This is a genomic window from Rickettsia montanensis str. OSU 85-930 (assembly GCF_000284175.1).
GTDB classification, from domain to species: domain Bacteria; phylum Pseudomonadota; class Alphaproteobacteria; order Rickettsiales; family Rickettsiaceae; genus Rickettsia; species Rickettsia rickettsii.
The window spans coordinates 690398-748068 of the sequence record NC_017043.1 but is presented as its reverse complement, the minus strand read 5'-3'; the positions used below and the strand labels follow the sequence as shown (position 1 = coordinate 748068).

The following is a 57671-nucleotide window of genomic DNA, read 5'->3' as shown; positions in this document are numbered from 1 at the left end:
CCTAAGCAAATCGCTTCAAAACATAACATTTTAGCTATTTCTATATTTTTAAGGTCAGATAAAACTCCTAGTTGTTTTGTTAAATATCTATCGCCTAAATAGCCTTTCACCCCCCAATTTCCTAAAATTGAGAACTTATTGTTCCACTTATCTTTAGCAGCATTAATATATATTTTATTTAAAACATTCTTTTGTATTTTTTGTTTAATTTCTAATGTAACTTCCTCAAAATCGCCTCTTTGTAATATAAACTCCCTAGTTTCATTATTTTTTATGGTGCAATTTTTTTGAGATAAGTTTTTAGCCCTGTAGTGACCTAAACCTAAAGTTTGTATGTACATTAAATAAGATTGTTTATAGAACTCTATAACTTCGTATGTATTATCTAATTTTCATAAATCACTCCGATATTATTAAGAGAGCTAGCAATAAAAGAAGGATGAACTAATTCTTGATCGATTTTTAAAGCTTTCTTATAATATTTTAACGATTCTTCAAATTTACATAATATATATTCATTATAATAATCCATTTTTTGATATAAATTTGCCTTTCTACATTTATCAATTTCAATATCATCATTTAATATTTTTACTACATGGGGATAAAATATTTTAGAATTTTCCCAGTCTTCACTTGGAACATCTGTTAATATTGGAAATAAATCATCTAAGATTTCTGCTAGTCTTGTATAAATCTCTTTTTCATCTATCGCATATTCTTTATATTTATTTATATATTGCTTTGTTATAAATTGCGTTAATCTATGTAATTGTAAGCCGGCTTGTCCATTTTGGTATGTTAGATTCATTATCGATAATGCTTCTAACCTTTTTATAGGTTCTTGTAGCTTTTCTTCATCTATTAAAAATAATCCTTTGAAAATCTCTATACTGATAAAATCAGGGTCTAAATCTGCAGAATATTGTAATATCTACCAAGCTAAAGGTGATTTTTCTTAATAATTGTAGTAATAAAACGGTTTCTATATGATCATCTTTGCTATTTTTAAAGTAATTTTAATGTAATCATTTACTTTAAGTAATTTATTTGCTTTTAAATATGCTACTGCTTTAGATAGCCTATAAGGTGATGCAGCGGATAATGAAAATCTCTATGAGCAAAATATAAACTAAGCTCTGCGAGCCATACACATAAAGAATGACCTGTGAAAGATAAATTATAATTATTCTCTTCAGCATATTTGGTAATCTCCTTTGTAGCTTCATATGCGGGGCCGCTTGCTGTGCCACTATCTGCTCACCTAAAATACTTTTAAAATGAGCTTTAAACGGTGAATTAGTTTTGAGCAAATCTAATTTTTCAAATGTAGTACCTCGATAGGTTTTTTCATTTACATATGCTACTGCGTAATATCTACCTATTTCAGGCTTGTTAAATATTTTAAATACTTTCCAGTCTTTTAATTGTTCATTTCAGGTTTTGACATTTTCATTATTTTCTTTTTCTACAACAAACTCTACAATATCACGTAGAATCCATATAAGCATGTAAACTAAATAAACCATGTACAAAATCGGTAGGGTGGTGCTTATAGTTTTGATTATTTAAGATAATTTTACTTTCAATCTTTTGTACAAGCTCACTAGAAGCATTAGGCATCTTGCCCCAACTTACATTACCGATAAAATTATTATTTTGGATTTTAGCGGCTATTTCCTCTAGCTACGGAAGCGTTAAATGTAGATTGCTAAAATCTAAATGAACAAATGAAGGGGCATGCTTTTCTAGACACACTATAATTGTTTGATAGTCACTTATAGTTTGAGAATAGTTAACTAGATTTTTTGAAGAAAACATATCTGCTTTCATAAATATACTTCATAAAATTTTATTAGTTGTATTGTATAATACTAATTGAATTGCACTTTGTGTTTTCAACCGAATTTTTTGAAGCATTATAAATTAAAAGTTATTATTTCAATTATTATTTTTATTCTGAATTTAAAATTAGATTATTTAAGATCTTATATTATAGGAAAATATAGAATGGTGACCCCTACGGGACTCGAACCCGTGTTCCCACCGTGAAAGGGTGGTGTCCTAACCACTAGACGAAGGGGCCTTAATTTTAAAGTAGGCAACATAGATATATTAGTCATACCGTGGCTATGACCACGGCATGACAGTAAGTTAGAAGTTTTATACAACACCTTTGCAAATGTTGCAAGTATAAAAATTATAGGTTTACCTTAAGCTTAACACTACCTTGATGACTTCTATAATGTTTATTTAGATAATAATTATAATCCAACGAAATAGTAGTATTTTTGATACTGCCTATAATACCCGTTCCTAAATTATAGGATGTTTTCGGTTGCTTCGGTATTAGATAATTATGTTTGAATGTATTATCAAATATTTTAACAACTCTATTTATTCTTTGGGTTTTCTCTTTAAAATTATGTTCTACCGCTCCTTGGAATGTTAGACCTAAATTATTAAATTTTAGAGCATCTTTTAAAGGTACTGTGACTTTAGTACCGACAATTCCGGACAATATATTATTCTCTTTCATTGTAAGAGCTATTTCTTGTACGTTAATACCGGTTTCATTATATACCCCGTCTCGTGACTTCCCGTATCTTAAGCCGATATTCGGGGTAATAAGGAGCTTGCTCTGCAAAAGATAATTATAATTCAGTAATGCTTCCACATTATAACTATGATTACGATGTTTTACATTACTTCTAATTTTAGTATCACCATATGAATAAGTTGTTTTATCTTTAATAAAGTTTTTAGAAGCAGATACTAAAGCTTGTAGTGCAAAATTCTTCGGTAATTCTTTTTGTCCGTAAATAGAAACCACATGACTATTAATAAGTTCTTTATCATTATTTTTACTATTTTTAAATTTAAATACTGAATGAACATTACTATAAGCTATACCTACGATATTATTGTCGATTTCAGCATCGAACCCGATGGTAGCACCTTTGTTAGTACCTCTATAACCGGTCATATTGTCAACGCGTCCATGATTATTAGTGCCGTACATACCACGCATCCACAAACCTCTTTTTATATGAGACTCTTCTTCATCACCGGCTCCTACTGCTACCATATTATTAGACATATTCATAGATGCATCTAATCTGTTACGAATCATATTATTTACAATAGTATTAACAACTTTCGCTTGATTTAAAGTAGGAGCGTTTTCTGAAATTTGCGTTTGCATTTCTTTTTTTGCTTCCTGTTCAAGAGGAATAGCCGTATCAACTTCTGTTATTTTAAGATTACCCCCATCGGAATCGGATAATTGCCCTATTGTTTCTTCCTCCTCTTCAAACCCTGAATCATAACTTTCTTCATCTTCGCTACCATCGCCTAATGCTAAACATTCCTTTTCTCTATCGTCACTTAATGCTAATGCACACTCATTACTTGATGCAAGTGCAGGTAATGAAGATAATTGTCTACTTACTTCTTTTACTTCTGTATCTTCTGTATCTTCTGTATCTTCTTGTTCTTTATCTCCTGCAGGTAAGGTAGATTCTGATTTACCATCCGACGCTAACATGTCTTGTAACAATAACTGAGCAAGAATATCTGCAGCTTCTTCGCCTTTATACTTCTCTAGAAGTAACGAAGAAATTTTTTCATCATGTTCTTGTAATCGTGCATTTATTGCTAAAAGCATTTTTTCATCTAATTCCTCTACATCCTGTATACGATTACTTATATAAGCCATTGCTTCTTTAATATGATTAAGTTCCTCACTTCTAGAACTCGAACCAGGCAATTCTTCTATTTTTTGTATTTTATTGCTTAATACTCTTATATAGGTATCTACATAATCTTTATCAATTTCTATAGTTACATCACGACTACTCAAATCATCACCATTAGATAAGCTGTTTATGCTACCAACTGAAGATGAACATGAAAATACCGGCTTACTCTCAGTTACCTTAGGTTTAGATTCAGTATCTAGATGCTTTATCTCCCCTTCTAACCAAATCTTTTCTTTCAATATCTCAAATACTTCGAGCTTTAACTTCTTAAATTTTGGATCATCATGATTTAAAGTATCTAACTCCAATTCCTTAGCTTTATAATCATTGGCTATTTTTTCATGTTTAGATTTTAATTCCCCTAATTTCATAACATTAGAATTGTTTAAATCCTCTAAGCCACTAACCGAAGGTGAACGGGATAGATTTGATTCTGCATCACTAGGTACACTGCTTATGTCACCAATTGAATAGGAACGTGACATTGATACATCTGTGCTTGAATACTCTTTATTTAAAGAAAATGCTGCTTCCATGGCTTTCCTTTTTTCTTTTAATTGTGATTCTTTTGAAGATAAGTCTCGTGCTTCTATAGCTAACCGCTTAAATTCTAGGTTTTCTGGATCTTGATATTGATTCAATTTGGCAATAGCTTGCTTTTCCTTAACTATTCTAGCTTCCTCTACTTTTAATAGTTTATCTTCTAAATCCAAATAATCTAATTTCTTGTCAAGCTCGGCACTTCTTAATAATGGTATAGGTAATTTTCGTTTACTAGTATTCTTGTAACTTATAGATGGCTTAGGTTGCTCTGTCTTATATGTTGTTTCTGATGCTAAATTCTCATAACTAACCGACTCATATATAGTAGATAAATTAGATAATGGCTGTGTACCTTTTTTAATAGTACTATCAACCAAATTTAGCCTACCTTGTGATCTATCAAGTAAAGCTTCAGCTTCTTTTAACACCTCAGGGGGAGCAATATTATATATTGAAGCATCTACATCTGTAAGTTCTCTTACTTCTGATGCTCCTAGTTGTTTAAGTTTGTTTAATAAATAACCGCGTGTATTTATATCACGAACTTTCTCAACCCTCAATACTACTTCTTGATATTGATCATTATCTAAATAAGGTAAAGATTTGGTTATTGTTGAATCTATTGATTCCTTAGGTACTCCTGAAGAGCTTATGGAACTTATAGCATTTATTATAATATTTTTATGATCTTCTCGAAATTGTTGAGCTTGCGGGGAGTTATATAGTGACCCTACATTTATAGCTAAATTTTTTGGTAAGTTATTCATATTAGCAGTCGGCATAGAATGGCTATTTCCCCAATTTGGATTAAATCCAACATCTGCATCTGTTTCTATATTATTAAAGTGTTTATCTGCTCTGCTTTTAATAGCATCCAATTTTTTTTCTGCTTTTGCATTATATGCTTTTATATCTTCCGGTTTGCGTATTAATACCTGCTGTAATTCTTGAGAGATTTTAATTGCTTCTTGGTAATCATTTTCTATTTCCTGTAAAGCTAAATTAAGTGATTTTTTTTGTGAAGGACTGGTTGTTTGCAGTATTGCGGTTCTCTTTGCATCTAAAAGGCTTATAAGCTGAGTTGCCTTTTTTGTGAATCCACTAACTACACTTAAACTAGACTCCTTATGATTCTCATTTCCCCAAGCGTGGCCAAATCCTCCCTCTTGATCTACTGTTCTTTGTTTTGAGGTTTCTCCATCTCTTTTCCTTTTTCTGTTCTCTGCACCATTTGTTTGCAAAATTGACCCTGCTTTTGATACAGCTCTCTTTATTATATTACCTTGTTTTTTCTTACTAGAAACTGAATAGGTACTTTCTTCAGTTAAAGTTTCTTGAGGTGCATTTGTATTCATTCTTTGGTTATACGCTGCATCCAAACTCGCTGATAGTTGATCGAAATCATAGGCTGACGACAAATTTTGACTTTCCAAACTCCTAAAGCCTGAATCAAAACGTTCTTCTTGTGAATGTAAATCTAGCCCTAGATCATTCTGCATACCTAAAGTTTCGGTACGCATTTTTTCTGATTGCAGTTGTTGTATCTCCGGAATACTTCCACTTGCATTATTTTTCCTCGATGAGTCACTTTTAGCAACCGTTGTATTTTGTGTTGGCGTTACTATTTTGTCAAGCTTTGGACTTGAAGAATATGGTGCAGGATTTTTCCAATTTTTGTCAGATCTCAAGCTTTCATCTGTAGTTGTTGTTTGTAACAATGCTGATTTTTCTTCAAAATTTGATGATATTACACTTTTAGCTGAAGGCGAGCGTGATAATACTGGAGTACCGCTTTTTCTTGAATTCTCTTCATACTCTGCATAAGACTGAAATATTTCCGCTTGCTCATATGCTTTTTGAGTTTCCAGAATTCTAGCTTGCTGAATTTCATATAATTTCGAGTATAAACCTTCATATGCCTTTATACTGGCAAGATGTGCAACATCACCTAATTTTTGATTAAATTGATCCGCACTTAACTTTCTCATTGCTGCCACTAAACTATCTATTACACCATCTATTTGAGCTTGATTTGACTGATTTGGCTGTATACTATTCAAATAATTAATGTGTAGTGAAGCCTTAGCCTCGTAAATATCTTTGGAATGACTTGGAAGCTGTCCAGATACTTCTGAACGATTTTCTTGTATTTGCTGCTGCGGCATACCTAACACCAGATTACCTTCTAATGAACTATTCACATTAGCAGCTTGCGTATACGGCATATTGCCCCAACCTGAATAAAATCCGACATCTTCATCTGTTTCTTTACCTAAAGTGCCGCTTGATAAGCTCCCCAAGCCTGAACCCATACTTTTAGGGTCCTCTATTTCTTGACTCGGCAACATTACTGTATAAGGTTGCTGCTGAACTTTCATTGGCACTAAGTACCCCTCTTCATCCTCTGGTTGTTCACCTAAAATTCTCTGAACCCTATGACTTAATGGCATGGTTGGCTTTGCTCTTGGCGGCTGCTTATAAGTAGAACCGGTAGAACTATTATAAACAACAGGAGTTAATAACTTTTTATCTTGCATGGCTCGTAATGCCGTTCTACTTGTTTCTTTTTTCGCACTAGCGGCTACTTCTTTAGCTTTATCTGCTGCCGTTTTTATAGCTTTTTCTTGTTTCTTTATTTCTGATAACTGCTTTTGTGCTTCTTGTTTTTTCTTTTCTCTTTCTGCTCTTTGCTTATCCTCTGCTTGTCGCTGCTTTTTTGTTTTTTTTGCAGCAATATATTGTTGATTTTGTACTACTTGCTGAGCCTCATTAATTCTTGCTTGCTGTGCTTGAAACGCACTAACTTTGGTTGACGCCGTTGTAACCGGAACTGTTTCCTGCGATTTTATCGAAACTTTATTTGTTGGAATATCTATTTTTTCTATTTTCTGAAATAATCTATCTGCTTCATTGTTTTTACTTGTTAACTCTTTTTCAAGTTTCTTTATTTTATTTTTATTTTCACCTATTTTGATTCTTGTTTCTATCTCTTCAACTCTTGACTTGAGTGCTTCTGTTGTTTTTTGTGCTGAAGTTAGCTGCGTATACAACTTCTGCAATGGTTTTTTATTTTTTTTACCTGTGGTATCTTTAATAGCCTGTGTTACTTCAGCTAACTTGATTCCTATCATCTCATTAACTCGTGATATATTACTTACCACTCCTGCTGCAATTTCAGTACTGCTTTTTTTTGTAGGCAACGGTACAAATGTCGACTCCGGAAGAACTTCTGGTTTAACCTGTGAGCTAGATTGCACTGTCTGTTGTTGCGGGTCGCTACTGCTAAACGATAATCTTCGTGCTGCCTTTGAGTTTGTGTTTATGTTTGGTGGTGTATTAGCTCCTAAACTATAATTTGGTTTAGAATCTGGAGTAGGCTGATACGGAGTCACCGGTGTTGATGATGGAGTACCAGGTGCCGTAGCATAATGTTCAGGTGATGTCAGGGTAGTATTTGGTGTATTAGGTGCAGTGACAAAACTATTTGAAGCTGGGCTAACAGTAGGCGAAGACGCTGTTATTATAATCTCTGGTTTTTGAGGCATTTGTTCTGTTTTTTCAGTGCCTACAAATGTTTTGCGTCTAGTAATTGGCCGTACTTTTCTTGCTTTCCCGACCTCAGACTTACTACGTGCTACCACTTTATAATGATCCTCTACAGGAACATCTTTTAATGGATTAGATGCCTTAGGTTTGTTAGATATTTTCATTTCTCTTATTTCAGATGGAATATATGCGTTTATTTCCGGTTCCGGTACAATTACTGTTCCTATCTGCTGCGGGGTATTTGTCGTATCTGGGGTATTTGTCGTATCTTTGTTTCCGTTTAATTGTGACAAGCTATTCAACAATTTACTACTGAGGTCGATACAAAATGCTTCTTTACTCATCGCCATACCCTCAAAAGGTATTGCAATTATTGCTCCTACTGAAATAGAGGCAAGCAGAGAATATTTTAAGAATCTTGATTTTTTTAGTAAATGTTGTTCTGTTAACTTATTCATGATAAATATCTCAATTTAAATTAAAATTTTATATACATAAACGTTGGGTATTATAATAAATAAGTTAATAAAAAGCAATATATAAGTTAACTTATCTTAACTTATAATTACAAGAGAATTTTATGCTAATTATTGAAAATATAACAGATATGACGTATAATGTATTTTTAACTTTTGATAGAAAATACTGCAATATTTTAAAATAACTTTGGAAACAGAGTATAATAATTTAAATATTTAGTATTTTGTTAGTTTTATTTACAGTATTATTGTTTATTTTTCGCTTGATTTTGAGCTTTCATTTACAACAATTTTTTTCATTTTTTGTGTTTGTTTAATATTAACCTTTACTAGAAATTCTAATATATTTTTACGGCTTACTTACTGAATGATTATTGCTTTTATTTTTGGCATATTCATCTCTCGTGTAACAAATTTACATAGCGAAATGCTTTATAAACCTATCATCACTAAAATTAGCGGTAAAATAGAATCGATAAAACCAACTATTATTAGGAGGATAAGTAGTATTAAGTCGCATAAAGATAGAAAAAATAGAAAAAATTAATCGTAACTTACAAAAAGTTAAAATTAGTATACTGAAAAATATATACAAGAAATTAGGGTAAATAACCAAATTACTTTGCTTGCTAAACTCTATAAGCCGCAAAATAGTATACTACCCGGGGGTTATGATTTTGGTTTTTACGCTTATCTATCGGATATTGGAGCAAACGGCTATGCGATGTCTGGGCCGCAAATTATAGAACATAATGAAACAAATTTTTATTTATAGAGTGTGTTCCTATATTTATAATAATTTAATAGAAAAGATAAAGGGAATTTTGCAGCTGCAATATTACTTGGCGAGACGAAAGGTTTAAACAGGCAAATAATGCAGGATATGAGGCAAAGCGGTATATCACACGTGCTTTGTGTTTCAGGATTGCATCTATCTTTAGTCTTGATGATTATTTTCCTTACTACAAGGTTTTTATTAAATCTCCCAAATTCATTTGGCATATAATTTCAATATAAAATTAATCTCTGCTCATTGTTCGCTAATAGGAAGCTTTGGTTATTTAGAACTAAGCGGTATGCAAATAGCAGCGACTAGAGCTTTTATTACTGCTGCAATTTTTATTTACGGTATTATTATCGGACGCTCTTACTTTCCCCTTCGTTCACTTGCAATTGCGGCTTTTATAATATTATCGTTAAATCCCGAATATATTTTTCATCCAAGTTTCCAATTATCTTTTATCGCCGTATTATCGCTTGTTGCCGATTATGAATTTTACTTAAAGAATTCATGGTTACTTGGAGAAAAGAAAGGCATTTTTGGAGCAGTAAAATTTTATACAGCCTCAAATATTTATTCAAGCTTCTTAGCAAGCATCATAACGGCGCCTGTAGTAATTAATCAATTCTTTATATTTGCTACTTACTCAGTACCAGCTAACCTCATTGTCGTTCCGATAACGTCATTTTTTCTTATGCCGCTTACTTTGTTATCTCTGCCTTTTACCATGATCGGGTTTTATAACTATATCCTAAAGCTTATGGGATTCTTTATTAATATAATAATAAAATCAGCTGCCTATTTTAATAGTTTACCGGCTGCTGTATGGTATTTCGGTTATATTACCAATTTCAGCATATTACTCTTTTTATTCGGCTTTTTTGGATTTGTATATGGAAAACTGCTTGGCGTTTGCTTGGTCTTGCAATCATGGCAATATCTTTTATATTTATGTTCTACTCCCCAAAGCCGGAATTAATATTTGATGCAAATCATATGGCGGTAGGCGTTAAAGATAGAGAAAATAAACTAGTAATACATGCTGATAAAACACCTGCTCTCAATAGAACTTACTGGGCTAATTGGTTTGGACAAGTGAGAAAGCCGAAATTTATATTAATCTCAATTATAAATCTAAATGCCGTGGGAGCTTAATAACGATTAATAAAGATTTTTTTAAAAAAAACCCTGTTATACTTATCTTTTGCAATAAAAAGGAATGTACGGTAAAATCTTAGTACCGGACTGTTTTTGTTTTATGTCATTCCCGCTTGGCATTGTTGTGTGGATACTGAGTCGTCATTGCAAGCAACTGTAAGGAGCGTGGCAATCCAGAAAAATAATAAAAAAATGTTAAAAACTAGCATTTTTTACTGGATTGCTTCGTCAAAACTTACAGTTTTTCCTCGCAATGACGGATAAATCTATCCACGCAACAACGCCAAGCGGGAATGACATAAACAAGCCATATAACAAGGTCCAGCTTTTAGTTAGGATGACATCAAAGTCTTTTTAAAAACTATCCGATACTTTAGGTAAAATCGAATAATGCAAGTTACACACAAAATACTAAAAATCCCCTCAAAAGGATATAGAAAAATCTTGAGTCTCTTAAATGAAAAAGGACAAGCAAGACTTATAGGCGGCTGCGTACGTGATGCGTTATTAGATCTCTTGCATAACAAAGCTAATAAAGAAGAATTTGAAGGAGACACAGAACGCAGAATCGCAGTGTACATAAACGTACTTGAGGATTCGAGTACCGGATCGACGTACAAATTACCTTTAGAAGCAAGTTATCCAAGAGATCGACTTGAGAAAGGTAGCTACGATATAGATATAGCTACTAATTTGACACCTAGTGAAGTAACAAATATTTTATCTGGAGCTAAAATAAAAACTATTCCGACCGGTTTAAAATTCGGCACGATTACGGCTACTTTAAATAATGAAAAATTTGAGATCACGACTCTTAGAAAAGATATTGAATGTAACGGCAGACATGCCAAAGTAATATTCACCAACGATTTTGCCGAAGATGCCGCAAGACGAGATTTTACTATTAATGCTTTAAGCTATTGTCCCTTTAAGAACGAGATATATGATTATTTTGAAGGGTTTAAGGATTTGCAGCAGGAAAAGGTTGTATTTATAGGGGAAGCTCTAGATAGAATTAAAGAAGATTATTTACGAATTTTACGCTTTTTTCGGTTTTCCAGCTATTATGCGAATCAGCTTGATGATGGCAGCTTTAAAGCATGTAAAGCTTTAAAAGACGGCTTAAAAACTTTATCACGAGAGCGAATTAAAAGCGAAATGGATAAAATTATTGTTTCAAAAAGAGCAGCACAAATTTTAAAAGCTATGTTTGAAATAGGAATATTAGAACTAATATTCTCTATCCAAAATTATGAAATAAAATTTTTTGAGCAGGCAAATGATTTTAAATTAGAATTAGTTACTCGATATGCACTCTTATTATATTGTCAAAAAGATTTAAATTTAAAGGTCTTTCTAGATTGGAAATTCTCAAAACATGAAGCAATGCAAATACTATCAATAACGAACTTTCTGAATGACGCTAAATTTAACATGAAAAAAATTTGGTTTGAAAAAAAGAATTATAAGGAATATTTATTAGCAGCTAGCATAATCGGTAAATTAAATCATTTACAAACAAAAGAATTTATCCTTAAATATGATGCGTTATTACGTCCTAAATTCCAAGTAAACGGTAATGATTTGTTAAATATGAATATAGAAAAAAAAGAGATAGGAGCAAAACTAGAATATCTAAAAAATTTTTGGATAGAGCAGGATTTTAAACCTAGTAAATTAGAGTTGTTGGAGAAATTATGAGAGCTAGTACGTCAAACCGTCATTGCGAGGAAAAATTGAAAATTTTGACGAAGCAATCTCGTGCCAAAATCCTGAGATTGCCACGCTCCTTTCAGTCGCTAGCAATGACGATTTGGTATCAACGCAAGCAAGCCTTCGCAGGGATGACATACCTAGCATTACTATTCCTTACATTCCTCAGCCTTACTAGCTATGCTAAGCCTAAGATAGTTGTAAGTATTACGCCAATCGGTAGTATTGTTTCGATGCTTGTTAAGGATAAAGCGGATATCGAGAGCTTAGCTATTAGTAGTGACTGTCCACATCATTATAATTTAAAACCTAGTGATTTAGTAAAAGTCAAAAATTCCGATATAGCAATTTATATTAATGAACAATTTGACGGTTTTGCCGAGAAATTAATTGATAATCATAGCAAAAACATTATAAAAATCAGTGATATTAAATCTTTAACCACTATAAAAGATAATTGGCATATTTGGCTTGATTTTAATAATGCTGTGATTTTACTACAGGAATTTGCACGAATATTTAGTGAAAATTTTCCTGAGCTACAAGAAGATATTAATAATAACCTTTCAACAGCACTTAAAGAATTAAATAAGCTACAAGAGATTAAAAATAATGAGCTTGCAACGATAAAAGACGTAATTTTATTAAGTGACAGTAGCGAGTATTTTTTTCTTAATACTAATATTAAAACTGCAAAATTATATAGCGAAAGTCAAAAAAGCCTCCGATATATAAGCAAGCTAGAAGATTTAATTAAAGAGTCTAATAACAAATGTCTTGTTTTAAGTAATGAACAAAATTCACGGTTATACGACAAATTAAACGCTAAAATAATAATATTAAATAGCGAAAACTGGAATGTGCAGAATATAGGTTCCAACACTTTTCAGAATCAATATTTACAAATGATCTATCAAGTTAAAAAATGCATACACTAAATAGCGAAGAAGAGACAAAGAAGCTTGCAAAGCTTTTAGCACAAAGCTTAAAACCAAATGATGTAGTTTTACTTAACGGTGACCTTGGAGCAGGTAAAACATTTTTTTGTCGTGAAATTATTAAATATTTTTGCGGTGAAAATACAAGCATTATAAGCCCGACTTTTAACTTACTGCAAACGTATAAAGCATCTAACTTCACTATATATCACTATGACCTGTATCGTCTTAAATCACCTGAAGAAATTTATGAACTTGGATTTGAAGAGGCATTAAACGGCAATTTAATTTTAATAGAATGGTCTGAAATTATTAAGCATTTACTTACTCCGCCTTTAATCGAAGTAAATCTAGAAGTATTAGATAATAATAAACGTTTATGTAGTATAATAACAAATCATAAAGAAAATTCACAAGAATCTTCCCTTATTGATTTTTTACAAGATTCTCCGCTATTCGATACAAAACTTGATATTCAAAAAGATAAAAGCCCTACTAGAAAAGTTAAGTTATAATTATGAACTATTTAATTTTTCTTTTAAATAATTTATAAACTTCTCCATCATTTCTTTTTCCTATAAGAAAGATATTTAATATCTTATTTAAAAAATCCTTACTCTCTTCCTATGATAAAAAACCGCTTTTACTCGCATTTTTTGCTTGCATTGCCAAATACATATCTTCAAGCTGATCAAATTTCTCATATTCTTCATGTGATATAAGAACAACTATGGGCTTACCGTATTTATTTATAATTACCGGTGATTTTACTGCTTGATTCATCAATTCCCCAAAATGATTTTGAGCTTCTTTACTACTAATACTTTTCATATTGTTACTTTATTTAGTTTGTATAATTATTATATTAGCTATGATAAGCTATTATCAATATGATAACTACTAATTATTAATATCTAACTAATCAATTGTCATGTAATAAAAACGCCTTTTCAATAGGAAGTAATTTTAATTCCGGTAACATCGGCATAATTAAATCTATTCCGGCTTTTTCGTTACTATTACCGTGTACCAATATAAAAGAACCATTTTGAACTTTGTCGCCTTTAGCAAGCCATGCATTACTCCCAAGCGGAATAAATCCCAAATCTTTTAGTTTTTCTATTAATGTTTGATCGGAAACTAATCCAGGAAAACGAAAGAAAGGTGACGGAGCAATATTATAACTTACTAATATTTTCCCTGCTTCTAATACTTCATTTTCAAAATCATTTTTATTGGAAAGAAGGAAATTATCTTCAAGAGGTTTATCTTTAAAATAAGGATGACTAAATGAATGATTAACCCATGTTATTTGTAAATAACCGTTTTCTTGTTGTTTTAATAACCATAAGAATTCTTCTGTATGCTTATTAATCCATAATCCTGAAACACATATAGCAATCGGAATAGGTTTATTTAGTTTGATCGATAATTCTACGAGCTTTTTAAAAAAATCTTCTTCAAAGCTTTTGGAAGAAGGACACATGTCAATTGTCAAGAACTGTCCTTTTACTTTATACATGCTACTCGTAACACCGTAATTTTGTTGTATATAAGGTGCAGAGCTATATTTATTTAAAACTTTAATATACCGAGTTTTACTTAATTTTTTTAGAAGATTTTCCTTTTCTATTTTATTCGTAGGTAAAATTACCAGCTCTTGTAGGGCTATTTCAGTTTTAAAAGAATTCGGATCTACTAAAACGAAATATGATTTTTCATTATTTAAATAAGAACGAATAGCAATTCTTATTTTTTTATTTTCAGCAATTACAGGCAAAAATACCGGTTTATAATCAGTTATAATTACTGCTTTTTCACTTGCATAGCTTAAACTAAAAAACAATATTACAAAAATAAAACTTAAAATTCTTTTAATTTATTCGTCTCCATAACGCTCGTATAAAATTCCGCAATTTTCTCTTTTACAGCTAGAGGATCGTTCATTAAATTAACAGCACCTCTAAACTCTGCTGAATTCGGTAAACCACTACTATACCAGCCAATATGCTTACGTGCAATAGGTACGCCCACAGATTCACCATAATAATCAAGTATTGCCTCATAATGCTCGGTTACGATATCTAGCTGCTCTGCTATAGAGGGAGCAGATTTTTCTTCACCTGTTTTAAGATAATGATCAATTTGTGAAATAAGCCAAGGTTTGCCATATGCTCCTCTACCGACCATAATACCGTCTGCACCGGATTTTTGTAGGGCTTCTTTTGCCTTAGCAAAATTAGTAATATCACCGTTAGCAATAACCGGAATCTTTACCGATTCTTTAACTGATCGTATAAAATCCCAATCGGCACTACCGGAATAAAACTGGCATCTAGTTCTACCGTGAACGGTAACCATCTGAACACCTGAGCTTTCAGCAATTTTGGCTAAAGTCGGAGCGTTTTTCGTATTATCATCCCAACCCATACGCATTTTAACGGTTACCGGCAGCTTAACCGCTTCAACGGTAGCTTCAAAAATTTTAGCTGCCAGCTGCTCATCCCTCATTAGAGCCGAGCCTGAATAACCGCCTACTACTTTTTTCGCCGGACAGCCAAAATTAAGATCGATAATTTTTGCCCCCATACCCTCATTCATTTTAGCAGCTTCTGCTATCACATTCGGCTCACAGCCTGCTAGCTGTACACAAGCACTTGTTGCATCATCACGCATAATGGCACTTTTTTTTAGTGACTGCCTAGATTCCACAATCATTGCTCTACTTGCTACCATTTCAGAAACTACAAGCCCTGCACCAAATCTTTTCACCAATCTTCTAAATTCCAAATCCGTAACACCCGACATTGGAGCTAGTATAATATTTGAAGAAAGCTCAATATTGCCGATTTTGATCATAAAAACCGTTATAAAAATAAACACTCATAATATCATAATTAAGTATTTTTGTCTAATATTGCTAATTAAGAATAGACAAAAGCCGATTAATCTATTATAAGCTTAAGTTATGTTTCTTTTTCTTACACCCTAATAAATGTAAAGAATAGTATAGACAAAAATCAACTTGGAAAAGAGCAAGGAGTCTGTAAGCCGAGGGAGCGGAGCGTATACTAATACGCGAGCATCCGAGGACCTTACAAAGACGACGAAGCCAATTTTTCAAATTCATCGAGTATATACGGCCATGTAGCTCAGTCGGTAGAGCAAAGGACTGAAAATCCTTGTGTCGTTGGTTCAATTCCAACCGTGGCCACCACCATTCCTTACTTTAAATCCCGTTATTTTATATCTTCAATTAAATTTCATCTGTGAACTTATTTTTGTAATTTTAATTAACTTTAGGTTAATAAGGATAAATTATGTTTATACGTATAAAAAAATTTTTGGAATACATGAAGAATCAACACCTGAAGAATCAGATGAAATATTATATAATCAACTAATATCTTTACTAGAAAAATTAACGCGTGTAATACATGCAAAAGATGAAGATAAAAAAGAAGTTGAAAAATTAATTGATAAAATAAAAAATACTAATTTATTTAATCAATCCGATGAGGATGGTAATACAGCCTTAACTTTAGCTGCTGATGCAGGTTTAGAAGAAGCTTGTTTAAAACTTATTCCCAAGATGTCTGACGAGCTATTAATACGATCGAGAATATACGTGGTCAGCCTGCATTAACAAAGGCTATGTGGCGTGATTTAGATAATGTTTGTATAGAGCTTATTCCAAGAATGTTTGAGGAAAACATTAACACTATTGATAAACTCGGAAGGACATTGTTAATGCTTGCAGCCAAAAAAGGCATGATAGCAGTTTCTCTAGAGTTTATTAAGTTGCTGCCACCTGAGATGATCATTCGTGCTGATAATAATGGGAATATGGCTGCAAGCTACGCAGATACGGACAAAGCATTTGCCGAGGTAAGGGAATTATTGCAAGAAAAACAACAAAACTTATTAAAAAATTTTGTTTCATTTCTAAATAAAACTTTTTTAAATAACAATGGTTTAGATAATTTTTTTTAAATTGCATATGCTACAAAATTCCATAAAAAAGTGAAAGTAAATAAGTAATTATTAGCATCTTATTTACAAGAACAAAATAATAATCCTGAATCTATTATAATAACGATGAATAATTTTATGAAATTATTCCCATTTACCATTGCAAGGGTATGTAAAAAATTCAACTGAAAATTCAATCGGATTCTAAAACCCCTTTTTTACATTTATCATGCTTACCAAATGAAGCAATATGTTGTATTATCTCCCACTTAGAAAACGAAAAATGGGGGATAGATGTGAGTTGTCTGGAAAAAGTAGCGCTACATAGAATTAATAAAAAGGGACAATTTTGCCTTCATCTTTAATTTTTATGATGCTTATAAATTTTGTTATACAAATAAAGTATTACTTTTTTTAAAGTAATTAATTTTTATATAACAAAAAGTAATTTTCATTACTTTTTAAAGCTCGTATGTTCAATACAAAATCATTCTTATCATAGATAAAAATTTTAACTAAGTTTAGATAATTAATACAGTGCCAAGAATAATTGAACGAAATAAACCAGGCGATGCTTTTAAAAGTTGTTTATTGATTATAAGTATAATTTTCTGTATGGTAAATTGAATAAATTTCTAATTAGTTTGTAGTAAGAATATGGTGTGTAAGGTTTTTTAGCTAAAATAAATTCTATTCTTAATTCCCTACTTATACCATTTGGATAAATTTCACGTAATAAGTCTTTGTCTTTAATAAAAAAATCTAGATATGGCTCAATAATAGCTATTCTTTCTTCTACTGTTTTAGTGTTCATAACGGCTTAGTTCTCCTTAGTTAAACTTAAATGATTCAAGTTTGATCACCAAGAAGCTAAGTTAAAGCCCGATTGGTGATCAGGGAGTTAGAAACACCGTCAACAAGAACAGCTGAGTAGTTTTTAGGCTTAAAGTTAATACTCTAAGCCCTGAACATGACTACTACCTCCCCGACCGTAAAATATCGAGGAATAAAACCAATTTAACGGTAATTTTACCGCCTGTTGATGGAGGTTTCTATACTCCAGAACAACCTTAGCTGTCCCAAGATGATTCTAAGCAAAACTTTAAACAAGTCAATATGATTATTGATTTCAAAAATTGGTATTGCTCGCATGACTCGTTTTATGTCATTCTCGCTTTCACGGAAATGACATCGAGCGGGTTTTTCGAGCCATGCAACAAAGCTTACAGTCGTTTGCAATGACGATATCAATCTTTATTTTGCAATACCTTTTATGCCACCTGTAAATTTCGTTGCATAATAAAACTATCACTTATATACTGTCGCTAATGATTAATTTGCTTAAAGTTATATGGTAAGTAGTAATTTTTATAAAAATCTAGGGCCACGAAAACTAACGGCAATTATAGATTTTTTACACGATATTATAGAACCTCCTAAGATTCATGAAGATATAGCTATTCATGATATTAAAATTCTGCAGGAAGCATCACCAAATGATATTAGCTTTTTAAGCAATCCTAAATACTCCGAATTTTTAAAAACTACCAAAGCTGCTGCTTGTATAGTGCCGAAAAATTTTACGGAAGAAGCAAATCCAAATACTGTTTTATTACACGCCCAGAACTCATATTTTGCTTACGGCAAATTAATAGATTTTTTTTATGCTCCTATTAAATCATACCCTGCTAAAATAATGAAATCCGCTATTGTTGCAGATTCGGCAACTATCGGGAAAAATTGTTATATAGGTCACAATGTAGTTATTGAAGACGATGTTATTATAGGTGATAATAGTATTATAGAAGCCGGAAGTTTTATAGGTAGAGGCGTAAATATCGGCAGAAACGCTAGAATAGAACAACATGTTTCAATAAATTATGCAATTATAGGCGACGACGTCGTAATACTTGCAGGTGCAAAAATTGGACAGGACGGGTTTGGATTTTCTACCGAAAAAGGCGTACATCACAAAATATTTCATACAGGAATAGTTAAAATCGGCAATAATGTTGAAATCGGTGCAAACACTACTATTGATAGAGGATCACTTCAAGATACAATTATAAAAGATTTATGCCGCATAGATAATTTAGTACAAATAGGGCATGGCGTCAAAATAGGTAAAGGCTCTATTATCGTAGCACAGACAGGTATAGCAGGAAGTAGCACGATCGGTAAATATTGTGCTCTTGGAGGGCAAGTAGGAATCGCCGGACATCTAAATATAGGCGACGAGGCACAGGTAGCGGCACAAGGCGGTGTAGCACAAAATATAGAAGCAGGTAAAATTGTCGGCGGCAGCCCTGCAGTTCCTATCATGGATTGGCATAGACAATCTATTATTATGAAACAATTACTAAAGACCTCTAATAGCAAATTAAAAAAGTAACTTGCTATTGAAAAGAGCTTTGTTGTTGCATGAATACCTGAGTGTCGTCATTGTGAGCAGCCATAGGCTACGTGGCAATCCAAAAAAATTAGCAAAAAGTGCTGATTTTAGTACTTTTTACTAGATTGCTTCGTCAATTATTACATAATTTCCTTGCAATGACGGAAAATTTACATTAAAGAAGAGACCTAAATAAATGATCATAGATATTACCGAAATCATGGATTGGATACCTCATCGCTATCCATTTTTATTAGTAGATAGAGTACTTAAAATCGATCCTAACAAATCAATAACAGGTATTAAAAACGTTACTGTTAACGAACCGCAATTTACAGGACATTTTCCGGCAAGGCCTGTTATGCCCGGTGTTCTAATGGTTGAGGCTATGGCACAATTAGCTGCTATATTAGTTGCTAAATCTTTAGGTTCTATTAAGAATAAAGAAGTGTTTTTAATGGCTATCGAAAATGCAAAATTTCGTAGAATTGTTCAACCGGGGGATACTATGCATATCCACGCTGTTATTGATCAGCAAAGAGCTAACGTATGGAAATTTTCAGGTACGGTTACGGTCGAAGGTGAAATAGCTGCAGAAAGTAAGTTTACCGCAATGATTAAAGATAAAGCATAGGGACAATAGTGTCAAATTCTAATATCCATACTACAGCTGTAATTGCAGAAGGTGCAAAGCTCGGTAAAAACGTAAAAATCGGACCGTATTGTATTATAGGTCCTGAAGTTGTGCTTTATGACAATGTCGAGCTAAAATCCCATGTAGTAATTGAAGGGATTACCGAAATCGGCGAAAATACCGTAATCTATCCTTTTGCATCAATAGGTCAACCTCCACAAATCTTAAAATATGCTAATGAGCGATCAAGCACGATAATCGGCTCTAATAATACTATTAGAGAATATGTTACGGTACAAGCAGGAAGCCAAGGCGGCGGAATGGTGACAAGAGTAGGAAATAATAATTTATTTATGGTCGGCGTCCATATAGGTCATGATTGTAAAATCGGCAATAATGTAGTATTTGCTAATTATGTAAGCCTAGCAGGTCATATTGGGGTAGGTGATTATGCAATAATCGGCGGGCTGTCTGCCGTACATCAATATGCTAGAATCGGTGAATATTCGATGATCGGCGGGCTATCGCCGGTCGGAGCAGATGTAATACCGTTTGGGCTTGTAAGTAGCAAACGTGCGGTGCTTGAGGGCTTAAATCTAATCGGTATGAATAGAAAAGGGTTTGATAAAGTAAAGTCTTTAAGTGCTTTAAAAGCTATCGAAGAAATCTTCTCAGGTGAAGGTAATTTTGCTGAGCGTATAAAACAAGTTGCCGAGAAATATAACAATAATTCTATAGTAATACAAATTATCGATTTTCTTAATCAAGATAGTAGTAGAGCATTTTGTCGTTTTGAGAAGTAAATTTATTTAGTGTTACAATTAAATTAGTATACGCTTAGAAATAAATTTAAGTAAAAAACTTGAAAAAGCAACTCGCAACTCATGATTTACACCGTGGAAAAAGCTGGATAATTAGTGAAGCAATACGTATATATCTTAAACAACTAGAAGAGTTAATTGAAGCTATTAAATCATGGATGAATTAGTCACTAATTTTCTCATTTTTGCTTGCAAAGAGTTTTGGCGTAAACGAGTTTTCAAGCTCTTAAAATCAACTATTTCTGCATTTTGATTTTGCTGGCTACAAGCAAAAATATATTTTTGCTCTCCTTTAACTTTTTGAATACATTGTCCGCAAATTCCTTTCATCATACATTGCATTGATGAATTAACGCTAACTATTATTTTTGTATTTTCACTGAATATTTCATTTTTTAGACTTTGCAATTCTTCTATTATTTCAGGAGAAGCATTAATTATTGCTATATCCATTGAAACTAATTTACGGATTTTTATATCAGGATAGGTAACAAATATAACTTCATTATTATTTTCTTTTAGAACTTTTAATAAGCCTATATTACCGGCTTCGAAATCAACAATAACTATTTTTTTATTTTGAGGTATTTCTAGCGGCGAACCTGTCGGCCCCATTAAAACTACTTTCTCATTTTCGGATAATGTTTTACATAAGCTAGTAGATTTACCGACTTCAAAAACTATAAAGCTAATTAAGCCTTTTTCTACATCAATATCGATAGGGCTTAAGGCTACAGGCTCTATCAACTTAGCAGCATCTTCAGAATAATTTTGTAAGCGAAAAAACTGTCCGAACTTAAAATTTTTAGCAGCAAGCGGCGAATGAATTATCAACTCAAAAGTTTTATCATCTAAAATATTTATTTTATTAACCCTAGAAGTCAGCAAATAATCAAGCTGCGTACAAAAATCTTTATAACTACCTTTAAAACTAGGATTATTATTTATAAGCCTTTTGTTAATAGCGTCGTACCCTTCTTTGGTACTAGCAAGAGCCTTCACTACACTACCCGAATATTTAGGATTACAATCACCGAAATAACTATATTTATCCTCATCGAATTGAGTGTTATTTTCTATACCGATTGCCATAATCACGGTTTTGGTTTTGATGTCATTGCAAGGAAATGCGTAGCATTGACGCGGCAATCTTGTTAAGCCAAACTCCTGAAATTGCCACGCAGTCTTTGACTGCTCGCAATAACGGTTTTGATTCTCAAACTCCACAGATTCCACATGACCGTATTTATCAACATTAATCCTTAAAGGTTGCATATTTTCCTTAAAATCAACACCGAGTGCTAATGCATATATTAGCTCCTCGTGATTTAATTTATATGCCGGCGAATCTTGCAATCTTCCACGATAGTAGACAGTAGCACCCCCAAGCTTATTAAAAACCTTTCTTAATTCTTCATTATTCTTAGCTTCTTTAAACAATTTTGCATGAGCAATAAATTCTTCAGCTATTTCTTTATCTTCCTCCGTTAAATCTTTTTCTATATAATCTTCGGCAAATTCCTCTACTTGTTTTTTATAGTAATATAAACTTTCCGTTGCTGCGTCTAAGGAAGTAAGACCGCCGCCTATTACCGCAATCGGCATCCTAATTACCATATTAGTATTAGAATTTTTCAAAAATGCCCCTCCGCTTTGCAAAGTCATTAAGAAATCAGAAGCCGTTTTTACGCCCTTAGCTTCAAAATTTTTTATATCTAAAATTTTCGGCTGACCTGCTCCAATGCAAAAAGCTATATGGTCGAAACCCAAATCGAAAGCTTGTTCTTTCGTTATATTAAAATCTAAAGCTACTCCGTCATAATATTTGAAATTATTATTTCTCTCTAATATTAGCCGCAATATATCGAGATTGTTTTTATCCCACCGAACGGTAATCCCATATTCCGCTACCCCTCCAAATCCTCTTGGCATTCTTTCCGATAACAAATTTTTATATTCATGCCAAAATTTTATAGGCTTATGAACGTCAAAAGGCAGTAGAGTAATTTTTAAACCGTCAATGGCCACAACATTATGACCTGACCGTAATAAATAATAGCTAAGACTAAAACCTGCAGGACCAAGACCGGTAACTAAAATATTATAATTAGTAGGTTCTTTCGGAAGCGGTGCATAAATATTAAGCGGATTCCAACGAGTAAGCAGTAAATATATCTCTAAGCCGTAAGGTAATTTAAGCGTTTCTTCTAAAATATTTGATTCTATTAATGAGATATTTACCGGATCTTGATTTTGGTAAATACAAGCTTTTGAGCAATCATTACAAATCCTATGACCTGTTGCTGCAACCATCGGATTATCAATAACGATAATAGCAAGAGCACCTAGGTTAAAACCTTGTGCCTTAACATAGTTCATTTCAGAAATTTTTTGTTTTAACGGGCAGCCTTGTTTTAAATCCGTCATTGCGAGCGACTGCAAGGAGCGTGGCAATCTCGTCAAATCTCCTGAGATTGCCACGTCGCTTCGCTCATCGCAATGACGATTCTGAGGTTGCAGTAATCCCTTAGAACAACTATCTTTATCCTGCTTATGGCAATAAATACAATAATGAGAATGGTTTAAAGCTTCATCTAGATTTAAAAAAGAATCTGTATAGTCAAAATCTACTCTCTTATTTTTTTGATATTTTAATATTTTTTTATCGTCTATTAGATTTTCTTTATCTAGTTTTTGTGGGAGGTTGAATAGGATGTCATCCTGTGGCTTGATACCCTCACACGAATAAACCCTATACGCAGCATACCTAGCTGCTATGTCTAATTCTTCTGCAAAACTTTCTTCTGCCTGTTGCCATATAATTATTTGTTTGGCAAATTCTCTAGAAGTAAAATTCGCACCTATTAAATCAGTTAGCTTTAAATACACATCTTCAAAATCAATATCTTTTATTTTTTCCGGTGGATATTTTTTTACGGCAACACGTTGAACAAATTTTCTTTTACATTCATAAATAATATCAAAATCTTTATGTTTTAACCTTGATATCGTTATTTCTTTTGAAATACAAAATAACTCTGCTAAAAAATCGTCTAAATGAGGGGAAATTTTTAGCAAAAATTCGGAATAATCTTTTGGAATAATGGAGAGAGAAGTCGATCTAAATAACATTAAATCTTTATGCAAAGATCTATCGGCTTTAAAGAGATAATCTAAAAATATTTGATCTAATTTTTTAAGCCCGGTTAAATCTAACTCATTAAAATCTAGATTAAAACCAAGTTTCATAAATAATAAATAACTCTTTTAGAAAATTGTCTATAAATTAAATAACTTATACAAACAGTAATAAATGCAACTATAATAGACTTAACTATCAGCATCATATCCGGTAATGTTCCGTCAATCACCAACGCTTGTACGGGTCTTATAACTAAAAAGAACGGATTGAATTCAAAATATATCTTTTTAGACTCCGGAATTAGCGAATATGGATAAACTATTGGTATACTCCAATAAATAACTCCAAGAATAACACTCAACATTTGCGGAATATCTCGAATATACGGCGTTAAAAATGCTACTGCGATAGAACCGCTAATCACACATATTATTAAGGGCAAAATTAATATCGGCATAAATATTATTTGCCAAGAAAATTTTTCTGGAAATAATAAAATAAAAGCAAAATACATTGCCGAAAATGAGCAAATTAAAGTATATAATTGCCCTAAACTATCCGCAACAGGAAAAAAAGTCTTAGAAATTCTAACTTTTTTTATTATTTGATCACGTGTAACTAAAGAACTTGAACAAATCGTTAAGCTGCTTACTATAAAACTCCACAAAGGAATACCGCCGACTAAGTTCATTACCATAAATTCTCTTGGCTGTCTTAATAAAAAACCGAAAAAATATGAAATTACCATTATGTGAATAAAAGGCTGAATTAAACTCCATAAAGAACCTAAAAAAGAATCTTTATTTTGCCTAATTATAGAAGCTTTAACTAGTAATGCTATTGCCCGCCAGTATTTTTTAGAAAAAAAATACTTTATCATTTTTATTAATTTCCTTGTTGTTGGTTATAGATTTTAAACATTTCCGATGGTGTACCATCACCTATAATATTGCCGTCTTTTAATAAAATACACCTATCGCAATTATCTTTTATAATTTCTTCTTGATGGCTTACTATTATTGAAATAGGAGTATTTTTAAATTTATTCTTCATTAAACTAAGAGATTTTTCTATAAAATAGCTATCGCCTGCCGCAAAAACTTCATCAAGTAATAGAATCTGCGGATTTTGAAATATCGATACAGAAAAAGCAAGGCGTGATAACATACCGGAGCTATAAATTTTTATCGGTAAATCAATTTTACTACCAAGTTCTGAAAAATCTATAATTTCCTTTTCAATTTTTTTGCTATATTTATCCAGCATATTATTATATAGCATTAACATTTTTATATTTTCACGACCAGTTTGCTCAGGCTCAAAACCAACTCCCATATCTATAATTGCCGCAATACCTCCATGAACTTTGACTGTACCGGATTTTAACGGATATATTCCGGCTATTAGCTTTAGAAGCGAACTTTTTCCCGAACCGTTACTCCCTATAAAAGCTATTTTTTCTTCCTCATAACAAGAAAAATTAATATTGTTTAATATAGGTATATTTGGAGAAAGAGAGACTCCTTTTTTTAAGAAGAAATGCTTTAAACCTTGAGCTCTTTTATGAGTATCAATACCTTCAACATAACCATTAGTTATCTCTATAAATACTTTTGGATGGCTAAGTGACATAAAATAAATATTAAATAGATTTATTAATCCAATCTAAAAGAGAATTTTTTTGTTGCAAACCTATTTTAGTATCTTTTTGTTCACCGTTTTTAAATAACATTATCGTTGGAATACTACGAATACCGTATTCTGAAGGAGTGTTAGGATTTTCATCAATATTCATTTTAAGTACTTTTACTTTGCCTTGTAATTCTTTACTGATTTCATCTATTATCGGTGTTAACATTTTACACGGTTCGCACCATTCTGCCCAAAAATCAACCAGTACAGATAAATCCGATTCTAATACTTCCTTTTTAAAAGAGCTATCCGTTACGTTATTTGCCATAAATTCCTCTATGTTTTTGTAGCATTGTCCATATGGCTTTATGTCATTCCCGCGTAGGCGGGGATCCAGTAAAACCTATAAAAAATTTGAAGTTATTTTTCTGGATCCCCGCCTACGCGGGAATGACATCGAGTAGGTTTTTCAATCCATACAACAAAGTCGCTTTTAGCTAGGAATGACATAGTGTTGTTTTCGGATTCATATGGACAACATCTATATTTATAAATAAAATTATACAGTACAGGCTTCTACTTGTAAATAATGAAAATCTTTTTATTTATTATATTTATTTTTTCTGTTATAATATATTCGCATTATTAAAGCTGCTGTTTCCTCTATTGATCTAGTCGACACATCAATTACCGGCCAATTTCTTTGATCACAAATTTTTCTGACTTCTAGGCACTCTTTTTGTACTATATTAAAATCCGTATAGCTTTTATTTTCGTTAATTTGTAATAGATTTAATCTAGCTTCTCTTATCTCAATTAACCTATTTGGATTAATAACGAGTCCTACTACCAATTGATCTATATCTTTTTCTATAAAATCAGGAAAGGGACAATTATAAACATAAGGAATATTGGCAGCTTTTAAACCGTTATACGCTAGAAATACGGAAGTCGGTGTCTTAGAAGTTCTAGAAGGACCTATTAATATTATATCAGCCTCTGATAATTCATTAAGCATTTGTCCGTCATCATGTCTTATAGCATAATCTATAGCATTAAGTGTATCAAAATAAGTTTTATCAAATTTATAATTGTAATTCTGTTCTTTTTCTATTTCAATACCTGAAAAAACAGACATTTCTTTAATAATTTTACCTATTACAGAAACACATGGAATTTTTAATTCATAGCAAAATTTCGTTAAAGATTTTCGGAGTCCTTGATCGGCAATTGTGTATAATACTATCCCATGTTTATATTCTATTTTACTTAATACTTCATTTAGTAATTCCAAATTTCTAATCATTGGCCAATGATATAATTTTGGTTTTACGGAAGTAAATTGTGCAAGGGCAGAATTTGCTGCATATTTTGCAGTTTGCACGGAAGAGTCTGAAACTAAGTGAATAATTAGCCTTGTCATACTTTACACATGTAATTGTGGATAAATTTTTTAATAACTTATTATTTTTCCTATTAAAATCTATTAAAAATTTCCTCAAATCCTTATTAAATCAAGTAAATCTAGTGTATTTTCTTTTAAACAAATAGTTTGTGGATAAAATTGTGAATAAATATCATTTTTCTTTGAAAAAATAGTCTTTTCTAAGCTATAAATGAATTTTACACTTAATTATCCACTTGTATAAATTCATTACAAACTTATGTGAATAATAATTAAAAATACCAATATTTTTAAGAAAATTTTAATGAAAATTCTGTTGATAACTCTGTTTAAAACATTTAATCTACATAATTCTATTTATATAAACAACAAATAATAAATATATTTATTATTCTAATATTTTTAGTAATAGCATGAAGCAAATTATAAATCCGTTAAAAGGAAATAGTAATAAAATACCTATTTGGTTTATGCGTCAAGCAGGTAGATATTTGCCGGAATATAAAAAAGTAAGAGAAACAACAAAAAATTTTTTAGATTTTTGTTATGATGTTAACAAAGCAACGGAAGTAACCTTACAACCGATAAAACGTTATGGATTTGATGCAGCTATTATTTTTTCCGATATATTAGTTTTACCTCATGCTCTTGGATGGGAAGTGGATTTTAAAGAAAATATAGGACCTATATTAAAGCAATTCAAATCACAAGAAGATTTTAAATATCTGCAAACCAATCCGAATGATAAATTAGAAAAGGTTTATGAAATAATAAAAAAAGTAAAAAAAGAATTACCATCCCCCACTTCTTTAATAGGATTTGCAGGTAGTCCTTGGACAGTGATGAGTTACATGTTAGAAGGAAAAGGAAAACAGGATTTTAAAACGAGCAAAAAATTCATATATGAAAATAAAATACTTGCTGAAGAATTATTAAATTTTATTACGGAAAAAATAGTTGATCATCTTATAAATCAAGCAAAATCTGGAGCAGATGTTTTAAAACTTTTTGATTCATGGTCAGGAGTACTTACAGAAGAGGAATTTACTGAATTTGTAATAGAGCCGACAAAAAAGATTATACTAAAAGTAAAAGAAGTTTTCCCAAAAACTCCTATAATTGCTTTTCCTAAAGGAGCGGGGTTATTGTACGAAAAATTTATAAAAGAAGTACCGATAGATATTTTAGCCGTAGATCAAATGGTCCCTCTTGAAAAAATGAAAGAGTGGAGTGATAAAGTAATAGTACAAGGTAATTTAGATCCGGTTGTATTATTAACTAATAAAGAAATTATTAAAGAAAAAACTTATAAAATTCTTCAGGCAATGAAAGGAAAGAATTTTATCTTTAATTTAGGACATGGTATTTTGCCTGAAACACCTACGGAAAATGTAGAATTTTTGACAGAATATGTTAGGTTATATGAAGAAAAGAATAGCAATAGTACTTTTTAATTTGGGCGGTCCAAAAGACCTTAAATCAGTGAAGCCTTTTCTATTTAATCTATTCTATGACAAAGCTATAATTAATCTACCAAATCCTTTGCGTTATATTATCGCTAAAATAATTTCTATTGCTAGAGAGAAAAAATCTCAAAAAATTTATTCTTTAATCGGTGGTAAATCTTCTTTACTTCAGGAAACAGAGGAGCAGAAATTAGCACTAACCGAAAAGCTAAAGCAACTTATAAAAGAAGATTTCGCTATTTTTATAAATATGAGATATTCAGCACCGTTTGCTAAAGAAGTAATAGGTCAAATAAAAAAATATAATCCAAGCGAAATAATATTATTGCCTCTATATTCTCAATTTTCAAGTACTACGACAGGATCATCGGTTAAAAATTTTTTACAAAACCTTGATATTGATATTCCAATTAAAACAATTTGCTGTTATCCTCTAGAAAAAGATTTTATAAAAGCCCATGTTTCATTAATTAAAAAAAAACTATATGATAAAAATTTTCGTATATTATTTTCTGCTCACGGGTTACCCGAAAAAATAATAAAAGCAGGTGATCCTTATAGTTTTCAGATAAAAGAAACAGTACAAGCAATAGTTAAAGAATTAAATATAAAAGATCTAGATTATAAGATAACTTATCAGAGTAGAGTAGGACCTATAGAGTGGTTAAAACCGAATACGGAAGACGAAATAGAGCTAGCAGGAAAGTTAAAAAAAGACATAATTATCGTACCTATATCCTTTGTATCCGAGCATGTTGAAACACTAGTAGAGCTTGATATTGAATATAAATTAATCGCAGATAAATATGAAATTCAATATACCCGAATTCCGACACTTGGAACAAATAAAATTTTTATTAATAGTTTGACAAATATATTGCTACGATTTATTAATGAGGTTGATGCTAATTTAGTTATGAGTAGCTCCAGTACAAGAATATGTCCAAACGAATTTACTAGATGTTTGTGTAAATTAACAAATTAATAAGGAAAAGAATGGCAAGTTACTATCTATGGTTTAAGTCAGTCCATCTGATATCTGCCATATGTTGGATGGCAGGACTTCTTTATTTACCTAGAATATATGTTTATCATACCAAAGCTAAAATAGGTAGTGAGCTAGATAGTACTTTACAAGTAATGGAGCTAAAATTACTCAGATTCATTATGAATCCGGCAATGATTAGCACATTTATTTTTGGTTTAATAAATGCTCATATTTACGGGTTTGTTGCTCTTGATACTTGGTTTCACGTTAAAATGTTTGCAGTATTAATTTTAGTGATGTTTCACGGTTTACTTGCAAAATGGCGAAAAGATTTTACAAATGGTAAGAATGTCCATTCGGAAAAATTTTATCGCATAGTTAATGAAATTCCGGCTATTTGCATGATTGTTGCAGTGATTATGGTTATAGTGAAACCATTTGACTAGTATACCCTTTTTATTTGAAAATGGCAAACTCCTAAGACTGCTTCGTCAATTACTTACGTAATTTCCTCGCAATGACGTTAAAACCGATCCATGTGGGCAATGTTTTTCCGTGAAAGGAAAGCAGGAATGACATAAATAAAGCAATGTCTGCTCATCTATACTTTAGCAATACCAAATATTGCTTCTAATTCTGTTAAGTGTTTTCTCTATTGCGTTGATATCTCTCTTTTTCAAAGGTCTTTCTAGCAACTCTGCTATCTCAACTTTTAGGATTTCTAAATTTTCTTTTGAAGTAAACTCTGCTACGAGTTCAGATAGTGTTTTACTATTTCAGTTAAATTTTATACCTAACTTCCTTTAAAAGTCAATCTATAACTTATTTTAAACTAATAGTTTATTTATCTATGAATTTAATAAGTTAGTAATCTTTAAAGATAAAACCATTAGTCGACGTAGTAGGAGCATTGACTGATGGTAGTGACCCTAAAACAAAGGTTAAACGAAGAAAAAAGTGAGGTCGTGACAAATTGTCACAGACTGAAATTAACTGCCATAGATGGAAAAAAATATGTAACAGGCTGTGCAAATACAGAATCATTATTTCGTATTATACAATCTATTCCGTCTCCAAAGGCAGAATCGTTTAAACAATGGCTTGCTAAAATCGGTTATGAGAGGATTCAAGAAATTTCTGATCCGGAAAAGTCAATTGATAGAGCAAGGGATAATTGAAAACGACACGGTCGTAGCGAGAAATGGGTTCAACAACGTATGATGGGGCAGGAAACACGAAATAAATTAACTGATTACTGGAAAAATCATGAAGTAACAATTTACGATGAAAAATACTCTCACTTTTGACAGAAGTTTCAACACACCGAAATAGCATTTTGCCATTCCGGTTATGATTTTAAAAAAGTCAATTAAACTTTACTTCAGGTGGTAATGACATTAATATTGCTTCGACATTTCCATCGGTCATTAAGCCAAATTTAGTACCGCGGTCATATAGCAAATTAAATTCTACATATCTACCTCGCCTTATAAGCTGGTATTCTTTCTGCTCAGCTGTCCAAGGTAAAAATAACTTACTTCTAACGATTTCAGGATATACCGACAACAAAGTCTTACCTACGTCCTGTGTAAAGGCAAAATCCTGTTCAAAATTACCGTTATTTAAGTAATCATAGAATATTCCACCTACTCCTCTCGGCTCTTTTCGATGCTTTAGATAAAAATATTCATCACATTGCTTTTTGAATTTAGGATAATAGCTAGAATTATACTTATCGCACGCTTCTTTAAAAGCTGCATGAAACTTTACAGTTTCGTTTTCTTCCGGATAAAAAGGTGTTAAATCGCCACCGCCGCCAAACCAACTTTTAGAAGTTTCTATATAACGAGTATTAAAATGCATAGCGGGAATTAGCGGCGATTTAAGATGTGCGACTAATGAAATGCCTGTTGCAAAGAATTTCCCGTCTAGCTCTGCCCCTGGAATTTCACTGCGGAATTCGGGAGAAATTTCACCGAATACAGTAGATATATTAACCCCGACTTTTTCAAATACTTCTCCTTTCATGAGAGACATGACACCGCCACCGCCGCCGTTACGTTGCCAGCTTGAGCGTACAAACTTAGCCGGTTTTAAACCTTTGGTTTGTGCATATTCTTCTTCGATTTTTTCAAATTCTTTGCACAATAAATCACGTAAATTAGTAAACCAATTACTTGTTATTTCTTTATTTTCTATGTTCATAATTATTTAAGCAACGATTTAATTACTTTCCTCATCATATACATAATTACTAAAAATACGGCAGCAATGATCATAATATAAAAAGCTGGAGCATAAAATAAGCCTGTGCGCTCTACAAGCCAACGAGAAATAATAGGTGAAGTTCCGCCGAATATCGCTATTGCAAAATTGTAGCTGAAAGCAACACCGGTAAATCTTTGTTCTGCCGTAAACAAGGATATAACGAATATGTAAGCTGTACCTGCTATGCTTCCTGCGAGCATACCAAGCATTGTAAGAGCTATAATTTGTTGCCACATCTCTTCTGTCGACATAAGTAACATGGTCGGTAAAATCAATATCAAGATAGCAACACCAACAAGCATTGCCATTTTAAATTTTCCTATAATATCGGCAGTGCCGCCGGCAAGCGGCATCGCTATCATCGTAATAAACGAACTATACGCTAAATATGATAAAGCGATAGTATTACTAAGATGCATTACATTATAATAGAAAACATTTATATATGTTTTTACTAAATACATAACGCTGCTAGCGATAGCACCTATACACATAGTTAAAAACATCGATCTCCAAGCAGTTCTAATTACATTGGAAAAAGGTGCTTTAAGAACTTGTTTCTTTTTCTCAAGCATTTTAAAAATCGGTGTTTCCGATACACGCAATCGCAAGTAAAATCCTGCAAGACCCATAAATCCGCCAAGCAGAAAAGCAAAACGCCAAGCAAAATCTATATGAGAGAAATAACGTTCTATTATAATACCGATAAATGTTGCAATTAAGGTACCGGCGATATTTGAACCATGTACTAAACCTGCCGTAAAACCTGGTCTTAAATTTTGACGATGTTCAAGGATAAAAATAGCCGCTCCCGTTCCTTCACCGCTAATACATAAACCTTGAATAAGCCGCATTATAACTAGAGTTATAGGGGCATAAATCCCAATACTTGCATATGAGGGTATGAGACCCATAATAAAGGTCGGAATAGTCATACCTAGCATCGAGATTATTAAAGCAATACGTCTACCGTATCTATCACCGATATAACCGAATAATATGCCTCCTATCGGTCTTGTCAGAAAGCCAACCGCAAATACTCCAAGGCTTAGAAGAATTCTAATGAATTCTGATTCGCCTGGAAAAAAAACTTGTCCAATAATCAGCGAAAAAACTGAATATACCGTAAAATCATAATATTCGAGTACATTACCTGAAATAGCAGATAAAAAAATGAACTTAGACCTATTCATCGAGCTTTAAATAACTTAATTACTAATTAGTCATTATAGACAAGTTACATCATTTATAAAGTGTAATTTATAATATTATAAATTAACCTTTATAATATTTAATTTTTTTATATATTATTAATTACAAAGCACATATATATGCAGTATAAATATTTAATTGTCGGCACTTTAATTCTTGTGGTGATATGAATCAGTTGCAAATGATTTTGAAAAAGAATTAGCAGAATGTGATAAAACTATAAAACAAAATCCGAATGATGCATATATTGGATATGGATTTAGACTAAGAATACTGGGACTTAGGTTTCCTGAAAAATATGAGTTGGCCCTTGAAGCATACAATAAAGCAATTGAAATTGATCTTAATTATTCCGATGCTTATTTTAATAAGAGTAAATTATTCGATGAACTTGGAAATTACGAAGCAGCTCTTGAGGCATATGATAGAGCACTCACATATAGGCATGATGACGATTTAGATTATTCTGACATATATTATAATATAGGAACAATTTTGAGTAGGCTTCAAAAATATGATTTAGCTATTAAAATGTATAATAAAACAATACAGCTTAATCCTGATGATTTTAGAGCTTACGTGAATAAAGGAATAGTTTTAGGAATTCTTAAAAAATATAATTTAGCATTAAAAGCTTTTGATGCAGCACTTAAATTAAATATCAATGACTATAAAGCACATCTTAATAAAGGTCTTACTTTGGAAAAATTAGGCAAATACGATTTGTCTCTTGAATCATACAACAAAGCATTAGAATTAGAGCCAAATGACTTTGAGACACAAGCTCAAATACAAACTATATTAGACATGCAAAAGGCTAAATAATAGTCATAATAAACTATGACTATTATAACGTATATATTAATTTGGTCATAACTATTATAATATACACGTTATAATGGTCAAGCACTTATAACCTAGTTATCCTCTAGTGGGAGCTACCGGAATTCCTACTTTTGTAAGTTTAGCTCCTTTTGGCTTTTTAATTCCTGCAAATTTCTGTTTTTCTTGTTGTTTTCGTAGTTTTTCTCCTATTTTTGCAGCTTCTCTGCTACCTTTAAGAGCACTTTTACGGGCTTTGTGTTAAGATTCGTAACACCTTTTTTTGATTTTGTAAAGCTTTACCTTCTAAATCTAAGAATTTACCATTTTTTTCAATAGCAAATACTTTTCCATTTTTTTTGAAGAATAGTTTCATCAAGCTTAATATTCTCATCTAATACTACTTTTCCAAAATCACCTACTTCTCCAACTTTTATACCACTAAGATCATATGCGTAAAGTTTTTTTTCATGGAAATCTAAGTTGTTTAAAAAGTTCTCTATGGAATTCTTATCATTAGTAAAATTGTCTAATTCATAGGTGCCTATAATTTTCTCTTCTGTGCTTACTACTTTTTTCATATTTTTAATAATTCCAAGATAGGCTAGAGCTTTTTTAAACTTACCCAAATTACGCTTTACCTCAACTTCTACGGGTCTAGAAAGTTCTTTTCCTTTTACTTCTTCAACTTCTCCTATAACTAATGCCCATCTATGGGACTGCCCAGTTCATCTTTAAAATGAATTAATTTGGATTTTTACTCTATTTAATTCAGTTTCTTCAGTTTGAAAATGTAGATGTTTTTTTCTGGCATAAATTCCTCCTTGAATAAATTGTGGTTTATTTCAAGTGTAAAGGAGTAAATTAAATTTTTGTAAGAAGTTTTTATTGTTAGTTATTTCTCAATAACTAACAAATATTAAGAATTAAAAACTACTGTGCCGTCCAGCCGCCATCTATCAAGAGTCCACTACCTGTTATTGATGATGCTTTTTCGTCACATAAGAATATTACTAAGTTTGCTATTTTATCAGCTTCTACAAATTTTTTCGTAGCTTGAGATTTAAGGATTACATCCCTTAACGCTGATTCTTCACTGATATGTCTAGCTTTAGCAGTATCTGTTATTTGATTCCTTACTAATGGTGTGTTGACGTAACCGGGACAGATAGCATTAACTGTAATATTATTCTCAGCCACTTCTAAAGCAACGGTTTTGGTAAGCCCAAGGATACCGTGTTTTGCTGCTACATATGCCGACTTGAAAGGTGATGCGACATATGCATGAGCGGAAGCGATATTAACAATTCGCCTGAAGCCGTTTTTTTTCATAATCTGTATTGCGTATTTTGTGGCGATGCTATTAAATCTATACGCAAAATTTGCTCCCATTTATCTTCAGGAAATTCATCGATAGGAGCAACATGCTGAATACCTGCATTATTTACTAATATGTCTATTTTACCGAATTTTTTATTATCCTCTAAAACATAAAATGAATTTCATCAAGTTTTTCCAAATTTATTCCTTGATAAAATACAGCCCTTGCCCCAAGTTCTTTCAATTCTGCTGAAATTTTGGCTACTTCATCTTCTTTTGCAAAATCGTTAATAACTATTTTAGACTCAAGTTTAAATGTTTTGTTATCTCAAGCCCGATACCGCTAGTAGAACCGGTAATAACTGCTACTTTGTCTTTCATTTTTATCTCCTTATAAAATATGCACTGTCATACCGTGGCTTGTACCAGCCAGCTAAATCGTCATTGCGAGCAGCCATAGGCTGCGTGGCAATTTCAGAACTTTGCTACTAGATTGCTTCGCCAAAACTTACAGTTTTTCCTCGCAATGACGAGAAAATTAGAAGCATGCAACAAAGCTGATCAAGTCACGGGATGACATAGTTAATCAAGTAATATTTGTCTTTTATTTAAAAGTAACTTATACTAGATTTCACTTAAAGAAATAATGTATAAATCTATGGAAATTGTTAATAGCGTTGATGCATCTGTATCTTGCCAGGGCAAAGAACCTCCATATGACCATCCGAAAGTTTATTTAGAGATAGATAAAGAAAAAAAGGAAGTTATCTGCCCATATTGTAGTAAGAAATTTAAATTAGTAACAAAATGACTATAAAATTTCTGTCAGAAAGTACTATCAACCGAATTGCTGCCGGTGAGGTTATAGAAAGGCCCGCATCGGTAGTAAAGGAATTAGTTGAAAATGCTGTTGATGCAAGTAGTACTAAAATAGATATTATTTTAGAACGTGCCGGTAAAAATCTAATCATTATTTCCGATGACGGTATCGGTATGACTGATAAGGAATTAGAAATTGCCGTTGAACGTCATACAACTTCTAAGTTTGATGAAAGCGATTTTCTAAATATTCATACTTTCGGTTTTAGGGGTGAAGCACTGTCGTCTATTGCTGCTATTAGCAAAATGCTAATTACTTCTAAAAAACGAGGTGCCGACAAAGCATTTCAGATTAAGTTAATCGGCGGCAATGAAAAACAAGTTACTATTTCTGTTCATAATGAAGGTACTAAAATAGAGATACGTGATTTATTTTTCGCAACACCTGCACGTTTAAAATTTCTTAGAGCCGATAAAACAGAGCTTGCAGCAACTGTAGATGTGGTTAAGAAAATCGCTCTAGCACATCCTGAAATTTCTTTCAGTTTAACACATGACGGCAAGAATTTATTAAAACTAAAGGGACAAAATAAAGATGCTGAAACTAACCTAAAACAGCGTATAATTGATGTAATAGGTGATGATTTTATAAAAAACGCCGCTTATATAGACTTCAAAACACCTGATTTCTCTATTTGCGGCTATACTAGTAGCCCGACATACAATAAAGCTTCAAGTGAAGATCAGTTTTTATTTATTAATAATAGACCGGTAAAAGATAAATTATTACAGGTAGCTTTAAGGGTAGCATATCAAGATTATTTAGCTCGTGATCGTTATCCGCTATGTGCTATATTCTTACAAATCGATCCGCAACTTGTTGACGTTAACGTACATCCGGCAAAAGCAGAGGTTAGGTTTCATGACCCGAATTATGTGCGAAACTTATTAATAGAAGCAATTAAAAATGCTTTAACAAATAAAAGCCATGTTACTTCTACTACTATTGCCTCTGATGCTCTTGAGTTATTTAAAAATCCTTTAGTTAACAAACAATCGCCAGTAGGTAAAGTTATAAATGTTAATAGTAAATCGGCAGATTATAGACCTACTACTCATTCTACACTTAATACAGTTCCTCAAAATCATGTTTGTCAAAAATTAATCGATACATTATCACATGCTAAAATAGAACAAGAAGTAGAAAACCGTATAGAACATAAACAGCAAACCCGTAAACAATATAAACTTGGGGAAGCTAAAGCACAACTTCATACGACTTATATTATTTCACAAACCGAAGATAGTATAGTGATTACCGACCAGCATGCAGCACACGAACGTTTAGGGTATGAAAAAATAAAAGATTACCTTAAAACGGAAGAGTTAATCAAACAGCGTTTGCTTATCCCTGAGATAGTAGAACTGCCAAATGAAAAAAAAGCAGATTGTTTATATGACCATAGAGAAAAACTATATAAACTCGGTTTAACTCTAGAAAAATTCGGCGAAAAATCTATTATAGTAACTGAAATTCCAAATGTCCTTGGAGATGTAAACGTACAAAAGTTAATTCAGGATCTCGCCGATCATTTATCGGATTTTGGCAAGAATATAGCTTTGACAGAGTTAATCGAGCATGTAACGGAAACTTATGCCTGTCATTACTCTATTAGAGTAGGACGAAAATTATCGGCAGATGAAATGAATGCCTTACTGCGTCAAATGGAAAATACGCCGCTTTCAGGTCAATGTAATCACGGCAGACCTACTTATATTGAGTTGAAGCTTAAGGATATCGAACGCTTATTTGGGCGGTAACTCGTTTAATTTGAAAAATTGGCGTCATTGCGAACGACTGCAAGGAGTGCGGCAATCTCGGGAAATTAAAACTAGATTGCCACGCTCCTTTTAGTCGTTCGCAATGACGTATCTCTCTTTATTTTGCAATGCCTAGTTTTTACTTGACTATTTTTCAATTTCGTTTTATCCTGCCTTTCTTAGAATAATAAAATAATATCTTGATTTAAGGTGTCAGCTAATGGCAAAGAAAAATAAAAATGTTTTGGTAAGGCTAGTAAGTACTGCCGGCACAGGTGTTTTTTGGGTAAAGAAACGTAATCCGAAGACCCAAACCGAGAAGCTTTCTTTTCGTAAGTATGATAAAGTAGTTAGAAAACATGTTCTTTTTAAAGAAGAAAAAATAAAATAATTGTAAGTAATATATGGCAGTAAAAATTCGTTTAGCTAGAGGCGGTGCTAAAAAGCGTCCTTTTTACCGTGTAGTAGTAGCTAACGCAACAGCACCTCGTGACGGTGACTTTTTAGAAAAAGTAGGAACTTATGATCCAATGCTTGCTTCAGATAATAGTGAGCGTGTTGTTTTAAAAAAAGATCGTATAGAATATTGGCTTGGCACCGGTGCTAAACCAACTGAGCGAGTCGCAAAATTTATTGAGCAAGCGGGTGTTACTCTTCCTGAGAAAGTTAAAAAGGAAATGGAAGTGAAAGCAAAAAACTGCAAAGCTAGACCAAGTAAAAAGGAAGCTAAAGAAGCTTAGTTTATAGTGCATTTTCGTCATTGCGAGCAGGTATTGACTGTGTGAATCAATTCAGCCCCTGTCATCCCGCTATTTGATTGTGGGATTTAGTAAATTTGACTATTACAAGTTATTTTTCTAGATATCGTGGTCAAGCCACGGTATGACAGCACATATCTCTTCTCTATAATCATATTAATATGCCGGATTAGCTCAGTGGTAGAGCAACCGCCTTGTAAGCGGTAGGTCATCAGTTCAAATCCGATATCCGGCACCATCAAAATTTTTCTTGTCATACTGGGGCTATCTTTATATAGATACCAAATCGTCATTGCGAGCAGCCGTAGGCTGCATGGCAATCTCATGAAATAATAACAAACTCCTGAGATTGCTTCGTCGAATTACTGCGTAATTCTTCTCGCAATGACGATTTACCGATCCATGCAAGCAAGCTTTCACAAGAATTATATAGAAAAAAACATACAATAGTGACATCCTTTAAAATTTTTATATATGATAGTAATCGATAAAACATCTTATAGAGCTGTGGGATTTGATAAACGTATTAAATTCCTAGTGCTACATTATACACAGTGTGATTTTAAGCAGTCTTTAGATTTTCTAACCGGTGAAAAGTTAAGTAGCCATTATTTAATAAACAATGAAAACCCTGAACATATATTTCAATTAGTAGAAGAGCGTGATAGAGCATGGCATGCTGGAGTAAGTTACTGGCAAGGTCATGAGTGTATTAATGATACATCAATCGGTATTGAAATCGTAAATCCTGCTTTTGAAGTAAATGCAAAAAACAATGATATAGTTTGGCTACCCTATTCGGAAAGGCAAATTAATAGTGTTATAAGTTTGTGTAAACAGATTATTGCTAGATATGATATTAAACCTACTAGAGTGGTTGGGCATTCTGATATTGCTCCAGGTAGAAAACAGGACCCTGGCCCGTTATTTCCTTGGAAACTATTATATAATAACGATATTGGAGCTTGGTATGATGAACAGGTGTTTAACGATCTATTGCCGCAAGTCGACATAACCGATATTGCAGCAATTCAGCAAAAATTTATTACATACGGTTATAAACTTGAAGTTACCGGAATTTTAGATTCTAAAATGAAAGATATTATAATTTCGTTTCAAATGCATTTTCGTCCTAGTAATTTTTCCGGCGATTTGGATGCTGAAACCATAGCAATTTTAGATGCATTAATATTGAAATATAAATCTGAATTAATATGATAAGATTTATAACTATACCGGATTTTGCGGATTATCAAGTTACTTTGAAATTAATGGAAGATTACGTTAACAAAGTAATTAGTGATCATGAGCCGGAAATTATTTATTTAGTTGAACATTCGGAAGTATATACAGCCGGTACTAATTATAAACAAGAAGAATTATTAAATTACGGTGATATTCCGGTAATTTACACAGGACGTGGCGGTAAATTTACTTTTCATGGACCGGGTCAGCGTGTTATTTATCCAATTCTTAATTTAGCTTCACCAAATCGACACAAAGATTTAAAGCTATATATAAAAATGCTTGAAGAATGGATTATAAATAGCTTAAATTATTTTGGAATTAAAGCATATATTATTAAAGATAAAGTAGGAATTTGGGTAAAAGTAAGGAAAGATGAATTTGCTAAAATTGCTGCAATAGGTGTTAGAGTAAGAAAATGGGTTACATATCACGGTGTAGCTATAAATATTTCAACAGATTTAAGTAAGTTTAGTGGGATTATTCCTTGTGGACTTGAAAATTCTTTAGTAACATCTTTAAATCAGTTAGGGATTCATGTTGAAATGTCTGAATTTGATAAAATTATTCAAACTGAATTTAATAAAATATTTAAATGATCAGAAAATTTTTACTCACAATTTTTGCTCTTTGGGTCGGTGGTTTTGGTTATTATTTATATTTAATAAATTCTTATAAGCTTAATAGTAATACCACTAATGCAATAATAGTATTTGCAGGAGGAGGACATAAAATTGAAACCAGTATTGCTTTGCTTAAGGCAGGCTATGCACCTATATTATTTATTACTGGTATAGAATCTACAGAGCAATTAAAAAATTTGTTAAAGGAACGTAATGTTATAGAACAGCAGGTAATACTTGCTCCGAATAAAATAATGTCTGAAGAAGATAATATTAAGAAAGTGGTTGATTTTATTGTAACTTACAATCTTACTTCAATAATTTTAGTAGAGCATAATTATAATATGCCTTTTATGCTAAATAAGCTTGAAAAAGCGATTCCTTCTTCTAATAATATCTATATAGTACCATATCCTGTTTTTTCCAAACAACAATATGATGTGTTATTAAAATCCTATCATCGTTATTTAATGAGTATACTCGTTTAATTTGCTCCTTTACTCTTTTCCAGTACAATATTTTAGAACTGCTACGCCAAATAATGCAGAAATTAAAGAGCCTATTATTACTGCAGCTCTCATAGAGTTTGAAGGGCAGCTGCTCTCAAACGTAATACTACCTATAAATAAACTTAAGGTAAATCCAATCCCTCCAAGTATAGCTATAGAATAAAATTTTAACCATGAAGTATCATTTGGTAAATTACAGAGTTTAAATTTTACAAATGGATATGAAAATAGCATAATACCTGATTGCTTACCTACAAATAAACCAAATATTATCCCATAAATTAAAGCAAGTATTGAGTTGGAACAAGTGCCTTTAAATGCAAAATATTCTAAAAGGATACCGGAATTCATAAATACAAAAAGCGGTAAAATAAAGTAATTTACAAAAGGACGAGTTAAGTTTTCAAGTTTTTTAAAAGAAGTGTTAAATTCTTCTTTTATATTAATAGGTATAAAAAGTGCTATAATGGCTCCGCATAAAGTACCGTGAATACCTGACTCCACCATACTAATCCATAATAATAAACCTACAATTATATAATAAAATAATTGTTTAACTTGTCGATAATTCAATATGAACAAGATGAATATAATTACAGAGGAAATTAATAATGCCGGAGTATTGATTGTTTTAGTATAAAACAAGGCTAGTATAATTAACGCAAAAGCATCGTCAATTAATGAGAAACCTATAATAAAAGCTCGTAATTCTGAAGATATATGTCGGCTGAAAAAAGATAAAATACCAAGGACAAAAGCAGTATCAGTTGCGATAGGAATAGCTCATCCTTTTATTAATCCCGGTTTATCGTAATTAAAAAACATGTATATTAAGACAGGAACTACCACACCTCCAAGGGCTGCCGCTGCAGGTAATATTAGTTTTTTTTTATTTTTATGTTCACCTTCTACTAGGTGAAATTTCATCTCTAAACCTATTAATAAAAAGAAGAAAGTCATGAGACCGTTATATTAACTAACTCTATAAAAGTTGTTTGTAAACTTACATTTCATATTGTTAAAGAAAATTTACTGTAAATAAAAGAAGAATAATACTTTGTTAGGAAAATGTTATTGCTGACAATTATTGCTAAGGTAAAAGCAATAATTAATAATATACAGGCAAAAGTACCTGATTTAATTAATTCTCTTAACTGGTTATTTATACTCATGATTTTAATATTAGTTATAACAAGCTCATAATAGTAAGTTATTTAAATTCATTAAGAAAGCCAAAAATCTATATAAATCCATAGCAATAATTTATTTTTTAGTGAGATAAAAAGTTGTTTTTTATACTTTTATAAGCTTGTATAATAAGTGTAAGAAGATATAATTATTAATTACAAAAAAATATCTAAACAATTCTTATGTTGGCAGAACAGCAAACCGAATGGATTGTCAGCAATAACCTTGTAAATAAAGGGATGGCATATAGATAATGATACTAAAAAGAATGTTTATTTCCAAAAACCAAAATCGAAAACAGAACAGACAAGATTAAACAGAAAAAGACCGGATTATATCTTATATGAAAGTAATAATGATAAACCTATTGCAATAATAGAAGCAAAAAAACAGGAGTGGATTTAAGGCGAGCTTTAGATCAAGCAACGGAATATGCAAAATTGCTTGATGTACCTATAGTGTTCGCAATGAATGGAGCTTACTGCGAAGCTCGTTTTGTTGCTAATAATAAAGAGCTTATATTAAACGGTGATGAAGTAAGGGAATTACTACATGAAAAAGAATTATTAGCTTTTTTAGAAGTAAGCAGTAATGAAGCTTGGACTATACCGAAAGAAATTAAAGTATCACGTGAAGAATTAATATCGATATTTAAAAACTTGAATAATCTTTTAAGAAGTGAAGGGCTCCGAGCAGAAATAGAAAGATTTAGCGAATTTGCAAATATATTATTCTTAAAATTATTAAGCGAAAACAACGAAAATCTTGGTGGAATAATATCAAAGCACAATCAAACGATGACATTCGGTTACATTAATAGCTATTTATAGAACAAATTAAGAATAAATTAATAATGTTAAACCCTTAACTGATTAGCAGTTAAAGTTTGATGTAATTGTTACTAATTGCCATTTTCTCAAACTATCACTAAAAAAAACTAGCAAAAACGGCAAAACTATAACAGAAAATCATATAACTCCTCTTTCATTATAACGGCATTGCAAAAAATAACGGTGATGCTGCTTGTGTTTTGCATTGCCTGCAAAATTTAAAAGGGGGTGGTAGAATGGCATTGGTAGTACCTGAATGGTTCTTATTCAGAAAAGACACCGCTGCTGTTCGTCAATTTTTACTATCAAAAGCAAAGCTGCAATTCGTTATCTCTCTACCGCAAGGTACTTTTTTACCTTATACAGGAGTAAAAACGTCAATACTTTATTTTACAATGCACATAAACCGAATAATCAAAAAGAATATTGGTTTTATGAGGTTAAGAATATCGGCGTTACTCAAAAAAAGAAAAATTGTCGGTATAAATGATTTAAACAGGCGAGGATGGAAAATTAAATTTATCTAAAATTCCTTTTAGAGATCTCGATTTTTATCAAATAGCTAAAAAAGGATTGGTGAAAAACAATGATATTTTAATGTGTAAAGACGGAGCATTAACAGGTAAAGTGTGTTTTGTAGATGATAAAATTTTACCGCAAATAGAAGTAATGGTTAATGAACATGTTTATATTTTTAGAGGGAAACCGAATATTATACATCAATCTTATTTATTTTATTGTTTAAATAGCGATATAATTCAAAATCAAATTAAGAACTTAGCTTATAATAAAAGTGCTCAGTCTGGTTTAAATAGAGAACATATAAACTCAATTTATATTCCTCTTCCGCCTCTAGAAAAACAACAGGAAATTATTGAAGAATTGAATAGCTATCAAAAGATAATAGAGGGGGCAAAACAGATAATAGATAATTGGCATCCTTATTTTGAAATAAATAAACAATGGGAAATTGTTAAATTTTCGTTATCAATAAATTAAAAAGTAATATTTTATCTCTTGAGCATAAGGAGTATACAACATTAATAGTAGGTAAAAAAGGTAAAATGATTAACATTAATACTGCAATTAAGGGGGATATTCCAGTAATAGCAGCTGGTCGGGTTAGTCCTTATTCACATAATCAATATAATTTTAACGGTAACATAATCACTATTTCTTCATCGGGAGCATATGCTGGATATATTTGGTATCATAATTCGCCAATGTGGGCTTCAAATTGTAACGTAATCTATTCAATTAATGAAAAACTATTGTTAACTAAATATCTATATTATATTTTAAAATCTCAGCAAAATATAATATACCAAAAGCAAGCTGGATCAGGTCAACCTCACGTTTATTTGAAAGATTTAGAGGATTTACAAATTCTTATCCCGCCTCTTGGAGAACAACAAAAAATAGTAACAGAGCTTGATAATAATCAAAGTGAGATTGACAACCTTAAAAACTATATAAAACAATTTGAAAACAAACTAAAAACCACATTAAATTCTCTTTGGCAATAATTGATGTACATTAACTACTTAAAAGATTTGATTGGTTTTAAGTCTGTAACTCCTAAGAGCGATGGGGCTATTGAGTATATTGATGATTTGCTTAAACAGCACGGCTTTAAGACCGAAATAAAAATATTCGGTGATTCTAAAAGCGAGCAAGTCACTAATCTTTATGCTGTTTTCGGTAGCAATGAGCCTAATATTTGCTTTGTTGGTCATATAGATGTAGTGCTGGCAGGCAATCATGAGCTTTGGCATAATGCGAGTCCATTTAAAGCTAGCCAGCAAGACGGTAAGATATATGGCAGAGGTGCGGTGGATATGAAAGGGGCTATAGCGTGCTTTCTAGCTGCCAGTTTAGATTTTATAAAAAATAATACCGATTTTAAAGGTTCCATTAGTTTCTTACTTACTAGTGATGAAGAGGGAAAAGCAAAGCATGGTACTAAAGAAATGCTGCAATATATTTATGATCAAGGATATAAGATAAATTTTGCTATTGTCGGTGAACCTACTTGTGAAAAAGAAATAGGCGATGCAATTAAGATTGGCAGAAGAGGAAGTGTTAACTTTAAATTAAATATAGAAGGCTTAAGCGGGCATGTAGCTTATCCTCATAAAGCAAATAACCCATTGCCTTGCTTAATAATAATATTGAATGAGTTAACAAATATAAAACTTGATGAAGGTACTGAATTTTTTCAACGTTCAAATCTTGAAGTAACGAATATCGAGGTCAGTACTAATACTTCAAACGTAATTCCGGCAAGTACGGAAGCATCTTTCAATATACGTTTTAATAATTTACATAGTGCAGAAACTTTAGCAAAACAGGTAGAAGAAATTATTAAACAGCATTGTAAAGAATATAAAGTAGATTATAAGTTAGAATATAGTAGTTTTGCTGAAAGTTTTATTCAGAACCCTAGCGATAAAATAAAAGAATTTGCTAAAGTAGTAGAGCATACGCTTAAAATAAAGCCTGAATTCTCTACAAGTGGCGGTACGTCGGATGCAAGATTTGTCAAAAATTATTGCCCGTTAGTAGAGTTTGGTTTATTATCCGAAACGGCACATAAAATAAACGAATGCACAAAAATTAGCGATTTACAAAAATTATATGATGTGTATTATAACTTTTTGATGGAAATACTTTGATGTCATTCCCGCAGAGGCAGGAATGACATGGAATCCATGCAACAAGGCCACCCTTTTACAGGAATGGCATTACCATGCGCGGATGTGATGGAACTGGTAGACATGCAAGATTTAGGTTCTTGTGCTGTGAGGCGTGGGGGTTCAAGTCCCTTCATCCGTACCACTTAAATTTTCTCATAAAAAATAACATAAAATTTTTATGCAGCAATTTAGTATTTATCAAACAAGCGATGAATTGCTTCTAAAATCGATATTGCTTCTGATAGAAAAATGCTATCACTCTGATCTTAAAAGCGTTATATTAACTGCAGATGCAGATCAACAAGAAATGCTCAATAAAAATCTTTGGACTTATTCACGTAAGCAATTTATACCTCACGGTAGTAAACTTGATCTGCAGCCTGAAAAACAGCCGATTTATATTACCGATGAGTTACAAAATCCTAATAATGCTAGTGTGCTTATTATTATTTCGCCTACAGATATAGGAAAAATTTTACAAGTAAAAGAGTATATAAGAGTTTTCAAAAGGATAATTATAATAACCGATTTACCGGAAGATTTAAAAGAATTAACAGTTAAAATAAATAAATTTACCGGACAGGAAAACAAAATAGATTGTTTTACTCAAAACCCTCGTGGAGCTTGGAATAAAGTAGTCTAATAAATTTATATTCTTTTACGTACAAATAAATATAATCCGATCGTTAAAGCAATAACCAAATTGAAATAACAAGCAAAAATAAAATCTAGATTTTTTGAAGCAAAATTTTGTAATATAAAATGAATTGAAGTAACTAGCAATACTGTTAAGGCAGAAAATAATACCGGCATAAAAGTTGTTTTTTTGCTATAAGGATATCTCAAAAAAACTGCAAGTGTTACAAAAGGTAATACAAAATTGTATAAAGGCCAAATGATTCTTTGATGTGCTTCAGCAATTAACTTAATTTTTTTAGTAATAGCTAAATCATGAGGAGGTGCAAGTAATTCGCTTATATAATATTCGTTTGTTTCTTCATTATGTTTAGTTCTTTGCGATACTAAAGGATTATCATTTTGCAGTTTTATCATTAAAGAACCGAAAGTTAATTGAGTTAAATTGCCGTTTACGTCATATTCTTGTCTTATGCCTTTATTAAGTTCAAAAATCGGGCTATTATCATATATATTAAGAATACCTGAATCCGCAAATACTACTGATGGGTTATCAGCGTTGCGATTATCAAATATTATTACGCCGTTCATAATATTTCCTGCTGATTTTTTATCTATAAAAACAGTGATGTCTTTCGTTACTTTATTAAAAGTTTTCTCTTCAATCATACTTGAGATATAATTATTTTTTATAAAGTTTAAACGTGATTTTAAGTTTATATGAGATAACGGCAGGATGGTAGAAGATATATAATAAGCAAGTAGCATAACTATTAATGCGACATATAAAGCAGGCAGTGCTAGCTGTACATTATGAACTCCTGAAGCTTGTAATATAATTAATTGTCGCTCGACTTTTAAATTATTGTAGATATAGATCACGGTAATAACTGTTATTACCGGTAACAGAATAAATAATAAAGTAGGAAGTACTAAAACTATTAAACTGAAGAAGTCCATAACTTTTATACCTTTATCAAATAAATATAAAAGTTTTAATATTTGTGTTATCCATACTATACTAGTCACTGAAAAAGTAACGACTATAAGCAGCGGTAAGATATTTTTTATAAAGTATTTTCGGTATAGTAGCATAATGTTTGTTTGGTTTTTTGATGTCATTCTCATTTTTAGCTAGGAGCGACATCAAACGCTTTTCAAAAACTGTCCAGTACTATGGATGGCTAGATGGGTTTTGTGGGAACTCGTTCCCGGTTCATTTCAAAACAATTAAAAACCAAGTGCACTGTGTGAACCTAATCTTATTAACTCCAAAGTGTCAGCATCGGGTTTTCTATAAATTAATACTAAATCCGGTTTAACATGACAATCTCTACAATCTTTCCAATTACCTATAAGGGCATGATTTCTCATATGTATAGGTCATGTTATATCAGCAACCAAGTACCTAACTGCTTTCAGTAAAATATCATCCAAATTTATTCCATGTTTTCTACGTTTTTCACGTTTAAACTGTGCAGTACGTTTAATCGTTCTCATTTAAATCAGATAACAAATTATTGATATTACCAACATGAACTAATTTGCCGCTTCTTGCAGCTTTCATAGCTTTAGTTGTTTCATCATTTGGGATAAGTGGCTCAAACGGCAATGCTTTTTCACGAGCAACACGAAATAACAGCATACGAACAGCATCAGATAAAGTAAGCCCCATAGCAGCAAGCACTAAAGCTGCTTCTTCTTTCACGTCTTCATTAATACGGGCTCGCACAATAGAATCAGCAGACATAAAAATCTTCTTTCAATAATGTAGCTACATTGTAGCGCGCATATTAAAAACTTTCAAGATTAAAAAACAAGTTTTTTATATGTTTTTTCTTAATTACTGCCTCATTAATAGAAAATCCCCGATCTTTCTTATTATATGATTTGCAAAGGTGCGATAAATTAACTTACCTATCAGTATTGTTATAAATGCAATAATAATGCCGTAGATTATATCACTTGGGTAATGCATAGCAAGGCTTATGCGAGATAAAGACACGAGCATAATAACACAAATCATTAAGATTTTTAATGGTAATTTTATATAATTCCAAGCAAAATACGTTACTAACACGCTAAGAGCTGCGTGGCTGCTTGGAAAGCTTGAAAAGCATCTTTCGTTTGCAGTATTTATTATGGTCATGAAACTATCTATAGGAAGACTGCAATAAGGGCGAGGGAAATTAACTGAAAATTTAAGAGCGGTAAAAATTAAACCGAATACCCCGTATATTATACCGATTTCAACTAACTTATTATAATCGTGCCAGAATTTATTTTGCCGCTTCTTATCATTTTTGGTTTTCTTTAATTGAATATAAAAATATATACAGTATAAAATATATATTAAGGCGAAATTAGCGATATTAAAACAAAACGAAATTATTTTAAAAAAATAAGGTATAAAGCCGATATTAGTAATTTTATTCAAAAATAAGAATATTTCTTGATTTAAGCCGCAAAAATTATAAAAAACTTTAAACATTATTTTAAATTATTTATGTTACAAGTAACAATACTTGGGTGTGGAGCATCTATAGGCGTACCGATGATCGGGTGCGATTGTAGTACTTGCACATCTCCTTCAAAGTACAATAAAAGGACTAGATCAGCAATATATATTAACGATGAAAATAGTCAAATATTAGTTGATTTCGGTTTTGATATTAGAAATCAACTATTACGAGAAAAGATAAATAAGCTCGATTGTGCTATATTAACACATTATCATTCCGATCACGTTAACGGCATCGATGATTTACGAGTATTTACTTTTATGCAAGGCAAGCCATTTGAAATCTATACAGATCACGATAGTACGGCAAAGCTCCATACAAAATTTGATTATCTATTTAACAATAAGTTATTTAAGCTTGGGCGACTGTTCACAACTCAATCTGTTAGTTTTTTTGATAAAATTAAGATTAATACTATCGAAATACAATTTTTTAGACAGCATCACGGTCCTATAGATAGCTTGGGCTTACGTATAGGTGATTTCGTTTATTCGCCCGATGTAATCGGTTTTCCTCCTGAATCAGATAAATTTTTAAAAGATATAAAAATATGGATATTAGATTGTATTTATTATAAATCAAATTCGAATCATGCAGGGCTTGATAAAGTTCTAGAATGGCGTGAAAAATATAAACCTGAGCAGATATTATTAACCAATATGAGACACACGATAGATTATCATGAGATTACGAAAATACTTCCAAATAACGTTAAGCCACTTTATGACGGTTATAAATTTACGATCTAGTTTATGATTATTTTAGAAAAAGTTTGTAAGCGTTATGGCAAGAATTACGCAATTAAGAATATTGATTTAAGTTTTACTACCAAGGAAACTACTGTAATAATCGGTCCTTCGGGAAGCGGTAAAACTACTCTGCTTAGAATTTTAAATAATTTAGAAGAACCAAGTAGCGGTACTTTTTTGGTAGACGGGAAGAAGCTACTGCCTAAAGATAGAAGAAAGCTTCGTTTAAAAGTTGGTATGGTTTTTCAAAATTTTAATCTATTCCCGCATTTAACGGTAGGAGAAAATCTAATCTATACGCCGGTAAATGTTTTAAATTTGCCAAAAGAACAAGCAATTTCTATGGCAAAGGGATTGCTTGCAAAATTTAAGCTAACGCAAAAATTTGACTCATATCCGGCAAGCCTATCAGGAGGGCAAAAGCAACGCACCGCAATAGCAAGGGCTTTAATGATGAAGCCGGAAATTTTGTTATTCGACGAACCGACTTCGGCACTCGATCCTGAAAATATTAAAGATGTTATAGAGAATATAAATTTATTAAAAGATCAAATGAGTATGGTAGTGGTCACGCACCATTTGAAGTTTGCAAAATTAATAGCGGATCGTGTTATTTTTATGGATCAAGGACAGATTTTAGCAAATCAGCCTGCCGAGGGTTTTTTTAATAAACCGGCATCGCATCGAGCTAGGTTGTTTTTAGAGAATATCGGCGATTTAATGTGATTTCCTTGATAAAGATAAAATTATAGCCTATAATTAATACTAAATTAAAAGGTATACTCTTGAAAAATTGGCTACGTCGTCTAAATAAGTTCGCAGGTAACCACGTATTAAGGATACGCTCCGCTCCTAGTCTTGCAGACTCCTTGCTCTTTTCCAAGTTGATCTTCGTATAACTTTCTTCGTTTACTTGAAGTCAATAATGGAACATATTTATGCAAATCTAGCAGTTAGTATATAAAGCCATACTACATTATTGGATAAGGCAAGTGGTGAGCCTGTTGCCTTATTAAATCATAATAAACCGACTGCTTATCTAATTCCGGCTGAATTATATGAGCAAATTATTGAAGCTTTAGATGAAAATATTTATTAGAGCTTGCTACTATTAGATTAAAAGATAAAGAAAAGGCAATAGCTATTAAAAGTAGCTTTTGTCATTCCAGTGAAAGCGGGAATCCAGTAAAAAATGGTAAAAATAAAAAAAATCATATAAAAATTTAGTATATAATTTGTTTAGAAAGCTGGATTCCTGCTTTCGCAGGAATGACATAGAATCAATAAATAATATCGCCATATGAATAAAAAGCTTATCCTATTTGTTAGTATAATGTTACTATTATCATATCGTACAGTTTTGGCACAGACACGAGTAGAATTACCGCAAAAACTAAAAAGCTTGAATTACAAAAAGACGAATTATAAGGAGGAGTAATTGCAATTTTATACAAAGGTGAAGTTATTTATAAAACAACGTTTGAAAATCAGAAAGGTAATAGTGGAGTTATTACGGATAAAACTTTATCTCCTTTAGCATCGGTTTCAAAAGCTGTTTCAGCAACGGCAATTGCATTAATGGTAGATCAAGAAAGTTTAGATTTTGACGAAAAATTCAAATTACCATACCTAAAAAATGCTATTAGTCTTAATAATATTTTAAGCCATACAACAGGTTATCAATTCTTAGGAAATATTGAAATTGAGCAAGGAATGAATCGCTCAAAGCTTTTAACGTTGCTAAAAAAACAACAAGCTAGTTGTAAACCCGGGCAATGCTATAAGTATAGTAACATCGTTTTTAGTTTACTTGAAGAAGTTTTAAATTGTAAAAAATCAAGTTTAAATGCTGCATAGATAATTTGCGTACAACGCTTAAAACGCAAGATATACAAATATTACCGCTAGGGTCAAATGTACAACTTGCTTATCCGCATTCTAAAGCAATAATAGACGGACAGGAGGTAATAAACATTGCTGCCGTTTCCGCCTTATTACCCAAAGACGGCTGCCGGTATTTTTGCATCGATAGATGGAATGATTGAAATATTCACACTTAGTTTTGGTTATAAACCGAATCTTATTGCTAAAAGTACTTTAGATCGTATGTATAAAATAGTAAAATCAAACAAAGATGTTTTTGGATTTAAATGGTAACCGATTTGGCCTATTGATCAAAAAATGATTGAGTCATATTATCCTCTTGGATGGCGTATTCTTAAAGTAAAAGGACGCTCAAATAACGATTTAATTTTTCACTCAGGCTATGTTAACGGTATTAATTCTTTTATTGGCTTTATACTGTCAGAAGAACTTGGAATTATTATTCTAGTGAACCAAGAAGGTAGTTTTCCACTTAAAAATGGGCTGGGACTTGGTTTGATTATATAGATTAAAATTATATACTCAGATAGAACTTCGTATACCTATTCTTTATTTACTTGTAGTATATTATATGAATAAAAAACTCATAAAACTTATTTTTATCATTTGCAGCACCGTAATTGTAACCGGTTTATTATACAAATATATCAATCAACATTATCCAAAATTTTTTAAAGCACCACAAAATATAGGGAGTTTTTGTGCGTCATTATTAATATTATTTAGTATAATTTACAGTACTATTAGCCAAAATGAAATACGCAGATTTTGTTTGCAATTAGCAATGTGGGCAGCAATTTTCTTAGTTATAATAACCGGTTATACTTTTAGGTTTGAGCTGAACTACGCTTATCATAGAGTAATGTCTGCTTTAATTCCATCATATAAATGGTCTACTGAAGTCGGAGAAATTATTATAGCCCGTAGCAAAGACGGGCATTTTTATATCAATGCTTTTGTAAATAACGTTAAAATAAAATTTATGGTAGATACAGGGGCAAGTAATATAGCTTTAACTAAAGAAGATGCTCAAAAATTAGGCTTTGACTTAACTAAATTAAAATATACTAGAACTTATCTAACAGCTAACGGCGAAAATAAAGCCGCCCCTATAACTTTAAATAGTGTAGTAATCGGTACGGAATTTAAGAACGTCAAAGGACATGTAGGTCTTGGTGACCTTGATGTTTCGCTTCTTGGTATGTCGCTACTTGAGCGTTTCAAAGGTTTCAGGATTGATAAGGATTTATTAATCTTGAATTATTAGACTTCCTGCATAACTTGCTTCTAAAGGCAATTTGTACGTCGATCCTAATCCCTAATCTTTATGTATGTCTATATATGCTGCAGCGGCAAGTGCTTCCGTGTATCCTTTAAATTCCTCTCTATAAACTGCTTTGGCAAGATGTCTATTTTTTACAAATTTCCTTTTTATTAAGAAATAGTTAAATTATTAATTATTTCTTGACCTTTATATCAAAAAGTGCTAACATGCCTTTTTTAAATAAAAGGGGTTTTATGTATAAATCTAAATATGACGAAAACGATTTCAAAATCAATTTGTTTAATGCTATTTACAATGAAGACATTAAGAAGATCAAAGAACTTGTCAATAATAAGATGACTGTTCCTAATGAGTTTACAGCAATATCCCTAAATGAACACGATGATACACCTCTGCATATAGCTTCTATTCTAAGTAAAGAAAATATAGTCAAAATACTACTTAAGACAGAGGCTAATCCTGATGACGTAAATTGTGAAGATGATTTTCATAAATTGGCAGAAGAATGTAGAAACGGAAAGTTTAGTAGAAATTTTCATTTGAAAAATTAATAGAATTTATAGCTTGGAAAGCATCAATAAAACTTTTGGATACTAATTATAATATTGATGTTGTTAAACTTTATCTACAAGATACTCGTAATTTGAAAAGTTTTTTAGAAACTGGTAAAAAAGAGCTAACAGAAGAGCAAAAAGAAAAATTAGATAAACTAAACGATATGATTATCCCTTCTCTTAGGGATAAAACGCTATTGAAATATAAAGAAATATACAATGATGACAACAATGAAGAATATCAAATATTAAAAGAGAAACTTAAAGTTTTGCCTGAGATAGCACAAACAGAGCTTAACGAGATGTTGGGGATAGATACATCTTATTGTGATGATATTTTGTGAATAAATATGGATATCAAATCGTCATGAGCTAAGCGACTAAAAACGTTGTTGCGTGGAGCAGTTTTTCCGTTATTGCGAGGAAATTTACAATAGTAACTTTGCGATAATGACATAAGAGCCATGTTAAAACGGCATTTTAAAGCCTGGTGGTAAGCTCATACCGTTTAAAGCTCCTGATAAAGAATTTTGAGAATCTTCATCACATTTTTGTTTAGCATTATTAAAGGCAACTTTAATTAAATCCTCAAGCATTTCTTTTTCTTCTGCTTTTAATAAAGATTCATCAATTGAAATCTTTTCAACTTCGCCTTTACCGGTTGCAATAACCTCAACAAGTCCGCCGCCGGCTTTACCGGTATATCTTGCATTTGCCATTTGCTCTTGAGCTTCTTGCATTTTCTTTTGCATTGATTGGGCTTGCTTTAAAAACTGATTAAAATTTACCATAATTCTATCCTATATATTTTTAGCTTTTAAGTAAAATATCCGAAATTGTTATATTTGGGAAATGTTTTTTAATTAAACCAAAATCGTTACTTGCTTCAATCTTACCAATTAACTGATTCTTTAAGGTTTGCTTATTCTGCTCTTTTATTATTACTATCTCAAACTTTTCATTAGTAAAAGCAACTAACAAATCTTCTATTTGTTTTTTTATTTTGCTTGTAACTTCAAGACTTACGAACTCTAATCTATTATTACTGAGATTTTTAAATTCTGTATGATTGAGCAGGAAATAATATATATCTATCTCATTATTTTTATATAAATATTCAAGAAAATCTACAATTTCAAATTTTTTTTTTATTTCCGGATTAATTGATTGATTTAAATTTTGATTATTACCGTCAAAATCTGTAAGCAAGGGTAGCGACGTCGAATATATAGATTTTATAACTAACATTTCCGTTTCTGTTAGTTGGTTATAGGAAATTTTTATTTCCCCTACTCCCTTATTATATATTTGCCATAAGATTGATAAGTGCGGCAAGCTGGTTTTATCTAATATGCTTTTAGTTCTATCATTAAATGATTCATATATAGGCAAACTATAATTAGGTAACATTTTTACTTTATTAAGATAAGCAATAAAATCTGATGCCGATTCTATAAAAATCTCAAGATTAACCGAAGAATCGTAAAGTTTATTTATTAAATTTATAGCTTTTTCCGTCTCTCTGTGGATAATACACTCGACAAATTCTATTATAACCGAACTATCGACAAGCCCAAGCATTTGATTAATTACTTGAGGACTAATTATATTGTCAGATTTCGCCGACATACTAGCTGCTTGATCTAAAATAGAGACTGCATCACGTGCCGACCCTTCCGATTTGTAAGCTATAATTCTTAGTGCTTCTATATCGGTTTTTAAATTTTCTTGCTTAGTTATATATTCAAGTAGCTTAAAAATCTCTTCAAAACTCAACCGCCTTAAATCATAACGTTGACATCTTGAGATAATAGTTGTAGGTATCTTTTGTACTTCCGTCGTTGCAAAGATAAATATTATATGAGGTGGCGGTTCTTCCAGTGTCTTAAGAAGTGCATTAAATGCCCCTTTAGAGAGCATATGCACCTCATCAATAATGAAGATTTTATGTTTACCTTGTAGGGGCTTATATTCGGCGGATTCTATAATTCTACGTATGTCATCTACGCTAGTTTTACTTGCCGCATCAATTTCGATTATATCAGGGTGATTATGATTATTAAAGCTGATGCAATTCGTACATTTCTCGCATGTTTTAATAGTCGTATTTTCGGTAATTAAAGCAGAACAGTTTACGGCTTTAGCAATAATTCGGGCGGAAGTAGTTTTACCGACTCCTCTAATACCTGTTAAAAGATAGCCTCCGGCGAGCCTATCGTTTAAAATAGTATAGCTTAAAACTTTGACTAATACCTCTTGCCCCTGAAGCTCGGCAAAGTTACTAGGACGATATTTCCTTGCAAAAGGAATATATTGATTTGATGAATTTATATCTAGCACGATAGTTATAAGACTTTTTATGTCATTTTAGCAAAAAACTGGCTTTATTGCATGGTTCTCTATGTCATTCCCGCGAAAGCGGGAATGACATAAAACGAGCCGTCTTGCTGTAGAAATGACATCAAAATTAGAATAATGCTAGTAATGACCCATCGAATCCCATCCTGGCTGCTTCCTTTCAGACCTGACCGACTAAACAGGTACAATGCCCACTACTAGCATAATTAACATAACCTGTTTATTTTCAAGAAACAATATATTTTTTTTCTATTTCCGATTTTGTTAATCTTTCAGGAGGACCGAATATTTCAGGGTTTTTTAATTTAAACAAATCATCGGAAAATTTTTGTACTTTAGCTATTTTATCAAAAGTAATAGTGACTATATTATTATCTTCAAATATTTTTAATGTTTCAATTTGTTGAGTAGCTTTATTAAAAGTAATTTCGCTACGTTTTTCCGTTAGAGTATGATAGATAGTAATTTTAGAAATATTTCTTTCGTTAATTACCGATTCAAAAACAAAATCCTTGTCAAAATGCTCATTATCTTCTAATAAAAAATTAAATGTATTTTCGCTTCTATTAATACGGCTTACTTGCTCCATATCATAATCATACATCGATACGAAATTTTTAGTACCTATTATAACTAAAGGGAAAGGAGGATAATAATTACATCTAAAATTATAAGGTTTATAGATCAGTAATTTTCCTTTAACTATTTTACCGTACGAATCTTCTTGAGTAAAATCTATCGCAACCGATTTTATAGTACGTAGATAAGTTTTTAGCTCCGAAATAGCTGTTTTATCATTTGCCCCAAATACTAAGCTTGAATTCACAAAAAGATAAATAATGATTAGAAAAAATATTTTTTTCATTTTCGTTGTTTTATATTTTAAATTATGTTTAAAATACCTTATGTATTCAGTTAATGCAAAATATAGTTAGTATTTATGAAAATCGTTGCTTTAAAAGAAAAAGCCAAGCATGAAACACGGGCTGTTATAACGCCTGAAGTAGCAGGATTGCTAGTCAAAAAAGGCTATGCGGTTACGGTAGAAAAAGATATAGGGCTTCATGCCGGTTTTCTTGATGAAGAATATGTTGCTCTAGGTGCTAAAATATCTTCGGTACCACTCGAAATTATTTCTGATGCTGATATTATATTAAAGGTGCAACCTTCATCCGTTACGGATAAATATAGTGAGCTTGAATTTGCAAAAAAAGGAGCAATTATTATAGGATTATTATCGCCTTATTTAAATCATGAATATATAAAAGCGGCAGCTAAAAAAAACCTTACGACTTTTGCTATGGAGTTTGTGCCGAGAATTACTAAAGCTCAAAATATGGACGCTTTATCTTCTCAAAGTAACTTAGTAGGCTATAGAGCGGTAATTGAAGCAAGCTATCATTACACAAGGGCTTTTCCTATGATGATGACGGCAGCAGGGACGATTTCACCGTGTAAAACTTTAGTGCTTGGTATCGGTGTTGCCGGTCTTCAAGCTATTGCAACGGCAAAAAGGCTTGGTAGCATTGTTGCAGGATATGATGTAAGAGCTGCTACCAAAGAGCAGGTAGAAAGCTTAGGAGCTAAGTTTGTTTCACCAGAATTACAGGAAGATTTACAAGATAAATCAGGCTATGCTCACGAGAGTTCGGAAGATTATAAAGCTAAACAAGAAGAGTTTTTAGCAAAAATTATTAAAGGATATGATATAGTTATTACTACTGCACAAATTCCGGGAAAAAAAGCACCTCTGCTTGTTACGGAAAAAATGCTAGAATCTATGAAGCGCGGCTCAGTGATTGTTGATATAGCGACTAGTACAGGCGGGAACGTGGAAGGTTCAGAACCGGATAAGATCGTTACTAAGCACGGAATTACCATAATAGGTTTATCAAACCTTGCTACTAAAATTGCTACCGACAGCTCAAAATTATATGCTAAGAATTTGTATAATTTTCTAACCTATGCATTGCAAGACGGTAAGTTTAATATGGATGATGCGTTAGTACGTGAGATGTTGATTACTAAAGACGGAAAAATTGTGAGTGAGAAATTAAATATATGAATCAATTACCGACAATGGCTAAACAGGCTGCTGAAATTGCCCATAATACTCAAGAATTATCAGATAAATTAAAAGATTTGGTAATAGATACTAGTTGGCAAACAAACACAAGTACTATAGATCCGCTGGTATTTGC

General features: G+C 31.8%; 62 protein-coding genes, 4 tRNA genes, 1 other RNA gene and 8 pseudogenes (2 of these 75 running past the window's edge). 46 read left to right on the top strand and 29 right to left on the bottom strand.

From position 1 onward, the window contains the following. The 5 genes from MCI_RS10530 to MCI_RS04070 form a co-directional block, all read right to left on the bottom strand. A protein-coding gene (locus tag MCI_RS10530) for a hypothetical protein (protein WP_014419674.1) crosses the window boundary here: on the bottom strand, positions 1-29 show its start. The gene continues 175 nt to the left of window position 1, outside the view; only the first 29 of its 204 coding nucleotides appear in the window; its start codon is at positions 27-29; its stop codon lies beyond the left edge, outside the window. Between the two features lie 356 nt (positions 30-385). After that, the gene (locus MCI_RS04090) at positions 386-568 is read right to left on the bottom strand and encodes a hypothetical protein (protein WP_041404215.1); all 183 of its coding nucleotides are present in this window, start codon (positions 566-568) and stop codon (positions 386-388) included. Positions 569-1488: 920 nt separating this feature from the next. Further along, positions 1489-1623, bottom strand: coding sequence for a hypothetical protein (locus MCI_RS10310; protein ID WP_269479120.1), 135 nt, complete (start codon positions 1621-1623; stop codon positions 1489-1491). Between the two features lie 388 nt (positions 1624-2011). Next, positions 2012-2086: transfer RNA gene (locus tag MCI_RS04075), tRNA-Glu, on the bottom strand. Positions 2087-2200: 114 nt separating this feature from the next. Beyond that, entirely contained in the window at positions 2201-8308 is a 6108-nt protein-coding gene (locus MCI_RS04070; RefSeq protein ID WP_014409777.1) for an autotransporter domain-containing protein, read from the bottom strand. Between the two features lie 388 nt (positions 8309-8696). Here MCI_RS04070 and MCI_RS04065 point away from each other — a divergent pair, with 388 nt between their 5' ends. From MCI_RS04065 to tsaE, 6 genes and pseudogenes are all read left to right on the top strand, one after another. Further along, complete coding sequence (locus MCI_RS04065) at positions 8697-8876, top strand: hypothetical protein (RefSeq protein ID WP_014409776.1); 180 nt, start codon at positions 8697-8699, stop codon at positions 8874-8876. A 336-nt stretch (positions 8877-9212) separates the two neighbouring features. Beyond that, positions 9213-10089 (top strand): annotated as a pseudogene (locus MCI_RS07750) (ComEC/Rec2 family competence protein). Next, a complete protein-coding gene (locus MCI_RS09850; RefSeq protein ID WP_050982546.1) occupies positions 10041-10265 on the top strand; it encodes a hypothetical protein in 225 nt (74 codons plus the stop codon). The pseudogene MCI_RS07750 and the gene MCI_RS09850 overlap by 49 nt, the downstream one beginning before the upstream one ends. A 393-nt stretch (positions 10266-10658) precedes the next feature. After that, a complete protein-coding gene (locus MCI_RS04045) occupies positions 10659-11969 on the top strand; it encodes a palindromic element RPE1 domain-containing protein (RefSeq protein WP_014409772.1) in 1311 nt (436 codons plus the stop codon). After that, positions 11966-12919 carry a metal ABC transporter solute-binding protein, Zn/Mn family gene (locus MCI_RS04040; protein WP_014409771.1) on the top strand — a complete coding sequence of 318 codons (954 nt, stop codon included), beginning with the start codon at positions 11966-11968 and terminating at the stop codon, positions 12917-12919. The genes MCI_RS04045 and MCI_RS04040 overlap by 4 nt, the downstream gene beginning before the upstream one ends. Continuing rightward, positions 12907-13434: a tRNA (adenosine(37)-N6)-threonylcarbamoyltransferase complex ATPase subunit type 1 TsaE gene (gene tsaE, locus MCI_RS04035; RefSeq protein ID WP_014409770.1), complete on the top strand. Its 528-nt coding sequence runs from the start codon at positions 12907-12909 to the stop codon at positions 13432-13434. The genes MCI_RS04040 and tsaE overlap by 13 nt, the downstream gene beginning before the upstream one ends. 187 nt (positions 13435-13621) lie before the next feature. Here tsaE and MCI_RS10525 read toward each other — a convergent pair. From MCI_RS10525 to dusB, 3 genes and pseudogenes are all read right to left on the bottom strand, one after another. Continuing rightward, a pseudogene (locus MCI_RS10525) lies at positions 13622-13702 on the bottom strand (type II toxin-antitoxin system prevent-host-death family antitoxin); the annotation flags it as partial. A 139-nt stretch (positions 13703-13841) separates the two neighbouring features. After that, positions 13842-14798, bottom strand: coding sequence for a polysaccharide deacetylase family protein (locus MCI_RS04025; protein ID WP_156794968.1), 957 nt, complete (start codon positions 14796-14798; stop codon positions 13842-13844). Beyond that, complete coding sequence (gene dusB, locus MCI_RS04020) at positions 14783-15778, bottom strand: tRNA dihydrouridine synthase DusB (protein WP_014409767.1); 996 nt, start codon at positions 15776-15778, stop codon at positions 14783-14785. The genes MCI_RS04025 and dusB overlap by 16 nt, the downstream gene beginning before the upstream one ends. 282 nt (positions 15779-16060) lie before the next feature. On the opposite strand from dusB, the gene MCI_RS04015 reads away from it, so the two are divergent. The 3 genes from MCI_RS04015 (at position 16061) to MCI_RS04005 (ending at position 16912) form a co-directional block, all read left to right on the top strand. After that, a tRNA-Phe gene (locus MCI_RS04015) sits at positions 16061-16136 on the top strand. Then, the gene (locus MCI_RS09845; protein ID WP_232202624.1) at positions 16104-16565 is read left to right on the top strand and encodes an ankyrin; all 462 of its coding nucleotides are present in this window, start codon (positions 16104-16106) and stop codon (positions 16563-16565) included. The genes MCI_RS04015 and MCI_RS09845 overlap by 33 nt, the downstream gene beginning before the upstream one ends. 8 nt (positions 16566-16573) lie before the next feature. Next, a complete protein-coding gene (locus tag MCI_RS04005) occupies positions 16574-16912 on the top strand; it encodes a hypothetical protein (RefSeq protein ID WP_014409765.1) in 339 nt (112 codons plus the stop codon). A 574-nt stretch (positions 16913-17486) separates the two neighbouring features. Here the strand turns inward: MCI_RS04005 and MCI_RS09030 are convergent. Further along, complete coding sequence (locus MCI_RS09030) at positions 17487-17705, bottom strand: hypothetical protein (protein ID WP_014409764.1); 219 nt, start codon at positions 17703-17705, stop codon at positions 17487-17489. 537 nt (positions 17706-18242) lie between these two features. Between MCI_RS09030 and lpxD the strand changes: the two genes are divergently transcribed. From lpxD to MCI_RS10300, 4 genes are all read left to right on the top strand, one after another. Next, positions 18243-19283, top strand: coding sequence for a UDP-3-O-(3-hydroxymyristoyl)glucosamine N-acyltransferase (gene lpxD / locus MCI_RS03995; protein ID WP_014409763.1), 1041 nt, complete (start codon positions 18243-18245; stop codon positions 19281-19283). Between the two features lie 196 nt (positions 19284-19479). Next, the gene (fabZ, locus tag MCI_RS03990) at positions 19480-19917 is read left to right on the top strand and encodes a 3-hydroxyacyl-ACP dehydratase FabZ (RefSeq protein WP_014409762.1); all 438 of its coding nucleotides are present in this window, start codon (positions 19480-19482) and stop codon (positions 19915-19917) included. 8 nt (positions 19918-19925) lie between these two features. After that, positions 19926-20720 (top strand): acyl-ACP--UDP-N-acetylglucosamine O-acyltransferase, encoded by a 795-nt coding sequence (lpxA, locus tag MCI_RS03985; RefSeq protein ID WP_014409761.1) that lies wholly within the window; start codon positions 19926-19928, stop codon positions 20718-20720. A gap of 59 nt (positions 20721-20779) precedes the next feature. Then, positions 20780-20905, top strand: a complete 126-nt coding sequence (locus tag MCI_RS10300; protein ID WP_014409760.1) for a hypothetical protein — start codon at positions 20780-20782, stop codon at positions 20903-20905. On the opposite strand, the gene MCI_RS03980 is transcribed toward MCI_RS10300, so the two are convergent. The 5 genes from MCI_RS03980 to MCI_RS03960 form a co-directional block, all read right to left on the bottom strand. Further along, the gene (locus MCI_RS03980; RefSeq protein WP_014409759.1) at positions 20886-23987 is read right to left on the bottom strand and encodes an FAD-dependent oxidoreductase; all 3102 of its coding nucleotides are present in this window, start codon (positions 23985-23987) and stop codon (positions 20886-20888) included. The genes MCI_RS10300 and MCI_RS03980 overlap by 20 nt on opposite strands. Further along, the gene (locus MCI_RS03975) at positions 23984-24760 is read right to left on the bottom strand and encodes an ABC transporter permease (RefSeq protein ID WP_004997009.1); all 777 of its coding nucleotides are present in this window, start codon (positions 24758-24760) and stop codon (positions 23984-23986) included. Before MCI_RS03975 ends, MCI_RS03980 begins: the two co-directional genes overlap by 4 nt. 5 nt (positions 24761-24765) lie before the next feature. Further along, positions 24766-25512 carry an ABC transporter ATP-binding protein gene (locus tag MCI_RS03970; protein WP_014409758.1) on the bottom strand — a complete coding sequence of 249 codons (747 nt, stop codon included), beginning with the start codon at positions 25510-25512 and terminating at the stop codon, positions 24766-24768. 10 nt (positions 25513-25522) lie between these two features. Beyond that, the gene (trxA, locus tag MCI_RS03965) at positions 25523-25852 is read right to left on the bottom strand and encodes a thioredoxin (RefSeq protein ID WP_332248941.1); all 330 of its coding nucleotides are present in this window, start codon (positions 25850-25852) and stop codon (positions 25523-25525) included. A 261-nt stretch (positions 25853-26113) separates the two neighbouring features. Continuing rightward, the gene (locus MCI_RS03960; RefSeq protein ID WP_014409756.1) at positions 26114-26935 is read right to left on the bottom strand and encodes a pyruvate, water dikinase regulatory protein; all 822 of its coding nucleotides are present in this window, start codon (positions 26933-26935) and stop codon (positions 26114-26116) included. A gap of 395 nt (positions 26936-27330) precedes the next feature. Between MCI_RS03960 and hemE the strand changes: the two genes are divergently transcribed. The 4 genes from hemE to MCI_RS07740 all read left to right on the top strand — a co-directional run bounded on the left by hemE (position 27331) and on the right by MCI_RS07740 (position 30549). Beyond that, positions 27331-28371, top strand: a complete 1041-nt coding sequence (hemE, locus tag MCI_RS03955; protein ID WP_014409755.1) for a uroporphyrinogen decarboxylase — start codon at positions 27331-27333, stop codon at positions 28369-28371. After that, positions 28328-29368 (top strand): ferrochelatase, encoded by a 1041-nt coding sequence (gene hemH, locus MCI_RS03950; protein WP_014409754.1) that lies wholly within the window; start codon positions 28328-28330, stop codon positions 29366-29368. Before hemE ends, hemH begins: the two co-directional genes overlap by 44 nt. An 11-nt stretch (positions 29369-29379) precedes the next feature. Continuing rightward, on the top strand, positions 29380-29817 hold the full coding sequence (gene hemJ / locus MCI_RS03945; RefSeq protein ID WP_014409753.1) for a protoporphyrinogen oxidase HemJ: 438 nt from the start codon (positions 29380-29382) through the stop codon (positions 29815-29817). A 471-nt stretch (positions 29818-30288) separates the two neighbouring features. Then, on the top strand, positions 30289-30549 hold the full coding sequence (locus MCI_RS07740; protein WP_014409752.1) for a BRO family protein: 261 nt from the start codon (positions 30289-30291) through the stop codon (positions 30547-30549). Between the two features lie 187 nt (positions 30550-30736). Here the strand turns inward: MCI_RS07740 and hemF are convergent, their stop codons facing one another. Further along, a complete protein-coding gene (gene hemF, locus MCI_RS03935) occupies positions 30737-31576 on the bottom strand; it encodes an oxygen-dependent coproporphyrinogen oxidase (protein WP_014409751.1) in 840 nt (279 codons plus the stop codon). A gap of 2 nt (positions 31577-31578) precedes the next feature. Beyond that, positions 31579-32832 carry an MFS transporter gene (locus tag MCI_RS03930; protein ID WP_014409750.1) on the bottom strand — a complete coding sequence of 418 codons (1254 nt, stop codon included), beginning with the start codon at positions 32830-32832 and terminating at the stop codon, positions 31579-31581. Positions 32833-33019: 187 nt separating this feature from the next. On the opposite strand from MCI_RS03930, the pseudogene MCI_RS10645 reads away from it, so the two are divergent. Further along, positions 33020-33484: pseudogene (locus tag MCI_RS10645) on the top strand (tetratricopeptide repeat protein); the annotation flags it as partial. 27 nt (positions 33485-33511) lie between these two features. Next, the gene (locus tag MCI_RS10640; RefSeq protein ID WP_410526317.1) at positions 33512-33676 is read left to right on the top strand and encodes a tetratricopeptide repeat protein; all 165 of its coding nucleotides are present in this window, start codon (positions 33512-33514) and stop codon (positions 33674-33676) included. A gap of 401 nt (positions 33677-34077) precedes the next feature. Here the strand turns inward: MCI_RS10640 and MCI_RS09835 are convergent. The 3 genes and pseudogenes from MCI_RS09835 to MCI_RS10295 form a co-directional block, all read right to left on the bottom strand. Further along, positions 34078-34302: pseudogene (locus MCI_RS09835) on the bottom strand (hypothetical protein); the annotation flags it as partial. Between the two features lie 304 nt (positions 34303-34606). Next, positions 34607-35005 carry an SDR family oxidoreductase gene (locus MCI_RS07730; RefSeq protein ID WP_269479118.1) on the bottom strand — a complete coding sequence of 133 codons (399 nt, stop codon included), beginning with the start codon at positions 35003-35005 and terminating at the stop codon, positions 34607-34609. Next, on the bottom strand, positions 35002-35106 hold the full coding sequence (locus tag MCI_RS10295; RefSeq protein ID WP_269479134.1) for a hypothetical protein: 105 nt from the start codon (positions 35104-35106) through the stop codon (positions 35002-35004). The genes MCI_RS07730 and MCI_RS10295 overlap by 4 nt, the downstream gene beginning before the upstream one ends. Before the next feature lie 545 nt (positions 35107-35651). On the opposite strand from MCI_RS10295, the gene MCI_RS07720 reads away from it, so the two are divergent. From MCI_RS07720 to MCI_RS03880, 8 genes are all read left to right on the top strand, one after another. Then, positions 35652-35804, top strand: coding sequence for a zinc-finger domain-containing protein (locus MCI_RS07720; RefSeq protein WP_231839099.1), 153 nt, complete (start codon positions 35652-35654; stop codon positions 35802-35804). Continuing rightward, positions 35801-37633: a DNA mismatch repair endonuclease MutL gene (gene mutL, locus MCI_RS03910; RefSeq protein ID WP_014409745.1), complete on the top strand. Its 1833-nt coding sequence runs from the start codon at positions 35801-35803 to the stop codon at positions 37631-37633. The genes MCI_RS07720 and mutL overlap by 4 nt, the downstream gene beginning before the upstream one ends. Positions 37634-37853: 220 nt before the next feature. Beyond that, positions 37854-38024 carry a 50S ribosomal protein L33 gene (gene rpmG, locus MCI_RS03905; RefSeq protein WP_004997072.1) on the top strand — a complete coding sequence of 57 codons (171 nt, stop codon included), beginning with the start codon at positions 37854-37856 and terminating at the stop codon, positions 38022-38024. Between the two features lie 13 nt (positions 38025-38037). Then, a complete protein-coding gene (rpsP, locus tag MCI_RS03900) occupies positions 38038-38373 on the top strand; it encodes a 30S ribosomal protein S16 (RefSeq protein ID WP_014409744.1) in 336 nt (111 codons plus the stop codon). A gap of 181 nt (positions 38374-38554) precedes the next feature. Then, positions 38555-38629, top strand: a tRNA-Thr gene (locus MCI_RS03895). Between the two features lie 236 nt (positions 38630-38865). Further along, positions 38866-39609 carry an N-acetylmuramoyl-L-alanine amidase gene (locus tag MCI_RS03890; protein WP_014409743.1) on the top strand — a complete coding sequence of 248 codons (744 nt, stop codon included), beginning with the start codon at positions 38866-38868 and terminating at the stop codon, positions 39607-39609. After that, the gene (gene lipB / locus MCI_RS03885) at positions 39606-40235 is read left to right on the top strand and encodes a lipoyl(octanoyl) transferase LipB (RefSeq protein WP_014273882.1); all 630 of its coding nucleotides are present in this window, start codon (positions 39606-39608) and stop codon (positions 40233-40235) included. Before MCI_RS03890 ends, lipB begins: the two co-directional genes overlap by 4 nt. Further along, the gene (locus MCI_RS03880; protein ID WP_014409742.1) at positions 40232-40747 is read left to right on the top strand and encodes a YdcF family protein; all 516 of its coding nucleotides are present in this window, start codon (positions 40232-40234) and stop codon (positions 40745-40747) included. Before lipB ends, MCI_RS03880 begins: the two co-directional genes overlap by 4 nt. A gap of 9 nt (positions 40748-40756) precedes the next feature. Here MCI_RS03880 and nhaA read toward each other — a convergent pair. Further along, positions 40757-41695, bottom strand: a pseudogene (gene nhaA / locus MCI_RS07715) (Na+/H+ antiporter NhaA). Between the two features lie 141 nt (positions 41696-41836). Here nhaA and MCI_RS10290 point away from each other — a divergent pair. From MCI_RS10290 to MCI_RS03840, 8 genes are all read left to right on the top strand, one after another. Further along, complete coding sequence (locus MCI_RS10290) at positions 41837-41971, top strand: hypothetical protein (RefSeq protein ID WP_269479117.1); 135 nt, start codon at positions 41837-41839, stop codon at positions 41969-41971. A gap of 380 nt (positions 41972-42351) precedes the next feature. Next, positions 42352-42786: a restriction endonuclease subunit M gene (locus MCI_RS09830; RefSeq protein WP_232202623.1), complete on the top strand. Its 435-nt coding sequence runs from the start codon at positions 42352-42354 to the stop codon at positions 42784-42786. A 200-nt stretch (positions 42787-42986) separates the two neighbouring features. Continuing rightward, on the top strand, positions 42987-43313 hold the full coding sequence (locus MCI_RS09825) for an N-6 DNA methylase (protein WP_232202622.1): 327 nt from the start codon (positions 42987-42989) through the stop codon (positions 43311-43313). A gap of 49 nt (positions 43314-43362) precedes the next feature. Further along, entirely contained in the window at positions 43363-43785 is a 423-nt protein-coding gene (locus MCI_RS09820) for a restriction endonuclease subunit S (protein ID WP_232202621.1), read from the top strand. A 65-nt stretch (positions 43786-43850) separates the two neighbouring features. After that, the gene (locus MCI_RS07700) at positions 43851-44312 is read left to right on the top strand and encodes a restriction endonuclease subunit S (RefSeq protein ID WP_083837111.1); all 462 of its coding nucleotides are present in this window, start codon (positions 43851-43853) and stop codon (positions 44310-44312) included. 3 nt (positions 44313-44315) lie between these two features. After that, positions 44316-45461, top strand: a complete 1146-nt coding sequence (gene dapE / locus MCI_RS03850; protein ID WP_014409739.1) for a succinyl-diaminopimelate desuccinylase — start codon at positions 44316-44318, stop codon at positions 45459-45461. A gap of 78 nt (positions 45462-45539) precedes the next feature. After that, positions 45540-45624, top strand: a tRNA-Leu gene (locus tag MCI_RS03845). A 36-nt stretch (positions 45625-45660) separates the two neighbouring features. After that, entirely contained in the window at positions 45661-46125 is a 465-nt protein-coding gene (locus tag MCI_RS03840) for a DNA polymerase III subunit chi (protein WP_014409737.1), read from the top strand. Positions 46126-46130: 5 nt separating this feature from the next. On the opposite strand, the gene MCI_RS03835 is transcribed toward MCI_RS03840, so the two are convergent. From MCI_RS03835 to MCI_RS03825, 4 genes and pseudogenes are all read right to left on the bottom strand, one after another. Then, entirely contained in the window at positions 46131-47213 is a 1083-nt protein-coding gene (locus tag MCI_RS03835) for an LptF/LptG family permease (protein ID WP_014409736.1), read from the bottom strand. A 135-nt stretch (positions 47214-47348) separates the two neighbouring features. Then, positions 47349-47618: pseudogene (locus MCI_RS10520) on the bottom strand (type II toxin-antitoxin system YafQ family toxin). Then, positions 47605-47868, bottom strand: coding sequence for a type II toxin-antitoxin system RelB/DinJ family antitoxin (locus tag MCI_RS03830; protein WP_014409734.1), 264 nt, complete (start codon positions 47866-47868; stop codon positions 47605-47607). Before MCI_RS03830 ends, MCI_RS10520 begins: the two are co-directional and overlap by 14 nt. Positions 47869-47961: 93 nt before the next feature. Further along, complete coding sequence (locus MCI_RS03825) at positions 47962-48609, bottom strand: phosphatase PAP2 family protein (protein WP_014409733.1); 648 nt, start codon at positions 48607-48609, stop codon at positions 47962-47964. Positions 48610-48624: 15 nt separating this feature from the next. Between MCI_RS03825 and MCI_RS03820 the strand changes: the two genes are divergently transcribed. From MCI_RS03820 to MCI_RS03790, 7 genes and pseudogenes are all read left to right on the top strand, one after another. Continuing rightward, positions 48625-49389 (top strand): MBL fold metallo-hydrolase, encoded by a 765-nt coding sequence (locus tag MCI_RS03820; RefSeq protein WP_014409732.1) that lies wholly within the window; start codon positions 48625-48627, stop codon positions 49387-49389. Positions 49390-49392: 3 nt separating this feature from the next. Continuing rightward, positions 49393-50115, top strand: coding sequence for an amino acid ABC transporter ATP-binding protein (locus tag MCI_RS03815; RefSeq protein WP_014409731.1), 723 nt, complete (start codon positions 49393-49395; stop codon positions 50113-50115). A 253-nt stretch (positions 50116-50368) separates the two neighbouring features. Continuing rightward, positions 50369-50535: pseudogene (locus MCI_RS09810) on the top strand (type II toxin-antitoxin system Phd/YefM family antitoxin); the annotation flags it as partial. A 291-nt stretch (positions 50536-50826) separates the two neighbouring features. Next, positions 50827-51246 (top strand): serine hydrolase domain-containing protein, encoded by a 420-nt coding sequence (locus MCI_RS03805; RefSeq protein WP_332248940.1) that lies wholly within the window; start codon positions 50827-50829, stop codon positions 51244-51246. Positions 51247-51363: 117 nt separating this feature from the next. Continuing rightward, positions 51364-51546 carry a hypothetical protein gene (locus MCI_RS03800; protein WP_014409728.1) on the top strand — a complete coding sequence of 61 codons (183 nt, stop codon included), beginning with the start codon at positions 51364-51366 and terminating at the stop codon, positions 51544-51546. Between the two features lie 24 nt (positions 51547-51570). After that, positions 51571-51780 (top strand): serine hydrolase, encoded by a 210-nt coding sequence (locus tag MCI_RS03795; RefSeq protein WP_014409727.1) that lies wholly within the window; start codon positions 51571-51573, stop codon positions 51778-51780. Positions 51781-51844: 64 nt separating this feature from the next. After that, complete coding sequence (locus tag MCI_RS03790) at positions 51845-52540, top strand: TIGR02281 family clan AA aspartic protease (protein ID WP_014409726.1); 696 nt, start codon at positions 51845-51847, stop codon at positions 52538-52540. A 54-nt stretch (positions 52541-52594) separates the two neighbouring features. On the opposite strand, the pseudogene MCI_RS07680 reads toward MCI_RS03790, so the two are convergent. After that, a pseudogene (locus tag MCI_RS07680) lies at positions 52595-52708 on the bottom strand (palindromic element RPE1 domain-containing protein); the annotation flags it as partial. Between the two features lie 29 nt (positions 52709-52737). Between MCI_RS07680 and MCI_RS09805 the strand changes: the two are divergent. After that, entirely contained in the window at positions 52738-53109 is a 372-nt protein-coding gene (locus MCI_RS09805; protein ID WP_232202620.1) for an ankyrin repeat domain-containing protein, read from the top strand. Positions 53110-53144: 35 nt separating this feature from the next. Next, positions 53145-53456: a hypothetical protein gene (locus MCI_RS08525; protein WP_014409724.1), complete on the top strand. Its 312-nt coding sequence runs from the start codon at positions 53145-53147 to the stop codon at positions 53454-53456. Positions 53457-53579: 123 nt separating this feature from the next. Here MCI_RS08525 and MCI_RS03775 read toward each other — a convergent pair whose 3' ends face one another. The 4 genes from MCI_RS03775 to MCI_RS03765 form a co-directional block, all read right to left on the bottom strand. Then, a complete protein-coding gene (locus MCI_RS03775; RefSeq protein ID WP_014409723.1) occupies positions 53580-53903 on the bottom strand; it encodes a YbaB/EbfC family nucleoid-associated protein in 324 nt (107 codons plus the stop codon). A 19-nt stretch (positions 53904-53922) separates the two neighbouring features. After that, positions 53923-55452, bottom strand: a complete 1530-nt coding sequence (gene dnaX / locus MCI_RS03770; RefSeq protein WP_014409722.1) for a DNA polymerase III subunit gamma/tau — start codon at positions 55450-55452, stop codon at positions 53923-53925. 130 nt (positions 55453-55582) lie between these two features. After that, positions 55583-55676, bottom strand: an RNA gene (gene ffs, locus MCI_RS07675) — signal recognition particle sRNA small type. A gap of 20 nt (positions 55677-55696) precedes the next feature. Beyond that, positions 55697-56335: an outer-membrane lipoprotein carrier protein LolA gene (locus MCI_RS03765; protein ID WP_014409721.1), complete on the bottom strand. Its 639-nt coding sequence runs from the start codon at positions 56333-56335 to the stop codon at positions 55697-55699. A 75-nt stretch (positions 56336-56410) separates the two neighbouring features. Here MCI_RS03765 and MCI_RS03760 point away from each other — a divergent pair, with 75 nt between their 5' ends. After that, the gene (locus tag MCI_RS03760; RefSeq protein WP_014409720.1) at positions 56411-57535 is read left to right on the top strand and encodes an NAD(P) transhydrogenase subunit alpha; all 1125 of its coding nucleotides are present in this window, start codon (positions 56411-56413) and stop codon (positions 57533-57535) included. Beyond that, positions 57532-57671: the beginning of an NAD(P) transhydrogenase subunit alpha gene (locus MCI_RS03755; protein WP_014409719.1), read on the top strand. It continues 259 nt past the right edge of the window; the window shows 140 of its 399 coding nt (coding positions 1-140); its start codon is at positions 57532-57534; its stop codon lies off the right edge, out of view. Before MCI_RS03760 ends, MCI_RS03755 begins: the two co-directional genes overlap by 4 nt.

What these genes read in the sequence shown, in the direction of transcription:
- MCI_RS04040 (WP_014409771.1), top strand. Translation starts at nt 11,966, where the DNA reads ATGAGAGCTAGTACGTCAAACCGTCATTGCGAGGAAAAATTGAAAATT.
- dapE (WP_014409739.1), top strand. Translation starts at nt 44,316, where the DNA reads ATGTACATTAACTACTTAAAAGATTTGATTGGTTTTAAGTCTGTAACT.
- MCI_RS07720 (WP_231839099.1), top strand. Translation starts at nt 35,652, where the DNA reads ATGGAAATTGTTAATAGCGTTGATGCATCTGTATCTTGCCAGGGCAAA.
- MCI_RS03790 (WP_014409726.1), top strand. Translation starts at nt 51,845, where the DNA reads ATGAATAAAAAACTCATAAAACTTATTTTTATCATTTGCAGCACCGTA.
- rpsP (WP_014409744.1), top strand. Translation starts at nt 38,038, where the DNA reads ATGGCAGTAAAAATTCGTTTAGCTAGAGGCGGTGCTAAAAAGCGTCCT.
- MCI_RS04045 (WP_014409772.1), top strand. Translation starts at nt 10,659, where the DNA reads ATGCAAGTTACACACAAAATACTAAAAATCCCCTCAAAAGGATATAGA.
- MCI_RS04005 (WP_014409765.1), top strand. Translation starts at nt 16,574, where the DNA reads ATGTGGCGTGATTTAGATAATGTTTGTATAGAGCTTATTCCAAGAATG.
- MCI_RS03765 (WP_014409721.1), bottom strand. Translation starts at nt 56,335, where the DNA reads ATGAAAAAAATATTTTTTCTAATCATTATTTATCTTTTTGTGAATTCA.
- MCI_RS03890 (WP_014409743.1), top strand. Translation starts at nt 38,866, where the DNA reads ATGATAGTAATCGATAAAACATCTTATAGAGCTGTGGGATTTGATAAA.
- MCI_RS03970 (WP_014409758.1), bottom strand. Translation starts at nt 25,512, where the DNA reads ATGTCACTTAGCCATCCAAAAGTATTTATAGAGATAACTAATGGTTAT.
- MCI_RS03880 (WP_014409742.1), top strand. Translation starts at nt 40,232, where the DNA reads ATGATCAGAAAATTTTTACTCACAATTTTTGCTCTTTGGGTCGGTGGT.
- MCI_RS03825 (WP_014409733.1), bottom strand. Translation starts at nt 48,609, where the DNA reads ATGTTTAAAGTTTTTTATAATTTTTGCGGCTTAAATCAAGAAATATTC.
- lipB (WP_014273882.1), top strand. Translation starts at nt 39,606, where the DNA reads ATGATAAGATTTATAACTATACCGGATTTTGCGGATTATCAAGTTACT.
- MCI_RS03760 (WP_014409720.1), top strand. Translation starts at nt 56,411, where the DNA reads ATGAAAATCGTTGCTTTAAAAGAAAAAGCCAAGCATGAAACACGGGCT.
- MCI_RS09030 (WP_014409764.1), bottom strand. Translation starts at nt 17,705, where the DNA reads ATGAACACTAAAACAGTAGAAGAAAGAATAGCTATTATTGAGCCATAT.
- MCI_RS03835 (WP_014409736.1), bottom strand. Translation starts at nt 47,213, where the DNA reads ATGCTACTATACCGAAAATACTTTATAAAAAATATCTTACCGCTGCTT.
- hemE (WP_014409755.1), top strand. Translation starts at nt 27,331, where the DNA reads ATGAAGCAAATTATAAATCCGTTAAAAGGAAATAGTAATAAAATACCT.
- rpmG (WP_004997072.1), top strand. Translation starts at nt 37,854, where the DNA reads ATGGCAAAGAAAAATAAAAATGTTTTGGTAAGGCTAGTAAGTACTGCC.
- hemJ (WP_014409753.1), top strand. Translation starts at nt 29,380, where the DNA reads ATGGCAAGTTACTATCTATGGTTTAAGTCAGTCCATCTGATATCTGCC.
- hemH (WP_014409754.1), top strand. Translation starts at nt 28,328, where the DNA reads ATGTTAGGTTATATGAAGAAAAGAATAGCAATAGTACTTTTTAATTTG.
- fabZ (WP_014409762.1), top strand. Translation starts at nt 19,480, where the DNA reads ATGATCATAGATATTACCGAAATCATGGATTGGATACCTCATCGCTAT.
- MCI_RS03960 (WP_014409756.1), bottom strand. Translation starts at nt 26,935, where the DNA reads ATGACAAGGCTAATTATTCACTTAGTTTCAGACTCTTCCGTGCAAACT.
- MCI_RS09850 (WP_050982546.1), top strand. Translation starts at nt 10,041, where the DNA reads ATGGCAATATCTTTTATATTTATGTTCTACTCCCCAAAGCCGGAATTA.
- hemF (WP_014409751.1), bottom strand. Translation starts at nt 31,576, where the DNA reads ATGAACATAGAAAATAAAGAAATAACAAGTAATTGGTTTACTAATTTA.
- MCI_RS07740 (WP_014409752.1), top strand. Translation starts at nt 30,289, where the DNA reads ATGGTAGTGACCCTAAAACAAAGGTTAAACGAAGAAAAAAGTGAGGTC.
- mutL (WP_014409745.1), top strand. Translation starts at nt 35,801, where the DNA reads ATGACTATAAAATTTCTGTCAGAAAGTACTATCAACCGAATTGCTGCC.
- MCI_RS03820 (WP_014409732.1), top strand. Translation starts at nt 48,625, where the DNA reads ATGTTACAAGTAACAATACTTGGGTGTGGAGCATCTATAGGCGTACCG.
- MCI_RS03795 (WP_014409727.1), top strand. Translation starts at nt 51,571, where the DNA reads ATGATTGAGTCATATTATCCTCTTGGATGGCGTATTCTTAAAGTAAAA.
- MCI_RS03815 (WP_014409731.1), top strand. Translation starts at nt 49,393, where the DNA reads ATGATTATTTTAGAAAAAGTTTGTAAGCGTTATGGCAAGAATTACGCA.
- MCI_RS03980 (WP_014409759.1), bottom strand. Translation starts at nt 23,987, where the DNA reads ATGAAACTTGGTTTTAATCTAGATTTTAATGAGTTAGATTTAACCGGG.
- MCI_RS03975 (WP_004997009.1), bottom strand. Translation starts at nt 24,760, where the DNA reads ATGATAAAGTATTTTTTTTCTAAAAAATACTGGCGGGCAATAGCATTA.
- MCI_RS07700 (WP_083837111.1), top strand. Translation starts at nt 43,851, where the DNA reads ATGATTAACATTAATACTGCAATTAAGGGGGATATTCCAGTAATAGCA.
- MCI_RS03930 (WP_014409750.1), bottom strand. Translation starts at nt 32,832, where the DNA reads ATGAATAGGTCTAAGTTCATTTTTTTATCTGCTATTTCAGGTAATGTA.
- lpxD (WP_014409763.1), top strand. Translation starts at nt 18,243, where the DNA reads ATGGTAAGTAGTAATTTTTATAAAAATCTAGGGCCACGAAAACTAACG.
- tsaE (WP_014409770.1), top strand. Translation starts at nt 12,907, where the DNA reads ATGCATACACTAAATAGCGAAGAAGAGACAAAGAAGCTTGCAAAGCTT.
- MCI_RS03830 (WP_014409734.1), bottom strand. Translation starts at nt 47,868, where the DNA reads ATGTCTGCTGATTCTATTGTGCGAGCCCGTATTAATGAAGACGTGAAA.
- MCI_RS10290 (WP_269479117.1), top strand. Translation starts at nt 41,837, where the DNA reads ATGTTATTGCTGACAATTATTGCTAAGGTAAAAGCAATAATTAATAAT.
- MCI_RS04070 (WP_014409777.1), bottom strand. Translation starts at nt 8,308, where the DNA reads ATGAATAAGTTAACAGAACAACATTTACTAAAAAAATCAAGATTCTTA.
- MCI_RS03840 (WP_014409737.1), top strand. Translation starts at nt 45,661, where the DNA reads ATGCAGCAATTTAGTATTTATCAAACAAGCGATGAATTGCTTCTAAAA.
- MCI_RS07730 (WP_269479118.1), bottom strand. Translation starts at nt 35,005, where the DNA reads ATGAAAAAAAACGGCTTCAGGCGAATTGTTAATATCGCTTCCGCTCAT.
- MCI_RS04065 (WP_014409776.1), top strand. Translation starts at nt 8,697, where the DNA reads ATGATTATTGCTTTTATTTTTGGCATATTCATCTCTCGTGTAACAAAT.
- MCI_RS10310 (WP_269479120.1), bottom strand. Translation starts at nt 1,623, where the DNA reads ATGCCTAATGCTTCTAGTGAGCTTGTACAAAAGATTGAAAGTAAAATT.
- dusB (WP_014409767.1), bottom strand. Translation starts at nt 15,778, where the DNA reads ATGATCAAAATCGGCAATATTGAGCTTTCTTCAAATATTATACTAGCT.
- MCI_RS03775 (WP_014409723.1), bottom strand. Translation starts at nt 53,903, where the DNA reads ATGGTAAATTTTAATCAGTTTTTAAAGCAAGCCCAATCAATGCAAAAG.